The organism is Cryobacterium sp. M96, assembly GCF_002929845.1.
Lineage (GTDB): Bacteria > Actinomycetota > Actinomycetes > Actinomycetales > Microbacteriaceae > Cryobacterium > Cryobacterium sandaracinum.
This window is the reverse complement of record NZ_PJJS01000051.1, coordinates 112267-169937: the sequence shown is the minus strand read 5'-3', so window position 1 is coordinate 169937 and position 57671 is coordinate 112267. Positions and strand designations below refer to the sequence as shown.

Annotated in this window: 52 protein-coding genes and 5 pseudogenes (2 of these 57 only partly in view); 25 read left to right on the top strand and 32 right to left on the bottom strand. The window is 64.7% G+C overall.

What is annotated here, in order from left to right:
• The 4 genes in view from CXY79_RS11880 to CXY79_RS11865 are tightly spaced (at most 9 nt apart) and all read left to right on the top strand, a layout consistent with a single transcriptional unit that may run on beyond the window.
• Positions 1-1188, top strand: the 3' portion of a protein-coding gene (locus CXY79_RS11880) for a V-type ATP synthase subunit A (RefSeq protein ID WP_104101635.1). 573 nt of this gene lie to the left of the window's left edge; only the last 1188 of its 1761 coding nucleotides appear in the window; its start codon lies off the left edge, out of view; it ends in the stop codon at positions 1186-1188.
• Between the two features lie 8 nt (positions 1189-1196).
• Positions 1197-2615, top strand: coding sequence for a V-type ATP synthase subunit B (locus CXY79_RS11875; protein WP_233191445.1), 1419 nt, complete (start codon positions 1197-1199; stop codon positions 2613-2615).
• The gene (locus CXY79_RS11870) at positions 2612-5401 is read left to right on the top strand and encodes a cation-translocating P-type ATPase (protein ID WP_104101630.1); all 2790 of its coding nucleotides are present in this window, start codon (positions 2612-2614) and stop codon (positions 5399-5401) included. The genes CXY79_RS11875 and CXY79_RS11870 overlap by 4 nt, the downstream gene beginning before the upstream one ends.
• A 9-nt stretch (positions 5402-5410) precedes the next feature.
• Entirely contained in the window at positions 5411-5866 is a 456-nt protein-coding gene (locus CXY79_RS11865) for a hypothetical protein (protein ID WP_104101628.1), read from the top strand.
• A 14-nt stretch (positions 5867-5880) separates the two neighbouring features.
• Here the strand turns inward: CXY79_RS11865 and CXY79_RS11860 are convergent, their stop codons facing one another.
• Positions 5881-6336: a hypothetical protein gene (locus CXY79_RS11860; RefSeq protein ID WP_104101625.1), complete on the bottom strand. Its 456-nt coding sequence runs from the start codon at positions 6334-6336 to the stop codon at positions 5881-5883.
• A gap of 115 nt (positions 6337-6451) precedes the next feature.
• Positions 6452-6607 carry a hypothetical protein gene (locus CXY79_RS16030; RefSeq protein WP_158250281.1) on the bottom strand — a complete coding sequence of 52 codons (156 nt, stop codon included), beginning with the start codon at positions 6605-6607 and terminating at the stop codon, positions 6452-6454.
• Between the two features lie 377 nt (positions 6608-6984).
• On the opposite strand from CXY79_RS16030, the gene CXY79_RS11855 reads away from it, so the two are divergent.
• Complete coding sequence (locus CXY79_RS11855) at positions 6985-7911, top strand: aldo/keto reductase family oxidoreductase (protein ID WP_104101622.1); 927 nt, start codon at positions 6985-6987, stop codon at positions 7909-7911.
• Positions 7912-8459: 548 nt separating this feature from the next.
• Here CXY79_RS11855 and CXY79_RS16990 read toward each other — a convergent pair.
• The 4 genes and pseudogenes from CXY79_RS16990 to CXY79_RS11840 all read right to left on the bottom strand — a co-directional run bounded on the left by CXY79_RS16990 (position 8460) and on the right by CXY79_RS11840 (position 12238).
• Positions 8460-8849, bottom strand: a complete 390-nt coding sequence (locus tag CXY79_RS16990) for an IS30 family transposase (protein ID WP_146068133.1) — start codon at positions 8847-8849, stop codon at positions 8460-8462.
• Between the two features lie 278 nt (positions 8850-9127).
• Complete coding sequence (locus CXY79_RS16985) at positions 9128-9781, bottom strand: DUF2249 domain-containing protein (RefSeq protein ID WP_158250280.1); 654 nt, start codon at positions 9779-9781, stop codon at positions 9128-9130.
• 200 nt (positions 9782-9981) lie between these two features.
• Positions 9982-10178: pseudogene (gene gltD / locus CXY79_RS16535) on the bottom strand (glutamate synthase); the annotation flags it as partial.
• Positions 10179-10249: 71 nt separating this feature from the next.
• On the bottom strand, positions 10250-12238 hold the full coding sequence (locus CXY79_RS11840; RefSeq protein ID WP_104101619.1) for an aconitate hydratase: 1989 nt from the start codon (positions 12236-12238) through the stop codon (positions 10250-10252).
• Between the two features lie 324 nt (positions 12239-12562).
• On the opposite strand from CXY79_RS11840, the gene CXY79_RS16980 reads away from it, so the two are divergent.
• Complete coding sequence (locus tag CXY79_RS16980; protein WP_104101616.1) at positions 12563-13162, top strand: helix-turn-helix domain-containing protein; 600 nt, start codon at positions 12563-12565, stop codon at positions 13160-13162.
• A 36-nt stretch (positions 13163-13198) separates the two neighbouring features.
• On the opposite strand, the gene CXY79_RS11830 is transcribed toward CXY79_RS16980, so the two are convergent.
• From CXY79_RS11830 to CXY79_RS11810, 6 genes and pseudogenes are all read right to left on the bottom strand, one after another.
• The gene (locus tag CXY79_RS11830) at positions 13199-14164 is read right to left on the bottom strand and encodes a radical SAM protein (protein WP_198411435.1); all 966 of its coding nucleotides are present in this window, start codon (positions 14162-14164) and stop codon (positions 13199-13201) included.
• Between the two features lie 50 nt (positions 14165-14214).
• On the bottom strand, positions 14215-15027 hold the full coding sequence (locus CXY79_RS11825; RefSeq protein ID WP_104101612.1) for a phosphate/phosphite/phosphonate ABC transporter substrate-binding protein: 813 nt from the start codon (positions 15025-15027) through the stop codon (positions 14215-14217).
• A complete protein-coding gene (locus CXY79_RS16530) occupies positions 15024-15620 on the bottom strand; it encodes an acyl-CoA dehydrogenase family protein (protein WP_233191444.1) in 597 nt (198 codons plus the stop codon). Before CXY79_RS16530 ends, CXY79_RS11825 begins: the two co-directional genes overlap by 4 nt.
• Positions 15621-16208: pseudogene (locus tag CXY79_RS16975) on the bottom strand (acyl-CoA dehydrogenase family protein); the annotation flags it as partial.
• A gap of 6 nt (positions 16209-16214) precedes the next feature.
• A complete protein-coding gene (locus CXY79_RS11815) occupies positions 16215-16610 on the bottom strand; it encodes a hypothetical protein (RefSeq protein ID WP_104101606.1) in 396 nt (131 codons plus the stop codon).
• Positions 16607-17143 carry a DoxX family protein gene (locus CXY79_RS11810; protein WP_104101604.1) on the bottom strand — a complete coding sequence of 179 codons (537 nt, stop codon included), beginning with the start codon at positions 17141-17143 and terminating at the stop codon, positions 16607-16609. Before CXY79_RS11810 ends, CXY79_RS11815 begins: the two co-directional genes overlap by 4 nt.
• Before the next feature lie 59 nt (positions 17144-17202).
• Here CXY79_RS11810 and CXY79_RS11805 point away from each other — a divergent pair, with 59 nt between their 5' ends.
• Positions 17203-17538: a hypothetical protein gene (locus tag CXY79_RS11805; protein WP_146068131.1), complete on the top strand. Its 336-nt coding sequence runs from the start codon at positions 17203-17205 to the stop codon at positions 17536-17538.
• Positions 17539-17541: 3 nt separating this feature from the next.
• Here the strand turns inward: CXY79_RS11805 and CXY79_RS11800 are convergent, their stop codons facing one another.
• Positions 17542-18276 carry an SDR family oxidoreductase gene (locus tag CXY79_RS11800; protein ID WP_104101598.1) on the bottom strand — a complete coding sequence of 245 codons (735 nt, stop codon included), beginning with the start codon at positions 18274-18276 and terminating at the stop codon, positions 17542-17544.
• 287 nt (positions 18277-18563) lie between these two features.
• Between CXY79_RS11800 and CXY79_RS11795 the strand changes: the two genes are divergently transcribed.
• Entirely contained in the window at positions 18564-19268 is a 705-nt protein-coding gene (locus CXY79_RS11795; protein WP_104101595.1) for a hypothetical protein, read from the top strand.
• Between the two features lie 42 nt (positions 19269-19310).
• Here the strand turns inward: CXY79_RS11795 and CXY79_RS11790 are convergent, their stop codons facing one another.
• The 5 genes from CXY79_RS11790 to CXY79_RS11770 all read right to left on the bottom strand — a co-directional run bounded on the left by CXY79_RS11790 (position 19311) and on the right by CXY79_RS11770 (position 23836).
• The gene (locus CXY79_RS11790; protein WP_233191450.1) at positions 19311-19940 is read right to left on the bottom strand and encodes a DUF808 family protein; all 630 of its coding nucleotides are present in this window, start codon (positions 19938-19940) and stop codon (positions 19311-19313) included.
• Between the two features lie 57 nt (positions 19941-19997).
• A complete protein-coding gene (locus CXY79_RS11785) occupies positions 19998-20939 on the bottom strand; it encodes a Brp/Blh family beta-carotene 15,15'-dioxygenase (RefSeq protein ID WP_104101593.1) in 942 nt (313 codons plus the stop codon).
• Complete coding sequence (locus tag CXY79_RS11780; protein WP_104101590.1) at positions 20936-22135, bottom strand: lycopene cyclase family protein; 1200 nt, start codon at positions 22133-22135, stop codon at positions 20936-20938. The genes CXY79_RS11785 and CXY79_RS11780 overlap by 4 nt, the downstream gene beginning before the upstream one ends.
• 133 nt (positions 22136-22268) lie before the next feature.
• On the bottom strand, positions 22269-22892 hold the full coding sequence (locus tag CXY79_RS11775; protein ID WP_104101588.1) for a LysE family transporter: 624 nt from the start codon (positions 22890-22892) through the stop codon (positions 22269-22271).
• Positions 22893-22942: 50 nt separating this feature from the next.
• A complete protein-coding gene (locus CXY79_RS11770) occupies positions 22943-23836 on the bottom strand; it encodes a DUF808 domain-containing protein (RefSeq protein WP_104101726.1) in 894 nt (297 codons plus the stop codon).
• 197 nt (positions 23837-24033) lie between these two features.
• Between CXY79_RS11770 and CXY79_RS11765 the strand changes: the two genes are divergently transcribed.
• Both CXY79_RS11765 and CXY79_RS11760 read left to right on the top strand, forming a co-directional pair.
• On the top strand, positions 24034-24600 hold the full coding sequence (locus CXY79_RS11765) for a PadR family transcriptional regulator (RefSeq protein WP_104101585.1): 567 nt from the start codon (positions 24034-24036) through the stop codon (positions 24598-24600).
• Positions 24601-24637: 37 nt separating this feature from the next.
• Entirely contained in the window at positions 24638-26344 is a 1707-nt protein-coding gene (locus CXY79_RS11760; protein ID WP_104101583.1) for an AarF/ABC1/UbiB kinase family protein, read from the top strand.
• 235 nt (positions 26345-26579) lie between these two features.
• On the opposite strand, the gene CXY79_RS11755 is transcribed toward CXY79_RS11760, so the two are convergent.
• Positions 26580-27368: an SDR family oxidoreductase gene (locus CXY79_RS11755; protein WP_104101581.1), complete on the bottom strand. Its 789-nt coding sequence runs from the start codon at positions 27366-27368 to the stop codon at positions 26580-26582.
• Between the two features lie 242 nt (positions 27369-27610).
• Between CXY79_RS11755 and CXY79_RS11750 the strand changes: the two genes are divergently transcribed.
• From CXY79_RS11750 to CXY79_RS11720, 7 genes are all read left to right on the top strand, one after another.
• Positions 27611-28252 carry an ABC transporter permease gene (locus CXY79_RS11750; RefSeq protein ID WP_104101578.1) on the top strand — a complete coding sequence of 214 codons (642 nt, stop codon included), beginning with the start codon at positions 27611-27613 and terminating at the stop codon, positions 28250-28252.
• Positions 28253-28313: 61 nt separating this feature from the next.
• Positions 28314-29561, top strand: a complete 1248-nt coding sequence (locus tag CXY79_RS11745) for an ATP-binding cassette domain-containing protein (protein WP_104101723.1) — start codon at positions 28314-28316, stop codon at positions 29559-29561.
• Between the two features lie 107 nt (positions 29562-29668).
• Entirely contained in the window at positions 29669-30394 is a 726-nt protein-coding gene (locus CXY79_RS11740; RefSeq protein ID WP_104101721.1) for an ABC transporter permease, read from the top strand.
• Positions 30395-31420 carry a glycine betaine ABC transporter substrate-binding protein gene (locus CXY79_RS11735; RefSeq protein ID WP_104101575.1) on the top strand — a complete coding sequence of 342 codons (1026 nt, stop codon included), beginning with the start codon at positions 30395-30397 and terminating at the stop codon, positions 31418-31420. It abuts the gene before it with no gap.
• Between the two features lie 140 nt (positions 31421-31560).
• Positions 31561-32265: a histidine phosphatase family protein gene (locus tag CXY79_RS11730; protein ID WP_104101572.1), complete on the top strand. Its 705-nt coding sequence runs from the start codon at positions 31561-31563 to the stop codon at positions 32263-32265.
• Positions 32266-32274: 9 nt separating this feature from the next.
• Positions 32275-32847, top strand: a complete 573-nt coding sequence (locus CXY79_RS11725) for a DUF3090 domain-containing protein (RefSeq protein WP_104101569.1) — start codon at positions 32275-32277, stop codon at positions 32845-32847.
• The gene (locus CXY79_RS11720; RefSeq protein WP_104101567.1) at positions 32847-33623 is read left to right on the top strand and encodes an SCO1664 family protein; all 777 of its coding nucleotides are present in this window, start codon (positions 32847-32849) and stop codon (positions 33621-33623) included. The genes CXY79_RS11725 and CXY79_RS11720 overlap by 1 nt, the downstream gene beginning before the upstream one ends.
• 1 nt (position 33624) lies before the next feature.
• On the opposite strand, the gene nrdG is transcribed toward CXY79_RS11720, so the two are convergent.
• Complete coding sequence (gene nrdG, locus CXY79_RS11715; RefSeq protein ID WP_104101565.1) at positions 33625-34227, bottom strand: anaerobic ribonucleoside-triphosphate reductase activating protein; 603 nt, start codon at positions 34225-34227, stop codon at positions 33625-33627.
• Entirely contained in the window at positions 34220-36457 is a 2238-nt protein-coding gene (nrdD, locus tag CXY79_RS11710) for an anaerobic ribonucleoside-triphosphate reductase (RefSeq protein WP_104101561.1), read from the bottom strand. The genes nrdG and nrdD overlap by 8 nt, the downstream gene beginning before the upstream one ends.
• A 308-nt stretch (positions 36458-36765) precedes the next feature.
• On the opposite strand from nrdD, the gene CXY79_RS11705 reads away from it, so the two are divergent.
• A complete protein-coding gene (locus CXY79_RS11705; protein ID WP_233191442.1) occupies positions 36766-37611 on the top strand; it encodes a pseudouridine synthase in 846 nt (281 codons plus the stop codon).
• Positions 37612-37998: 387 nt separating this feature from the next.
• On the opposite strand, the gene CXY79_RS16235 is transcribed toward CXY79_RS11705, so the two are convergent.
• A complete protein-coding gene (locus tag CXY79_RS16235; protein WP_199186760.1) occupies positions 37999-38196 on the bottom strand; it encodes a hypothetical protein in 198 nt (65 codons plus the stop codon).
• On the opposite strand from CXY79_RS16235, the pseudogene CXY79_RS16970 reads away from it, so the two are divergent.
• The 3 genes and pseudogenes from CXY79_RS16970 to arfB form a co-directional block, all read left to right on the top strand.
• Positions 38107-38457, top strand: a pseudogene (locus CXY79_RS16970) (DUF222 domain-containing protein); the annotation flags it as partial. The gene CXY79_RS16235 and the pseudogene CXY79_RS16970 sit on opposite strands and share 90 nt — an antisense overlap.
• A 145-nt stretch (positions 38458-38602) precedes the next feature.
• Positions 38603-39517: an HNH endonuclease signature motif containing protein gene (locus CXY79_RS11695; protein ID WP_104101554.1), complete on the top strand. Its 915-nt coding sequence runs from the start codon at positions 38603-38605 to the stop codon at positions 39515-39517.
• Positions 39518-39647: 130 nt separating this feature from the next.
• Positions 39648-40070, top strand: a complete 423-nt coding sequence (gene arfB / locus CXY79_RS11690; RefSeq protein WP_104101551.1) for an alternative ribosome rescue aminoacyl-tRNA hydrolase ArfB — start codon at positions 39648-39650, stop codon at positions 40068-40070.
• A 100-nt stretch (positions 40071-40170) separates the two neighbouring features.
• On the opposite strand, the gene CXY79_RS11685 is transcribed toward arfB, so the two are convergent.
• Together CXY79_RS11685 and CXY79_RS11680 are read right to left on the bottom strand one after the other, a co-directional pair.
• Positions 40171-42054: an FAD-binding monooxygenase gene (locus CXY79_RS11685; RefSeq protein WP_104101549.1), complete on the bottom strand. Its 1884-nt coding sequence runs from the start codon at positions 42052-42054 to the stop codon at positions 40171-40173.
• 275 nt (positions 42055-42329) lie between these two features.
• A complete protein-coding gene (locus CXY79_RS11680) occupies positions 42330-43178 on the bottom strand; it encodes a Cof-type HAD-IIB family hydrolase (RefSeq protein ID WP_255409035.1) in 849 nt (282 codons plus the stop codon).
• Positions 43179-43389: 211 nt separating this feature from the next.
• Between CXY79_RS11680 and CXY79_RS11675 the strand changes: the two genes are divergently transcribed.
• Positions 43390-46413, top strand: coding sequence for an aminotransferase (locus tag CXY79_RS11675; protein WP_199186757.1), 3024 nt, complete (start codon positions 43390-43392; stop codon positions 46411-46413).
• A 273-nt stretch (positions 46414-46686) separates the two neighbouring features.
• The gene (locus CXY79_RS11670) at positions 46687-48060 is read left to right on the top strand and encodes an NAD-dependent succinate-semialdehyde dehydrogenase (RefSeq protein ID WP_104101543.1); all 1374 of its coding nucleotides are present in this window, start codon (positions 46687-46689) and stop codon (positions 48058-48060) included.
• Between the two features lie 189 nt (positions 48061-48249).
• On the opposite strand, the gene CXY79_RS11665 is transcribed toward CXY79_RS11670, so the two are convergent.
• From CXY79_RS11665 to CXY79_RS16515, 3 genes and pseudogenes are all read right to left on the bottom strand, one after another.
• On the bottom strand, positions 48250-49035 hold the full coding sequence (locus CXY79_RS11665) for a sulfite exporter TauE/SafE family protein (protein WP_104101540.1): 786 nt from the start codon (positions 49033-49035) through the stop codon (positions 48250-48252).
• A 194-nt stretch (positions 49036-49229) separates the two neighbouring features.
• Complete coding sequence (locus CXY79_RS16520) at positions 49230-49580, bottom strand: hypothetical protein (protein ID WP_233191441.1); 351 nt, start codon at positions 49578-49580, stop codon at positions 49230-49232.
• A gap of 67 nt (positions 49581-49647) precedes the next feature.
• Positions 49648-50612: pseudogene (locus CXY79_RS16515) on the bottom strand (IS1380 family transposase); the annotation flags it as partial.
• A gap of 258 nt (positions 50613-50870) precedes the next feature.
• Between CXY79_RS16515 and CXY79_RS11645 the strand changes: the two are divergent.
• Entirely contained in the window at positions 50871-52238 is a 1368-nt protein-coding gene (locus CXY79_RS11645; RefSeq protein WP_104101534.1) for an NAD-dependent succinate-semialdehyde dehydrogenase, read from the top strand.
• Between the two features lie 189 nt (positions 52239-52427).
• Here CXY79_RS11645 and CXY79_RS11640 read toward each other — a convergent pair whose 3' ends face one another.
• The 5 genes and pseudogenes from CXY79_RS11640 to CXY79_RS16965 form a co-directional block, all read right to left on the bottom strand.
• A complete protein-coding gene (locus CXY79_RS11640) occupies positions 52428-52679 on the bottom strand; it encodes a hypothetical protein (protein ID WP_104101531.1) in 252 nt (83 codons plus the stop codon).
• 95 nt (positions 52680-52774) lie between these two features.
• The gene (locus tag CXY79_RS11635) at positions 52775-53671 is read right to left on the bottom strand and encodes a carbohydrate ABC transporter permease (RefSeq protein WP_233191440.1); all 897 of its coding nucleotides are present in this window, start codon (positions 53669-53671) and stop codon (positions 52775-52777) included.
• A 10-nt stretch (positions 53672-53681) separates the two neighbouring features.
• The gene (locus CXY79_RS11630) at positions 53682-54641 is read right to left on the bottom strand and encodes a carbohydrate ABC transporter permease (protein WP_233191439.1); all 960 of its coding nucleotides are present in this window, start codon (positions 54639-54641) and stop codon (positions 53682-53684) included.
• A complete protein-coding gene (locus CXY79_RS11625; protein ID WP_104101529.1) occupies positions 54638-55942 on the bottom strand; it encodes a sugar ABC transporter substrate-binding protein in 1305 nt (434 codons plus the stop codon). Before CXY79_RS11625 ends, CXY79_RS11630 begins: the two co-directional genes overlap by 4 nt.
• 809 nt (positions 55943-56751) lie before the next feature.
• Positions 56752-56900, bottom strand: a pseudogene (locus CXY79_RS16965) (IS1380 family transposase); the annotation flags it as partial.
• A gap of 105 nt (positions 56901-57005) precedes the next feature.
• On the opposite strand from CXY79_RS16965, the gene CXY79_RS11610 reads away from it, so the two are divergent.
• Positions 57006-57671 carry the 5' portion of an aldo/keto reductase gene (locus CXY79_RS11610; protein ID WP_104101524.1) on the top strand. 360 nt of this gene lie beyond the right edge of the window, so 666 of the gene's 1026 nt are visible here — the first part of the coding sequence; it begins with the start codon at positions 57006-57008; the stop codon falls past the right edge of the window.

The window sequence follows — 57671 nt, the reverse complement described above, 5'->3', positions numbered from 1 at the left end:
CTGCAGTACTGGCCCGTGCGCCAGGCTCGGCCGGCCTCGCAGCGACTCGCTCTCGAGGTGCCCCTCGTGACCGGCCAACGCGTCATCGACACTCTTTTCCCCATCGCTCGGGGTGGCGCAGCGGCGATCCCGGGAGGGTTCGGCACGGGCAAAACCGTGCTCGAACAGTCGCTCGCAAAGTGGTCGACGGCGGATGTTGTCATCTACATCGGCTGCGGCGAACGCGGCAACGAGCTGGCAGAGGTGCTCGAGGAGTTTCCGGCGCTCGTCGACCCACGCACGGGGACGTCGCTGATGCAGCGAACGGTGCTGATCGCGAATACGTCGAACATGCCTGTGGCCGCCCGTGAAGCGAGCATCTACACCGGGATCACCATTGCGGAGTTCTTCCGCGACCAGGGCTTGCATGTTGCGCTGATGGCCGACAGCACCAGCCGCTGGGGGGAGGCGCTGAGGGAGGTGTCGAGCCGCTTGGAAGAGATGCCGGCGGAGGAGGGCTACCCGGCCTACCTCGCCACCCGCCTGGCTGAATTCTACGAACGGGCCGGCGCCGTCCGCTGCCTCGGTGACGAGAATCGGACAGGTTCAGTCACCGTCATCGGAGCGGTCTCCCCGGCTGGCGGAGACTTCTCGGAACCCATCACCCAGCACAGTCTGAGATTGGCCGGGACATTCTGGGCCCTTGACACCGCGCTGGCGAGGCGTCGTCATTTTCCGTCGATCAACTGGACTCGCAGCTACACCCTCTACCAGCTCGACGGATGGTTCGCCGACGAGGTCTCCGCGGACTGGCCAGTGTTGCGGGCGTGGGCGCTGGACATGCTGCAACGCGAGACATCACTGCTGGAAATCGTGCAGCTCCTCGGAGCAGACGCGCTTGCGGCGCCACAGCGCGTGGTTCTCACCATCGGGCGGCTGCTCCGAGAGGATTTTCTGCAACAGTCCGCGTTCGACGAGGGCGACGCATCCTGTTCGCTCGCCAAGCAGCACACGATGCTCACCGCAATTCACGCAGCGCACGATGCACTGGCGACGGCAGTCGAGCGCGGGGTGGCGCCGGACACCGCGTCGGCCGTTCCAACGCTGCTCGAGATCGGGCGCATGCGCGCCTGGCCCGAAGCCGAAATGGCTCAGCTCTCGAAAGATCTGACCGCTCGCATCCGTACCCAACTTGAGGAACTCCGATGAAATCCACAGTGCCCGAAGCCGGCCCCACCCCGAAGCTCTCCATCGACCACCGAACGGTCACCTATGTGTCCGGCCCGCTGCTCATCGCCGAGCAGGCGCAGGGCGTCGGCTACGACGAACTGGTTGACGTCATCGCGCCCGACGGAGACGTACGACGGGGTCGAGTGCTCGAGGTAAGCGGCGACAAGATGACCGTGCAGGTGCTTGAGGGTACCCGCGGTCTTGACCGTCAGGGGACTGTCGTCCGCACCCGTGGTGCTTTCGCCCGACTGCCTGTCGGACCCGGCCTCATCGGGCGGATCCTCGACGGTGCCGGCGTACCGATCGACGGCGGCCCCCCGCTGCTGGCGGTAGCCGAGCGCGACGTGAATGGGGCGCCGATGAACCCGGTTGCGCGCGATCACCCCTCCGAGTTCATCGAGACCGGCATCTCGGCGATTGATGGCCTGAACACTCTGGTGCGCGGTCAGAAACTTCCGATCTTCTCCGGCTTCGGCCTGCCCGCCAACGAATTGGTGGTGCAAATTGCCGCGAGTGCGCGGGTGCTCGGAAGCGACGAGGACTTCGTGGTCGTCTTCGCAGCGATGGGGGTCACGCAACGCGAGGCTGCCTACTTCCGTGGTCAGTTCGCCGACAGCGCCGCACTCGAAAGGACGGTGCTCTTTCTGAACCTCGCCGACGACCCGACGGTCGAACGCCTGCTGACACCCCGAGCTGCGCTGACGGCCGCCGAGTACCTCGCGTGGGAGGAAGACCGCCATGTGCTTGTTATCCTCACCGACATCACCAACTACTGCGAGGCGCTTCGTGAGGTGGCCGCGGCTCGTGAGGAGATTCCGGGTCGGCGGGGCTATCCGGGATACATGTACACCGACCTTGCGTCGTTGTTCGAGCGTGCCGGGCGAGTGCGTGGCCGCCGGGGATCGGTTACCCAGCTGATGATCCTCTCGATGCCCGACGACGATATCAGTCACCCCATTCCCGATCTGACGGGCTACATCACCGAGGGACAAATCGTGCTGTCGCGGGATCTCCATCGGCGAGGCATCAGCCCGCCCATTGACGTTCTGCCCTCGCTGAGCCGGCTCATGAACGCTGGCATCGGTGCGGGGCGCACCCGGGAAGATCACTCAGCGGTCGCCGACCAGCTTTATGCCTGCTTTGCGAGAGGTCGGGAACTGCGCCAACTCTGCTCGATCGTCGGCGAGTCGGCCCTTTCGGAAGAGGATCGGCGGTTTCTGGCCTTCGCCGAGGACTTCGAGCAGCGTTTTGTCGGCCAGTCCGGTGTGTCACGCACGCTCGTCGAGACTCTCGACCGTGCGTGGGAGCTACTCGCTCGCTTTCCTGCGGCTGAACTCAAGCGGGTCAAACCGGATATTCTCGCGCGCTACCACCACTACAAGGATGAAATGGCGGAGACATCATGAGCACTGTTGTGGGCAAAACGGTCGCCTGGCACGACCAGGAAGTCGCGGTCGTCATAGCCGGATTGCAGACGAATGCGACTCGGGGCCTTGACGAGAAGATCGCCGTTCATCGCCTGGAGGAGTCCGGCTACAACGAACTCGAGGAGCGCGCCGGTCGGTCGGTGTGGAACATTCTGTGGGAACAGGTGTCATCCATCCTGATCGTGATCCTGGTCGTGGCCGCCGGCTTGGCTGCGGCCCTGGGCAAGGCCATCGACGCCACAGCCATCATCGCCATTGTCGTTCTGTTCGTTGTTCTCGGGGTCGTGCAGGAGTACCGTGCGCAGAAGGCGATCGCCGCGCTGAAACAAATGGCAGCGCCAACCGTGCGCGTCGTGCGTGACGGCCAGGTCCGTGAGCTATCGGCGCGCGAACTCGTGCCCGGCGATCTCGTGCGCTTGGAGACCGGATCCGTGATTCCGGCCGATGTGCGCATCGTCGAAAGCATCAATTTGCGCACCCAGGAAGCCGCGCTGACGGGGGAATCCGAACCGGTCGACAAGACCACTGACCCGATTCCGGGCACCGACATTCCTCTCGGAGACCGCACCAATCTGGCCTTCCTCGGCACCTCCGTAACCTACGGGCGAGGGTCTGCCATCGTCGTCGAAACGGGCATGGCCACCGAACTCGGACGCATCGCCAACCTGATCCAGGAAGTCCCGCAGGAGAGAACGCTTCTGCAGAAACGCCTCGACAAGCTGGCGAAGCTTCTCGCCGCCGTTGCCGTCGCAGTCGCCATTCTCGTTTTCCTGACCGGCCTTCTCCGCGGGGAGGAGACCTCGCTCATTCTCCTCACCGCGGTCTCGCTCGCCGTGGCAATCGTCCCCGAGGGTCTGCCGGCTGTGCTGACCTTCACGCTGGCCCTCGGCGCCCAACGGATGCTCGTCCGCCGGGCGCTGGTGCGGCGGCTTGCCGCGGTGGAGACTCTCGGCTCCGTCACCGTCATCTGCTCGGACAAGACAGGCACGCTGACCGAGAACCGGATGACCGTGACTGTGCTCGAGACGCCGCGCGACAGCTTCGACCTCGCAGCGGGCGCGACCCCCGAACTCAATGATGACGGTCAGGTTCTGCTCGCTGCCGCAGCCCTCTGCAACGACGCGGTCCTGGACCGGCGATCTGAACATCCTGAAGCCGTCGGCGATCCGACCGAGGGCGCCCTCGTGCTCGCGGCGGATCGGTTCAGCATGAGCAAGGAAGATCTCGACTCGGGACTACCGCGAGTGGGCGAAGTGCCTTTCGACTCGACCCGAAAACGCATGACGACACTGCACCGCACCCCTGAGGGTGGTTCCCGTCTTCTTGACACGCTGATGACGGTTGCAGAGGGTGCTCCCTTCCTCGCCCTCGTCAAAGGTGCCGGAGATGGTATCCCAGAGCTCTGCAACCGGATCGTGCAGAACGGGCGTGTCCGCCCGCTGGACGACGCAGCTCGAACTCGGTTCAGCGCCTCCATCGAGCAGATGACCGAAAAAGGCCTCCGAGTGCTTGCCGTCGCCGCACGCGGCCTCGAGGAACTCCCACCGTCGGGGAAGGGGGAGGAGGCCGAGCAGAGTCTCGTGCTGCTCGGGCTGATCGGGATGGTTGATCCTCCCCGCTCGGAAGCTCGGGATGCCATCGCGCGCTGCGCGACGGCAGGAATACGCCCCATCATGATCACCGGCGACCACCCCCGCACGGCGCGTGCCATCGCCGTCGATCTCGGCATCGCCGAACCGGACGGCCTCACCCTGACCGGGCGCGAGCTCGAGCAGATGGACAGCGAGACATTGCGCATCGCAGTGCGCACCACCTCCGTTTTCGCGCGAGTGTCTCCCGAGCACAAATTGCGCATCGTCGAGGCGCTGCAGGCCAACGGCGAAATCGTGGCGATGACCGGTGACGGGGTGAATGACGCGCCGGCACTCAAGAAGGCCGACATCGGTGTGGCTATGGGATCAGGAACGGATGTCGCCAAAGAGGCCGCCGAGGTCGTTCTGCTCGACGATAACTTCGCCACTATCGTGGCCGCGGTTGAGGAGGGGCGGGTCGTCTACGACAACGTGCGCCGTTTCGTGGGCTTCTCGATTTCAGGCAACTTCGCGAAAGTGCTGATCGTGGCAATCCCGCCGCTCTTCGGACTGCCGCTGTATCTTCTCCCGATCATGATTCTGTGGTCCAACCTGCTCACGGATGGCCTCTTGGGGCTCGGGATGGGCGTCGAGCGGGCCGAGCGGGACACGATGCGACGGCCTCCCTTCAAGCCGACCGAAAGCATCCTCAGTCGCGGCATCGGGACTCAGATCGCTTGGCTGGGTCCGGTGATCGGGGGGGCGCTGATCGCAGTAGGTTGGGTCGTTTGGTACAGCGCGGGCGGCGACAGCGGCTCGATCACTCCCGAAGCCGAGGCCCTCCTAGCGACAATCGTGTTCACGAGCCTCGCCTTCATTCAACTCGCGCGAGCCCTCGCCAGCCGTTCGTTCGTCGAGCCGGTCTGGCGAACGGGGCTGCGCGGCAACAGGGTTCTGGTGAGTATGATTCTGGTCGCGCTCGTCCTGCAACTCGCCGTGGTCTACCTGCCGTTCGCCCAGGAAATCTTCGGCACCGTACCTCTGAGCCCGGCCGAACTGGCGGTCGGCGTTCTTCTGGCGCTGGGTCTTCTCGTGATCATGGAGGTCGACAAAGCGTTCCGGCGGCGCGCCGTGCGCAAGAACTCCGCGAACGATGTTCCGGAGCAGAACCCACATCACCGCGGCCCGAAGTGAGCCATTCTGATGGCTGATCGGGACCGCACAGCGGTCCGTGCCCGTGACCCGGGCACGGCCCGGGGCCACCGAGGCCGAACGTTTGCCCTGTTCGGGCTGCCGCTGCTGGCCGTGGCCGGTGTGCTCGCCGTCTCGCTCGTCATCCCCGGGTCGAACACCTGCAGGGGACCCGTCCCCGGCTGCGGAACGCTGCGCAACGCCGGACAGATCCCGATGGACATTCAGGCGGCAGGTGGCACAGCCGACGTGGGCACCGTGACGGTGCAACCGAGGGAGCGGGTGCTGCTGTTCGGGACTGTGAGTGAGGTGCGGGTTGATGCGGGGCAGTGCCTGATCGTGGAGGGTGGACCGTTCTGGAACGCCCGCACCGACATCGACCGGGTGGCAGAGCCGAACGGGCTGTGGCACGCGATCGATGATTGGGGCGCACGGGTCCACCTCCGCGACGGGCCGTGCCTGGAGTAGACGTGACGCGGCCGTCACCGGCCCGACAGACGGCGTGCACGCCCGGTGAGCCGAGGTACGAGACGCACGAGGATCACCATGCCGACCAGCTCCACGAGCGTCTGGGTCACCACGGCCAGTGCGGCCACGGACAGGGACTCCGCTAGCGCAAGCGCCAGAGGGAGCACCACCAGGGAATTGCGGGTGGACCCGCTGAAGACGAGCGCGCGGGTCGCCGGCACGTCCAGGCGTGCGAGTCGACTCGCTGACAACCCGACGACGACCATGATGACCGGAAACGCGATGTACAGCGGCACCACCAGCAGAAGCGAGGCAATCCGCGTGCCCACCGCCGCGATCTGGGATCTGCTCAGCTTCGATTGCCCGGCCGAACCGGTGCCGACGGCCAACCCATTGAACCGTGACCGCAACCAGCAGGGAATCACGATCAGGACGGGGAACGCGTCGAGGAACGGCTCGATCTCGATCATCGAGAGGTGTTCGGGCCGGCGAACAGCAGCAGGTAGATGGGAAGTAGAACAATCTGCAGAAGCATCAGCAGAGGTGTGGCCGCCAGGAGTCGTTCACGTGTGGCCAGCAGCGCTTCTAGGTATGCACTTGATAATAGCGCCAGCCCACGTATTTGGTAGCGCGGTTCTTGACGATGTGGTGCCGGCCCGTGTTGGGCGAGAGGATGAGGTGCAGGGCGGCGTCGACGGAGTCTATGGTGGGCGATTCGGCGCTTTCGGCGAGGCTGATCACACGGGTATCTGGCTCCATTCGGGCGTCGGGTCGCGAAAAAAATCAAGAGTTCCCGAGACCTTTGGTGAATCCCAAACTTCGCTCTGACCCTTCACTGGTGTGAGAGCGTTTTGCGGCTCGTCATGGCCACGAATTCAGCGTCGTAGAGGGATTCCCAAACGGGGTCTTTCGCGCTGTGTATGTATGTCTTCGCGCGGCTGTTGAGCCAGTCGCCACCCCACCCGCCGGAGCAAAATGCATTCGGTCCAAGGCTTCCCCTTCATTTTTGGTTTTCCGATCGCGGCCACCGGCTGACCACGTGAGTGTGGCGCGCGAAAACTCTCCAACAGTCTTTGAGCGCGAGCTGGCAGAAATTCGAAGTAGGGCAGGATGGTCTGATGAAGATATACAACCCTCCACGTACGAATCTGCAGGCATCCAATGTCATTCTCGGGATGATGAGGATCTCGGACATGGACGATGAGGAGATCCGCGCTCTCGTCGGCACCGCGCGGGATGCCGGCATCAATTTCTTTGATCACGCCGATATCTACGGTGGCGCGCACGGCTGCGAAAAGCGGTTCGGTGACGCGGTCACGTTCACGGACGCAGAGCGTGAGGCGGTCATCATTCAGTCAAAGGTCGGCATCCGTCAGGGCTTTTTCGATTTCTCCAAGGAGCACATCCTCCGCTCGGTCGACGAGTCTCTCGCGGCGCTGAACATCGACTACCTGGATATCTTGCTGCTGCACCGTCCGGACACTCTGGTCGAGCCCGAGGATGTTGCTGCGGCGTTCGACGCGCTGCACGCCGCGGGAAAGGTGCGCAACTTCGGTGTCTCCAACCAGACGCCCGGGGTGATCGAACTGCTGAAGCGTTCGGTCAACCAGCCGCTGGCCTTCAACCAGGTGCAGCTGAGCATCACCCACGCGCCGTTGATCGCGCAGGGAGTTGCTGCCAACATGGCAGGGCTGGACCAGTCGATTGACCGCGACAACGGGCTCCTCGAGTACAGCAGACTGAACGACATCACCCTGCAGGCCTGGTCGCCGTTCCAGAGCGGCATCTTCGACGGCGTGTTCGTGGGCGACCGGGAGAATTACGGCCCGCTCAATGACGCCCTCGATGACATCGCCGCCGCCCACGGGGTCACGCCGACGGGGATCGCGGTCGCCTGGATCACCAGGCACCCGGCCAACATTCAGGTGGTCCTGGGGACGACCAAGCCCGCGCGAGTGGTGGAGTCTGCCGCAGGGTCCGGAATTCCGCTCAGCCGTGAGGAGTGGTACCGCCTCTTCACGACCGCTGGGCATGTCCTCCCATAAGCAGGAGCGCTCCACATCGTCTTCCTGACCCCAGATGCAGGTAACCCCGGCGGCCAGCGACGCGATGAATTGCACGAGGGGGTCGTGCAGCTTGTCGGCCGTGCCGCCGGGAATTACCCGCCTACGCTACGTCGACAATGATGACCCGAGAAGGGCGTGCCGTCCGCAAGGTGGACATCACGCCAATGAGGTCGTCGGCGAGTTCAGGTGGTGAGCGCAACACACTGAGTTCTGTGGGGTGTTGTTGATGGCTCGACCGTTGTCGCCTTTGAGCGTTCGTTTGTCGCTTTGGGAGGAGGTGGACGCGGGGCTGTCGGTGGCCGTCGCGACGCAGGCTGCGCCGTTCGACGACCTGGGATCAGGGAGCGGAGATATCCCGACACCAGGAAATCACCATCGCGACCGGGATGTTCGTCTCGGTCTGAAACTGCAGATATTCAGCCATTTCCGAACCTGGTCCCAGGTCGATGATTTTCGTAGGTGCGCCGGCAGCCCTGACATGGCCTGACCGATGCGTTCACGGACGGTGGCGGCGTCGCGTTTGCCGTTCAGGTGCACGAGCAAGAGCATGAAGTGGTGCGTTCCACGAGGGTCGCAATGGCTGAACGGTTAAAGGTTCCGCAGACGAGGTCGCCTTCCCAATGGCCGGGAACCAGTCTGTTGTCGACCTCAGCGGGGCGCTCGCTTAGCAGCGGGCCGGAGAACCTCGAACGCCGTTTCGTCGTGTGACGGTGGGTCGGACGCCCGCGCCGCCCGGTTCGGTGGTGACGGGCCATTCCCTGGGACAGCCCGTTTGCGTGCGGCGAATACAGAGCCCGATAGATACTTTCGTGCACGACGTTCATCTTGGGCTGTCCCGGAAAATCGATCCGCAGCTGGTGACTGATCTGCCTGGGTCTCCACTGTTGAACGCGGGCAGCAGTTGCGCCTGTGGAGATTCCTTCAGCTAGTCGCCATTCACACGGTTTCCGGGGAGATCATCCGCAGGGATGGTCTCCCCATCGCGTTTACTCCACGGGAATTCGGTTCTCCTGACTGGAAATGCGGGTGGTTTGGTTGTTCCTCAGCGTGCCGCGTACTGTTTACGATTTTGGCGGTCAAGGTGGGGAAATATTTGGAGTGGAACGGAATCACTTGGCGCGATGACGGCCGCCAAGAGATCGAACGCCTCCTGGCCACCAACAACTTCCCCGAATTCACCGGTCGGCTCTGTCGGTTAAGCGCGGCTGAAACGCACCCGCCAGAGCTCCGGGCCTCGTTCGATGTAGCTCACGTCGAAAGTGTTTGGCTGGCTCTGCTGAAGTTCCGCCAGCATCCGTTGGGGGTCGTGCGGTTCGATCACGTCCAGGGCGAACCCCGGCACAACGGCGTCGAGCGCGCCGAAGATGGCCGCGTGCCGGATGGCGTGCGGGATGGTGCGGGCGTCGAGCACGATGGTGTCCGTCCCCTCGGTCGTCCCGTCACGGCCCCCATCTGCCGTCGGCTTGCCGAGTGCAATCGGCGGAGGACGCCGCGCCGGAGCGATGAGCTTCGCCACGGTGAGCAGGATGACCGCGTCTTCGACAGCCTCCAGCGAGTTGCGGCCCGGCGGCATCGTGATCAGGTCCCCGCGCCATCCAGACCACGATGCGCCACCCGAGGTGAGAACGACCCGCCCCTCGAGGACCTGCACGGTTGCTTCAGCCAGGTTGTCGTGTTCTCCAAGGCGTCGCCCGGCACGGAGCGCGATCAGCGTTTGCCGGAGGACGTGCACGTGGCCGCCGTAAACGGTCTCCGCGCTGCGACCGCTGGATGCGTCCCGTGCGTGATTGAGATGGTGGCGCACGAGTGCGGTGAGCGACTTCTTTTGCATGTCGTTCTCAACTTCCATTTCCCTCATGCTCCGCTACCGCTGTGCGCGTGTCAACGGTGCTGTGATTGCCGCGCGTGGCTGGTCGGTGCCGCCCGTTCTCAGTTCCCAGCCGGCCACGCTGCCAGCGCGTGGAGTCTGCTGATTTTCGAGGATCTCATGCTTGTTGATCTCCGTTTTCCGCGCGGTCTAGGCGCATAGTGCCGCGGTTGGGTTGAAGGTCAATTAGATGGCGAAGGGGTGGTCCGTTGGCTTGGGGAGGGCAGCTGCGTCTCACCTCCAAGAAACGATCGACGGCTGCTGCTGCGGCGCGACCTTCAGTGAAGGCCCAGACGATGAGCGACTGTCCCCGGCCGGCATCACCGGCGACAGACACGCCCTCGTGGCTGGTCTGGTATTCACCGTCACATGCGATATTGAGATCGGTCGGGCACTGGGGCGGTTACCGTCACAGAATGAAAATTTGCCGCAAAATGACACTGCGCGGGCCTATTTGGTTTCCTCAGGAACGGCGGCTCCGCGCGCGCTCCGGGTGCGCAGCCACGGGATGAGGCCACCGACGAGGAGCATCTCGATCTGCCGGGTCGAGAGTTCGTGGCGCACGGAGTAGATCTCATCACGGGTTATGTTGCGCACGAGGATCTCCGTTCCGTTCGAGAGAGCCTCACGAATCCCGTCGAGCACGAGCACGTCATCCTGCGCGATGCGATCGTGATCGGCCGCATCCGCGAACTGGAGCGCCAGTGCGCCGAAGTTGGCCAGGTTCTGCCAGTGGATGCGTGCGAACGAGACCGCCAGCACCACCCTTAATCCTAGGAAGCGCGGGGTGATCGCGGCGTGCTCCCTAGAGGAGCCCTGCCCATAGTTGGCACCGGCGACGATCATGTGGCCGGTCGTATCTCGGGTTTGGGCAGCGCGAGTCGGGTAGGTCGGGTCGACTTGGTCGAAGGTGAATTCGGCGAGCTTGGGGACGTTGCTGCGGAAGGGGAGCACGCGCGCACCCGCCGGCAGGATCTCATCCGTCGAAATGTCATCGCCCACGATCAGGGCGACAGGTGCCTCGATGTGCTCGGAGAGCGGTCCGAAGACCGGCAACGAGGAGATGTTTTCGCCCTTGACCAGGTGCACCGCCATGGATTCCTCCGGCGGTAAGGGCTTCTCGAGCATCGCCAGGTTCACGCTCGACACCGCCGGAAGTGTGATCTGGGGATATTCCAAGCCGAAGAGCCCGGGCAGGTCCCGCGGATCGGTGATCTGTCCCGTCAGCGCGGCGGCGGCCCCCGTCTCCGGCGAACATAGGTAGACCGAGTCTTCCTGGGTGCCCGAGCGGCCGGGAAAGTTGCGCGGCATCGTGCGCAGGCTGATGCTGCCATTCGCTGGGGCCTGGCCCATGCCGATGCAGCCCATACAGCCGGACTGATGCAGTCGAGCCCCCGCCCCGATCAGATCCAGGGTGGCCCCCATGATGGTCATGTCCTGCAGAATCTGCCGGGAGCTGGGATTCACGTCGAGGGACAGGCCGGGGAATGACTGCCGCCCCTTCGTGATCGCGGCCACGATCGCGAAATCGCGCAGGCCCGGATTCGCGGACGACCCGATCACGACCTGTCCCACCGGGCGCCCCGCCACTTCGCGCACCGGCACGACGTTGCCGGGCGAGCTGGGAAGCGCGATCAACGGCACGATCGAAGCCAAATCGATCTCCCCGGTCACGTCGTAGGTCGCATCCTCGTCCGCGAGCAGTTCGGTGAAATCCTGCTCGCGCTGTTCGGCGCGCAGGAAGGTTTGCACCTGAGCGTCGGCCGGGAAAACGGTGGTGGTCGCGCCCAGTTCGGCGCCCATATTGGCGATCACGTGCCGATCCATCGCGGTCAGGGTGGCGAGGCCGGGGCCGTAGTATTCGATGATCCGGTTGACGCCGCCCTTGACGCCGTGCCGGCGCAGCATTTCGAGGATGACGTCTTTGGCACTGGTCCACGGCGGCAGTTGTCCGGTGAGCTTCACGCCCCAGATTTCGGGCATCCTGATGTACAAGGGCTCGCCGGCTATGGCCAGGGCCACCTCGGTGCCGCCGACGCCGATGGCCAGCATCCCCAGCGAGCCGGCGGCCGGGGTATGGCTGTCGGAGCCAACCATCGTCTTGCCGGGGATGCCGAACCGCTGCATATGCGTGGGGTGCGACACCCCGTTCCCGGCCTTCGAGAACCACAGGCCGAACCGCTGGCAGGCGGAGCGGAGAAAGTCGTGGTCCTCCGCGTTCTTGCTGTCGGCCTGCAACAGGTTGTGGTCGACGTACTGCACGGAAACCTCCGTGCGCGCGCGATCCAGTCCCAGCGCCTCCAACTCCAGCATGACCAGGGTCCCGGTCGCGTCCTGGGTGAGGGTCTGGTCGATGTGCAGGCCGATTTCGGTCCCCGGTACCATCTCCCCGGAGACCAGGTGCGACGCGATGAGTTTCTGGGCGACGTTGTATGCCACGGTGAGCTTCCTTACTCGATAGCGGTGCCCGCCGACATACGGCGGTAGCGAATTGGCCTCCGGGGCATTCCGCTCGTCCCCAAGGTAGGCCACTCGTGGCGCTGGGGCTAGCTTTTCCAGGGAGAATGGACGTCCTCTGTACTGGAAAGATGGACCGGGAAGACGGGGCTTTGGGAGGGGGTGGACGCGGGGCTATCGGTCGCCGTCGCGGCGCAGGCCGCGGGGGTGTCGCGTCCTACTGGGTATCCGTGGTTAAGCGAGCATCAGAAGGTGCTGCCATCACCGGTTCAGGATTTCAGTGTCGCCCGTGTCGGACTTTGATCGTTGCGAGATCGAGAAGAGATCGGATTCCAGCTCGCCCGGGGTCACGGGGTGCGTCGCATCGCAGCGGCACTGGGCCGGGCGCCGTCAACGATCAGTCGGGAGGTGACCAGAAACCAGGTCGCCGGCCGCTACGTGCCCTCGCTCGCGCAGGAGCAGACCTGGGCAAGGGCTCGGCGGCCAAGAGCCAGGAACCTGGACGGATTAGCGTTACGGGAACAGGTCACCGTGATGCTCACTGATCGGTTCAGCCCGGAACAGGTTGCGGGTCGACTGAAAGTCGAGCATCCGAAGAATCTGGAGATGCAGGTGTCACACGAGACGATCTACCAGGCCCTCTACGTTCAAGGTCGTGGATCGTTGCGCTTGGAAGTTGCCGCCGCGTTGCGGTCAGGGCGGGCAACACAGCGACCGCAGAGGCCGGAGGGTCCCACCAGAGGCCGTAGGGTCCGGGATCCTCGAGAACGTTGCCGCCGAGCTCAACCGCCGGCCCCGCACACGCCACGGCTACCGAACGCCCGCAGAAGAGCTCGCCATACTAATCTCGAATTGAACAAATCAAACCGGTGTTGCACACACCACCTGAATTCGCCGCCCGGGTGAACCGAGACCACGCGGATGCTCGCCGAGCCGATACGGTCACGCGCAGGGGAACCATTCCGAGATTGCGTTGGCGGAACGGCGATGCGCGATGAATCGGCGGGTCACTTCAGCGATCGCATCTGCAAGCGGGAAGATGTTTTCCGTTACGAATTGGTCGTCGTGGTCGGCGGCAACGGGATGCCAGTAAACGCCGTCGGCGGTGATCGTCACCTCGGGTATGAGCGAGTCAACGGTCAGTTCTATGCCGGATTCAGCGACTCCGCGGTGGGCGAGTGCGCGGATTACCTGGTCGTCCCGCAGGATACCGAGAGTATCGAGAAAGGCGTGAAACGGCGCGAGTTCGTGCATCTGGTCGGCCGGCAAAGTGGCTGCGACCTTGACTCGAAATCCCTCGTCGTGTGCGATTTGGATGCCCGCGACGGCCCTGGCCCAGGACCCGGAGCCGCGGTGGCTGTCATGGATCTCGGATGTGGCAGAGTCGAGACTGATCTGCAGCACGAGCTGGGAGCGGTCCATTCGACGCAGGCGCTCGCGCCGCCTGCCGTGAAAAAGCATGCCGTTGGTGAGCAACGTCGTGGGCAGTTTGTTCGTGCAGGCATTGACCAACTCGTCGAGGTCATTCAGCAAGAACGGCTCTCCGCCGGTGAGGATGAGCTCTTTGACGTCGGCATCTGCAGCCTCGTGCGCGATCTGCCGGACTCGATCCATTCCGATGGCTCTCCGCTCTGCCTTCGGAGACGACCGAACGCAGCAATAGTCGCAAGCCAGATTGCAATCGAAATTGGTATATACCCAGACCCGGGATCCTGGGAGCTGACCGGGATCGAGCCCGGCGAGCGGGTCGGGCGAGCGGCCGTGGAGCACGGTGATGGCCGACCCCACCATGCTGACGATCTCATTCCCACTCGAAAGGCACCACGCTGAGATGAGTTCCAGGGCGGCCTCCCGATCGCATGTCCCGAAGTCGACAGAAGCCGTACGGCCTGTTGCCACCCGGCTCACGTTCTCGACCAGGTCGAGGAGCAGGCCCGCGCCTACCGGAGGGCTCGCGGTCACCATCGGTCCGATACTTTCTGTTCCCGCACGGCCGCGATGAGCGAGGCATACCCGTCAAGTTTCGGCGACACCCACGCCCGCAGGCCTTCCATCTCGAGGATTCGCTGATGTTCGAGGTTCTCCCAGTCCATCGCGAATAGGTTTGCCACCCACTCGTCCGACCGGTCGATCGTCAGCGACGGCATGGCGGTGAAGGTGCAGTGGCTGTACTCGGGGGAGATCCAGAAGGACTCGAACGCGCCGGGGAGGAGCTCACCGCGACCGATCGCTTGCCACGTGTTGATGCCGATCGCCGCAGCATCCGCCCGATCCTCGAGCACCGCGCGAAGGGCGTCGAGTTCGCTCCTGCCAGTATCACCGTGTTTCCCGACATCGCTATTGATGCGAGTGAGATCGACATCCGTTTCGCCGATCCCCGCCTCACGCAGGAAATGTACGGGAAGGATGGCGGCTTGCGCTGAATCGCGTGACCCCAGGGCAAGTCGACGTCCACGAAGACTCTCCAGCCCGGTGAAACCGCTGCCTGCTCGGGCGACGAACACCGTCTGGAACACAAGGTCCGTATCCCGGGACGCGAGTGCACGGCATGCTCCATCCGTCTGGGCGACAGTGCGCACCCAGGCCAGGTTGGTATTCCACGCGAGATCGATTGTTCCCGTGATGAGGGAGTCCACCAGACTCGCATAATTTGAGAACAGCATGAAGTCGATCGGCGTTGAGGTCTCGGCGAAGTAGTCTCGCATCCCTTCCCAGATGGGTACGACATTGGGAGAGTACGCAACGGAGCCGATGATCAGGGGCGCACTCACGCTGCAGCACCCGTAGAGGCAGTGTCACGAGTTTGGGCGGCGGGTGCCGCGACGGTTTCCGGGGCGTCGAAAAGTGGGCGGCCAGTGATCGCCCTGCCGTAGAACTCATAGAGCACATCGGATGTCGGAGCCATCACGTGGCCCGCGCGGGCATCGCGAAAGTACCGATCTATTTGCAGGTGCTCCGAGAACGCCGCACCGCCGCAGACGCGCATCGCGGCATCCGTAATTCGCAGTGCGGCATCGTTCGATGATGCCTTGCTGCCGAGCACGAATAGGGGGGTATCCTCCTGCGGGTCAGCCACGCGACCAGCGGCCCGATCAAGGTACGCGCTCGCATTCGCGAGATCGATTGACATCTTCGCCAACTGCGCCCGAATTGTCGGTAGCGCTGACAGGCTTTGGTCGAGATGCTCCAGCCGGGTTCCCACCGTATGCCTCACCGCTGCGTCGACGGCCGCACGGCTGAGCCCGATAGACACAGCCGAGTTGCCGAGATTGAACCACGGCAAAACAGAACTCATCATGAGCCCGAATCCGCTACCGGCCGTCCCGAGACGGAATCCCTCGGAAGAATCCATGTCGATGGTCATCGGGCTCGAGGAGTTCCCACGCAATCCCATACCGCTCCACGGCCGGTCAACGCTGAGCCCCGGGCTATCTGCCGGGACCGCGAACAGGTCGACGGTCTCGGCATCCGCAGTCCCGGTAGAGATGATGTAGACATCCGCGTGGCCTGCGGAGGTCACCCAACTCTTTTTCGCCGAAATATGCATTCCGTCTGACGTCGAGGTCGCGCGCGACACCGGAGTCCAGAAGTGTGAGCGGGAACCCGCTTCAGAGAACGCGAGGGAGGCAAGAGAGCGACCGCTGGCGAGATCCTCGAGGAGTGCGGGCATCCCCGCTGGCGGTGCGGCTGCGACGGGCATGGAAGCGCTCACATGCATCAGATAGATCATGGAGGTCGACCCGCACGCTCCCGCAAGCTGGCTGATGACCTCGACGAGCTCGCGTGGCCCCGCACCAAGACCACCAACCTCAGTGGGCAGAGTGAGTCCGAGCAAACCGGACTCGCGCAGGGCCGCGACGGCCTCATGTGGAAAACGCCCATCCGCATCTACTGCGTGGGCGTGAGTTCGTGCAACGTCGAGCACGGGCTGAACGCGTGAATTCAGGTCCATTACGGCTTACCTTTCGTCGGAATCGTGGGTGCGAATGAGCGAACGGACAGCGCGGGCGAGCATGAGAAGCCCGAGGCCGAGACCACCGGTGACCGCCATGGTGGAGGCGTCGCCCCCCAGCGGCCTGAAAGACGCCGCGAGCCCTGCGAGTTGCACGAGCGCGGCGACGGTCAGCAGAACACCGGCGGCAGCGTAGAGCGCGGGGCGCCGAGTGGCACCGCCGGCGATGGCGAGTGTGCCACTCACAAGTAGAACGACAGCACCAGTTGCCCCGATGTGCACGAAGTCGAATTCGGTCGGAAGCTGGGCGCCGAACACAAAGCCCGCAAACACAAGTGAGGCCAGGCCGAGAAGGACGCTAGCGCGGTCGAAGGCGCTCGATCCGGCTGGTGATCGCCTCATGACAGCCTCATCATCAGTCGGGCCGCGCGCCCTGAGGATTGCACCCACTGCTGGCGAAGGAGACCGTCGATTCCATAGCTTCGCCCAGCTGCGGTCGCGAAGATCGCGAGGTGAGCGAGCGCCATGAGATAGTACGACCAGTGCCATTCGTTCGGGGCGAAAAGTACTGAAAGCGTGATTGCCAGGGTCTGGCCGATGCCGACGACAGCCCAGAAACGCGTGGCGAGGCCGATGAGCAGAAAAGCCCCGAGTCCGCCTTCGACGAGGAGGGTGAACCACCCGAAGACCTCGATATTGGGCAGGATGACGGCTTCGACGAGTGAGGAGTAGGGCGGTAGAACAGGATGGGCGATCGCCTGGCTCGCCCAGAAGTAAAGTCCGTTCTCCTGTGCTCGGCCGAAGTCCGGAGGGATCTTCCAGGCGACATTCTGGATCCACATCAGTGCCACACCGACGCGGAGCACCGCGACCATAACCCCTGTCGCACGGGAGACGGGAACCGCGACAACCGGCGCATCATTGACTCGGGACATGAGAACCGTTCATCTCCAGCATCCAAGCGGCACGGAGAGCAAACCGCAATACCGAGAAGATGGAAAATCCCAAAAAAAAACTTCCCATCGAAATCCCATCATCTGCCCGCCCGTGTTGTGCCATCCTTTCGAAAATGGCCTCTGACGCGCAGGCCGAGACAAAGCGACTGAAGCAGCAAATCGTCGAGTTGGACTATTCAGTCACGGTAGGCGCTTGCTTCGGACGGCCGCTATTTCTGCGTTGGCGGAGCAGTGCCCACGCTTCTGGGGTCGCGACGATCGGCGTTGCGCTTGGCCTGCTGACCGGGCGCCGGATGGGCGTCCCTGCCCTCAGACAAGGGTGTGCGCTCGGCAAGGTGGTCGTCACTCCGCAGGGGTCAAAACCGGCGACCTGACGCTCACACGTTCAGGACTTGCCCAACCGTCGCACCGCCGTCGGCGATGAATTCGGTGCCGGTGGAGTAGGTTGCGTCGGCGACCAGGTACAGAATCAGCTTCGCCACCTCCTCAGGCTCGCCAATGCGCGGGATCGGCTGCCCCGCGTACATCTCCAAACTTTCCATACCGGCGGTCATCGGTGTACGGATGCCGCCCGGGTGCACCGAGACTACGCGGATGTTGTCAGCGCCGAGATCCAGGGCCGCGGCTTTTGTAAGTCCGCGCACTCCCCACTTGCTGGCAACGTAGGCGCTCAGGTTGGAGTAGCCCATGATTCCCGCGGTGGACGACACGTTGACGATGACGCCTCCGCCGGCAGCTTTCATTGATTCAGCGACCGAGCGGATGCCTAGAAAGACTCCGGTCAGATTGATGCCGATGACGCGGTTCCACTCCTCCAACTCTGTGGTGGCAACAGGCGTGAACGCGACGATTCCGGCGTTGTTGATGAGGATGTCAATGTGACCGACGGTGGAGTCGACGTCGGCCACCACCTGCTTCCACTGCGCCTCGTCTGCCACGTCGAGGTGTCGGTAGACGCCGCCAATCGAATCCGCCAGCGCCTGTCCGGCGTCATCGGCTATGTCGGCCACGATGACCCGGGCTCCCTCTGCTGCCAGCAGCGTCGCATCCGCCGCGCCCATACCCACGGAACCGCCTGTCACCAGCGCGATCCTGCCGTCGAGTTTTCCCATGATCGGTCTCGATTCTGTTTTTCTCGCCCCGCTCGGGTCGCAAGACGAACGTCTCGCCACAGTAGCCACGTTCATTGGCAGCGGGCTACCTTGGCGCCATGCGAAAACTCTTCGTCTCGGCACGAGATCAAGAAATAGAAGTGGAAGTATGCTTCCCTGACGATGAGCGTCAGGACGAGCGGGGGGTGTGGAGCGGAGTGCCAATGTTGCTCTGGCCCGCATGATAAATTCGATTGTTCCGATACCGGAGCATGACAGCACGCAGAACATCGTCGAGAGGCTCAAGCATGAGCGAGAAACTGAGCTTCCGAGTCCGACGCCTCAATAAGAAGCATCGGACCGCTTTCGTCGCGTTGTTCGCTGAACATCCGCAGGCCGAAGTCGATGACGCGCCTGAGACCTATTTCGACGACACCATCGAACTCCAAATTGAGTCCATGGCTTTGGCCCTCGTCGCCGAAACCGATGACGGCCGGCTTCTCGGCGCTCTTGTCACCGAACCGGACAGCTACGTTGACGAAAATCAGCTCGACGAAGACTCCACCGACGATGACATCGACGATGCAATCATCAGCGATCACGGCACCGCCGTCTTCGAGCTGCTGATCACCGGTGGATCCGCGCAGGTGTGCCGGGAACTCCTCAATACTCTCGCACCGGCCCTCACCACCCGCGGTTTCGCTCAGGTGCATGCCAGCGTCCCACCAGATCTCGCCGAGGTGTTCCGCGGTCAAGGCTGGGTTGTCCTGCCAGAAAACACGGGTATCGCCTGGATGGGCATGGACCAGTCAGACGAGCAGGTGCGCGACTATGAAGCGATCCCGAGCAGCTCGCTGGCCGCGTTCCTCGTGATCGACCCCAACGTGTACATGTCTTGGCCGTATGACGCTCCTGACAACCCCGAAGATGACGACTCTCGACAAGAGAACATCGCCACAGGCATGGAGGAATTCGCAGCCCGGGTAGACGCAGAAGCATCCTCAGATTCTTAGTGGATGACGGCGAGCAGCACGCCGACGCCCACGAGGCTCTCGTCAGGCCGCTACGCGGTCTGTCCGATTCCGTTCCAGAAAGTGCGACACTCCGGAAAAGATCGCGACAATGCTCAGGCCCAGAATGAGCCGGAACACGGCCGGCATTGACCGCACGATGCGCGCGCCGAGGCCGATCACCGCCAGGGCGCCGAGCGTCAAACCGGTCCCGAAATCGGGATCGAGACCCGCCAGTGCGATGAGCATGATCTCTGTGCTGAGGATCAGGTCGGTGCGAGTAGGGCCGAAGACGAGTTTTCGCTCATCCCGCGGTTCAGTGTCGTCAGCCTCATGGTGGGCGCCGAACCATTCGGTGACTTTCTCCGCACCCTCGAAGCAGAAATAGGTGCCGCCGATGATCAGCAGCCACGGCAACACCCATGGTGCGAATGCGGAAAGGAGCAGTGCGAGCGGGATGATGATGAAGTTGTTGAACAGGCTGCCGAGTGCGATCTGCCTGACAGCGTGGAGTTCGCGTGCCGGTGTGAAAACCCGAACGTACTGTGGGGTGACGGCCGCGTCGTCGATGATGATTCCTGCGGTCTTAGCACTCGCCGTGGGGGAGGCGGTAAGTACGTCATCGACTACGGCGAGCAAGCCGACCGAGATCTGGACCTCCTCGAATGGGGGCATCACCCTGGTGGGCGACGCAGTGCTGACCACAGTTCCGCTCGGCACGGGCAGGAGATGTCACAGCAGAACCGCACCAGCTGCTCGTCGCTGACGAATTTCGTAGGTCACCACCATCATGTGCGGCACGGTGAGCCCTGCCAGACCGATGAACACCAGCTGCAGGATCTGCTCGCTGAGAACGCCGCCGGGGCCGAACGCGACGAGGAAGACCGCTACCGCGAGGAGGGGGACCACGGTGTAGACCACGACCAGGAGGGCCGTCTGCCGTCCGCCGCCCCGCTCCTCCTGGAATCCTCCCTTCAAGTGCCGAAAACTGTGCAGTGCGCAGAAATACAGCACGAAGAAGACCAGCGGTTCTGTGGCCAGGCCGAGCACTGTGGCGAGCACGATCTCAACGCTCTCGCTCGGCCGGTGTCGCAGGGCGACCAGGGCAGCGATCATCAGACCTGCCACGGCGATCGGCCCGAGCCACTCCTGCACGCTGGCCACCACTGCGCCTCCGTCACCGGACAGCACCACGTAGATTGCTCTGACCTGGTCAGGATGCGACAGCGCCGGCACGGTGAGCAGCCCGAATCCGGCGAGAAAACGCAGCCCGACCGACCGGTCCGCATTCCAATCGGAGCCGAAGTGCAGCGCCGACACGAGCAAAAACGCGACCAGGCTCAGCACGGGCGCGACCAGCCAGAGCAGCACCACGCCGACCACGACCAGAATGTAGACCGCGTTGAACCCGGCGAAGCCCAGCGGAGTGCGCCACAGCCCAGCCCGGCGCGCGATCAGTGGATCGAGAGCGCCGTGGGGCAGGCCCAGCACACCGGCGAGGATGCCCAGTAGCACGATTTGAACCGTGGGCGAGGGCATGGGAATGCCCAGTCCGACCACGGCCAGAATGACCAGGGCCAGGCTGGAGAACACCACCGTCTCGGCGGGCACGCGCCGCCGCCGCGGCGTGACGCGGGCGGCCTCGCTACGGGGAGGAGTGGTCTGATCGGTCATCGCTGCACGCTGGTTTCTGTGGTCGGCGTCGGTCTGGTGGCCGGCAGGGTCTGTGCCGGGCTGAACGCCGCAGGCGCGGCCACCTGGGCAAGAAAAGGGGTCCACGGCAGGCTCGCGATGATGCGTGCGTAGTCCGTGGGTCGGGCGCCGTCGCTGAGAAAGCGCACCAGCGCGGCGGGGGCAACGCCGCGGGCGAGGGCGAAAAAATACTCCGCGGTGCGTTCCGGATGCGCCCGAACGGCCTGCAGAAAGATGCGATCGAAGGCGCGCCTCGCCCGAGGTTCGTCTGGGTGGCCCACCGCCCCCTGGCCAGCGAGCAGGCTCTCCGTGCAGAGTTGAGCCCAGCGCTGAATGCGCAGGAACCCGTAGCCCGAGGCAGCCCGCAGCGCCCCGCCGGCATTGCCGGCGTGCACGACCCCGGGGATCGGCGACGCCGTCTGCCGGCCCAGACCCATGGCCAGCACGCCACCCTCGGTGCGCACCCGGCGGGCGTCGGCCAGGCCGAGCCCGGTGAGTACCTCGTCGAGCTCGCCGACCAGGCGCTCCCGCTCTATCGGCGCCGTGCCGAAGCGGGTCCACTCCACGATCGCGCGGTTCCGGCCGAGCGGCAGGGCGTACACAAAGCTCAAACCCTCAGCGTCGGCGTCGAGCGACCCCATCAGCGTGACCTCGCCGAGCTCGAACGGCAACGGATGCTCACGCTCCAGTTCGAAGCCCACGAAGCTCTGGTAGAGCATCGACTCGGCGGCCCGTGGTCGGGTGTCAACCACCTGACGGGCCAGTAGGGGGCCCGCGCTCGTCTCAACCCGAACGCCGCCGGGGACTGCGTCGACCGTCTCGGCGTGCACGCCGAGGCGCAGGTCGACGTTCGCAGACTCGGCGATGTCGGCCTGCGCGCTCGCGTAGAAATCGCTGCCCCGAATGTACTGGTAGGCCAGCCCGGGTACCCGATGCCGAACGGTGAGGCCCGCCGCATCCGAAAAGGTCCAGGTCTTCCAGCTTCGTGAGACCAGGTGTGACAGGTCGTGCTGTTCCGGTCGCCAGAAGCACCAGCTGCGGTCGTCCTGATAGGCCGTGCGGGGTTCCAGCACCACGACGCGCAAACCGGAACGTACTCGGGCCAGCCGGGCGGCCAGCGTGAGACCGGCGAGTCCACCACCTAGTATCACGAGGTCGGCGTCCACGGCAGGCGTCATCTGTGCTCCTTGCGCTCGATCACGTCCGAGGTGCCAATGGGACGATCTTCGAACAGCCTAGTGGTCTTGGTATGTGATTTTTCGGCTGCTCACCCGGCTGCGAAAAACACCTTCAACCGGTGGTTTGGACTCCTCAGTGGAGGACCGCGAGCAGCACGCCGACAGCCACGAAGAGCACACCGAAGACACGGTTCAACACGCGCTGGCCGTGATCGTCGCGGGTGAATCGCGCGAATGAATGCGCTGTTCCGGCGAAGAAGAACCACATCACCAGAATGTCGATCGCAACGACGGTGGCCGCGACGATCAGATACTGGGTCGGCATCGGCCTGTCCACCCGGATGAACTGAGGCAGGAACGCGAGGAAGAACACGATCGCTTTGGGGTTGAGCATGTTCACCCACAGCCCGCGTCGGAACATCGACCAGCGGGGCTCATCGCTCAGGGCCCGGGTGCGCTCGCCATCGAGTTCCGGCTTGGCCAGAAACTGACGGATGCCCAGGTAGACGAGGTAGGCGGCACCCGCGTAGCGAATGACGTTGAAGGCGATCGGAGAACCGGCCACGAGCAGACCGACACCGAGTGCCACGATCACGATGTGGATGAGAAGCGCGGCCTGCTGGCCGAGGATTCCCCAGATGGAGCGGCGAAAGCCCGCGTTGAGAGCGTTGCTCATGGTGTTGATCGCCCCCGCACCGGGCGTGAAGCTGATCAGAGTGCCCGCGCCGACAAGGGCCACCCACAGGGAGAACTGCACCGGGACATCCTCGTTTCATGCTGATTGCGGCTTGCCAGCCGGCGACGGGGTCAGGCCGTTACGCGGTGGGACCGATTCTGCTTGCGAAGGCGCGAGATCCCGGACAGGGCCGCGACAATGATCAGGCCGAGAATGAGCCCGAAAACGAGCGACATCGCGGTGTCGGTGACCCAGGCAATGATGGGTCCGGCAGGTTCGACCGCCTGCGTCACGGCGTGCAGAACGTCGTAGGGAACGCTCCAGATCGTGTCGTTCAGGTTCACGATCACCAGGTGGCCTCCTACCCACAACATGGCGACCGTGCCGATGACGCTGATCACTCGGAACACGGCCGGCATCGATCGCACAATGCGCGCGCCGGTGCGTCTGACCCGTCGTACCGGGTGCTTCATCAGCGTCAGCCCGATGTCGTCGATCTTGACCAGCAGGGCGACCGCACCGTAGACGAGCGCCGTCATCCCCAGGCCGATCACGACCAAGGCGCCGAGCGTCATCCAGATGCCAAAATCGGGATCGAGACCCGCCAGTGCGATGAGCATGATCTCTGTGCTGAGGATGAGGTCGGTGCGAATAGCACCGAAGACGAGCTTTCGCTCATCTCGCATCTCAGTGTTGTCAGTGCCGTGATGAACTCCGAACCACTCGGTGACTTTCTCCGCACCCTCGAAACACAGATAGGTACCGCCGATGATCAGCAGCCACGGCAACACCCACGGCGCAAAGGCGGAGAGGAGTAGTGCGAGCGGGATGATGATGACGAATTTGTTGAACAGGCTACCGAGAGCGATCCGCCACACGATGGGAAGCTCGCGCGCCGGTGACAGTCCCTGAACGTACTGAGGCGTGACGGCCGCATCGTCGATCACGACGCCTGCGGTCTTCGCGCTAGCTTTGAGAGCGGCGGTGAGTATGTCATCGACAACGGCGAGCAGGCCGACGGACATCTGGTTCTCCTCGGATTCAGGGGCGTCGTCCTGGTGCAAGGCGACGGCAATGGGGTCAACATTACCGCGCGGCAGGGTGGGCACAGGCGCCTCCCAGACGGTGGAAAGAAGATTGATCCTGGTTTCGCCATCACGTCGCGAACGATATATCGTTAACTATCGTCGAGCCGGATGGCTTCGGCGCTGAGGAGGACATCATGAGTGGTTCATTTATGGGTGACGGGTTCAGGGCACGCCGGGGCGGTGCTGGTGAGGGCTGGCCCAGCGGAATGTGGGATGCCATGGAGCAGCTGCGCGGACAGTTCGACCGCAAGGCCGGTCCGAGAATGGCACGCGGGAACGTGCGTGCGGCGGTGCTTGCGCTGCTCGCCGAGAAGCCGATGCACGGCTACCAGATCATTCATGAGATCGAGGAACGCAGCAATGGCGCCTGGAAGCCGAGCCCCGGCTCGGTGTATCCCACGCTTCAGCTGCTTGCGGACGAGGGCCTCATCAACGCCGAGGAGTCCAACGGTCGCAAGACCTACTCGCTCACGGACGAAGGCCGCGGGGTAGCGGATGCCATGGCCGACCAGCCGGCCCCGTGGGAGGCCCAGAGCGCTCGGGACACCGGGCGGGCGGCCGCGCTGCCCAAGGCCGGCATCGACCTGGCTCAGGCCGCCGCGCAGGTCGCGCGATCCGGCAACCCGGAGCAGGTGAAGCAGGCTGTCGCCATCCTGGATGAGGCGCGTCGCAAGCTGTACGCCATCCTCGCCCAGGACTGACCGAGTGCCCTCAGCACGTCGGCATCACGGAGATCAGATGACCGACGTCGCGGACTTGCGTGCCCGCTACCGCCGGATTTTGCGGTTCGCCGCCCTGTATTTGGCGCAGACGTGGTGTTACGAGGTCCTTCTCCCGCGGGTCGGGCTCGCGCGGGTCGCGGCACGAAGCAGATCGGCGCGACTGCAGCACATCGCGCAGCGCTTCCACGTGCTCGCGGTCGACCTGGGTGGCCTCATGATCAAGGTCGGCCAGTTCATGTCGTCGCGCCTCGACGTGCTGCCGCCGGAGATCACGAAAGAGCTCGAAGGTCTGCAAGACGAGGTTCCGCCGGTGCCCTTTCCGGCGATCCAGGCCGTCGCTGAAGCCGAGCTGGGTGTGACGCTCGAGCGTGCGTTCTCTTACATCGATCCCTCGCCGCTGGCCGCAGCATCCCTCGGTCAGGTGCACCGCGCTCGGCTGTCGGAACTCGATGCCGCCGAGACCGGCCTGCTCGACGTCGTCGTCAAGATTCAGCGGCCGGGCATCAGCGAGATCGTCGAGGTCGACCTCGGCGCTCTCCGACGTGTTGCCCGCTGGCTCAGCCACGTGCGTCTCGTTTCGGATCGCGTCGACATGCCCGCCCTGGTCGAGGAGTTCGCGGTCACGAGTCTTGAGGAGATCGACTACCTGCACGAGGCGGCAAGCGCCGAACGGTTCGAGCGGAACTTCGCAGACGACCCCCGGGTCAGCGTTCCCGAATTGGTGTGGGAGCGCACCACGCGGCGCGTGCTGACCCTCCAAGACGTGACCGCGATCAAGATCAACGACGTCGACGGGCTGAGGGCAGCCGGAATCGACCCTTCAGAAGTTGCCGAGGACTTCGCGGCGGTCATGTTCGACCAGCTCTTCGTCAATGGCTACTTCCACGCCGACCCGCACCCCGGAAACATCTTCGTCACGCCGCTCGCCGCCGGTGTACCCGGAGCGGACCACGGCCGGGCCTGGAAGTTCACCTTCATCGACTTCGGGATGATGGGCGACGTGCCCGATGTCCTGCGTCGGGGCCTGGTGAATCTGCTCATCGCCGCCGCGTCACGGGACGGAAAGGGGATGGTGGACGGCATCCGCGAAGTGGGTGTGCTCCTGCCGTCCGCTGATACCGCCGAACTCGAGCGCGCGATGACGAAGCTGTTCGCCCGTTTCGGCGGGATGGGTTTCGCCGAGTTGCAGGATGTCGACCCGCGCGAGTTCCGCGCCTTCGCCATCGAGTTCGGTGATGTGGTGCGCTCGCTGCCGTTTCAGCTTCCGGAGAACTTTCTGCTCATCGTGCGCGCGATGTCGCTGACCTCGGGAATGTGCAGTTCGCTCGACCCCGCCTTCAATATCTGGAATTCCGTCGAGCCATATTCCGCCCAATTGATCCGCGCCGAGGGCGGGAACGTGGTGCAGGCGACCGCGAAGCAAGTGGCGTCGGTTGCGGCCATCATCGCGCGGCTTCCCCAGCGGCTCGACAGCCTCACGACGCGATTCGACGACGGTACCGTCTCGGTGCAGACTCCCCGGATCGAGCGTCGCTTGGTCATCATCGAGCGAACCGCACGTCAGATCGTCTCGGCAATCCTCTTCGCCGCTCTGCTGATCGGCGGCATTCTGCTTCGTGCCGAAGATGTCGTGCTCGGAACGGTGCTCGTAGCCGTGTCCGCGCTCCCGCTGTTGCACGCCCTCTTCGCCGGGCTATCGGCGCGGCGCGGACCGCTGCTCTAGTCCCGACTGCGTGGAACGCCATTTCGGTTACTGAAATGCCTATGTCTGGTCAGAACGAAAAGCGGGATGCGGGGTTGCCGTCGGCCTCGAGGTCACGACGCGCGCCCGGTCGCTCACTTCACCGCGGCGGCGTCAGAAGTGCCCCGCGAGGCGAAAGCCGGCCGATGGTGCCCTGGCCGAATTTGCTCTCGACCTGGCACTGGACCTGACCTTCGGAAAGCCACAGACCGATCGGCTAGCCCCGGGGAAGGAAGATCGAACCGGCAAGTGTGATCACCGTTCTGCGCGGGATGAACGTGACGAGCGATGCGGTGACTCTGTTGCGCGCACCGACAATCACGGACGGCACCGATTTTCTGGCGCTGATGGCAGCCAGGGTCACGTCGACGACATTCGAGGCCGGCACTCGCTTGCCGGGTGACTGCGAACCGGCGATGTCGAAAAACTCAGTGTCGGTGGACCCCGGACTCACCGCGAAAACCCGCACTCCGGTGTTGTGGGTCTCGCCCCAGACGGCCTCGGTGAACGACAGGACGAACGCCTTCGTGGCTGCGTAGACCGCCATCCCGGGCACGGGCTGGTACGCCGAGGTGCTGGCGATGTTCACGATGATGCCCGAGTCTCGGGCCACCATGCCCGGCAGGAAGGCAGCCGTCAGGTCGACCAGCGTGCTGACGTTCAGAGCGATTTCCGCGTGAAGGCGGGCTCGGTCTTCGTCGACCAGGCGCGCATTGGTTCCAAAGCCGGCGTTGTTCACGAGAACATCAACGGTGATCTGCTGGTCGAGGAGTTGGTGCTCGACCGCGGCGGCCGCACCGGGCTCGCTCAGGTCCTGCGAAATGACGTGGACGTCGATCCCGTTCTGCTTGCGCAATTCGGATGCGAGAGCCTCCAATTTCTCGGTTCGGCGGGCCACCAGAATGAGGCTCGTCCCCGTCGCGGCGAAGGCTCGGGCGAAGTGACTGCCGATGCCCGAGCTGGCGCCGGTGATGAGGGCGGTCTTGCCTGCGAGATCGAAATTCATTCAGCTGCTTCCTGACGTAAACGGTGTTCACACCCTAGAGGAGCATCCAGTCGGCCAGTCAGGCGCACACCGGTTCGTTATATCTCGCTGCGGCAATAGGGGGGTGGCCGTGCGAGAATGCTCAGCAACCCTCACCGAAGGCTCACAGCCTGCGTCCCCATCCAGTTCGGCATCCGCGCCTCCCATTGCGCCCGTGCCGGTGGCGGTGAATCAGTGTGTTCTCGACTCGAAGAGGTTTTGATGTGTTGGACTTTCTAGGGGATCAGTATGAGCAGATCCTATTCAGCAGTTGGCAGCATTTCAGCCTTGTCGTTCAGTGCCTGATCCTGGCGACCGTCATTGCCGTCGTGCTGGCTTCACTCGTCTACCGCAGTTCCGCGCTCACCGGGATCGCCAACTCGGTGTCGGCCATCGGCCTGACCATCCCGTCGTTTGCCTTCATCGGACTGCTCATCGCGCCGCTCGGCTTCGGTGTCCTTCCGGCCGTCGTCGTGGTGGCGTTCTTCGCCACGCTGCCCATTTTGCGGAACGCGGTCGTGGGCCTGTCGGGTATCGCTCCATCGATCGTGGAATCCGCCCGCGGCATCGGCATGAGCCGGTTTCGCACGCTCCTGCAGGTGGAACTGCCGATCGCCTGGCCGATCATCCTCACGGGCGTTCGGGTATCCGCTCAGATGGTCATGGGTGTCGCCGCGATCGCCGCATACTCCCTCGGCCCGGGCCTGGGTGGATTCATCTTCTCCGGCCTATCCCGACTCGGCGGCGCCAACTCCCTCGAGTCAGTGCTGACGGGCGTCATCGGCGTTGTCGTGCTCGCCCTTATTCTTGATCTCCTTCTCGTCGGCCTCGGCCGCCTGACCACACCTCGAGGTATCCGTGTCTGAGTACATTGCATCCAACCCTGCTGAATCCAGCAGCACCGAAGAATCCGTCACCCCCACCGGCATCACCGGTGCAAGCATCCTGTTGGACCACGTCACCAAGCGGTTCCCCGGCCAGGCGCGCCCCGCCGTCGACGGTCTCACCATGGAGATCCCGGCCGGCAAGATCGTGATGCTCGTCGGTCCCTCGGGCTGCGGCAAGACCACGACACTCAAGATGATCAACCGGCTTATCGAACCGACTGAGGGGCGCATCGTCGTCGATGGCGACGACGTCACCGACATGAACGGCGACACCCTGCGCCGAGGCATCGGCTATGTCATTCAGGCCGGAGGACTTTTCCCGCACATGACAGTCGCCACCAATATCGGCATCGTGCCGAAGATGCTCGGCTGGGACAAGGCCCGCATCGCGGCCCGCGTCGACGAGCTTCTCGAGCTTGTTTCCCTCGACCCGGCGCTCTACCGCGACCGATACCCCAAGGAGCTCTCCGGCGGCCAGCAGCAACGCGTCGGCGTGGCGCGCGCCCTCGCGGCCGACCCGCCCGTGCTTCTGATGGACGAGCCCTTCGGCGCCGTCGACCCGATCACCCGACTGCGCCTGCAAGACGAACTGATCAACATCCAGGAAGAATTGCAGAAGACCATCGTCTGCGTGACCCACGACTTCGACGAGGCCGTCAAGCTCGGCGACTGGATCGCCATCTTCAACGAGGGTGCCCAGCTCGTGCAGTACGACACTCCGGAACGCATCCTCGGCGACCCGGCCAACGAGTTCGTCGAAAACTTCATCGGGTCCGGCGCCGGCCTCAAACAGCTCACCCTGACCCGGGTGGCGGAGGTCAGCCTCAGCGACGCCGTCGTGGGCAAACCCGGTGAACGGGCAGCGGATGTGCTGGCCCGCGTCGTCGAGACCGGCCACGGCCACGCGGTCATCGTCGATGAGCGTCGCCGACCCATCCAGTGGCTCTCCGCGCGCCAGCTCGGCCGCCTCGAGGTCATCAGCGACGTTCCCGACCCGAAACTTCCGCTCGTCGGCAAGCGGGCTACTCTCAATGACGCGCTCGACACGATGCTCGTCTCGAGCGCCGGGGCCGCGCTCGTCACGGGCCGCCGCGACATGTTCAAGGGCGTCATCGACGTTCAAACCGTGATGGACGCCATCACCCGGTCACAGTCCGCTGCCGTGCTTGAGTCAGACCAGGCCCCCGTCGGGCTGAACACCGGCCTGTTCCAGGCGCAGGTGTCTGCCGCCGAGGCAGACCTGATCGAGACCGATCCCAGCGGCGCTGACGCGCGGTCCGTTCAGTGAGTACCCGCACCCCGCATACAGAGGCGGGCCTTGCCGGCGGCGATTCCGCCGTTGAAACGCCGGGCGACCCGACTGCGACCGGCGTACCGGTCAGCCGTGCGCGCACGGTGTGGCGATCCTGGCGGGGACTGGTCTACCAGCTGGCCGGCATCCTGCTCGCGTTCCTGGCGCTCGTGATCTGGCTGCTGACGGCCAACCTGTCGCCGATCGTGCTCACCACCCTCGCTCCTGGCGCGCTCTGGGTCTACACGGTGGAGCACATCCAGCTCACCCTGCTCGCCGCGGTGATCGTGTTGGTCATCGCGATTCCCTTGGGAATCGCCCTGACCCGCAGACCCTTGCGGTTTCTGACCGCTCCGGTGCTCGCCATCGCCAACTTCGGTCAGGCGGCCCCCGCGATCGGCGTCGTCGTGCTGCTCGCGTTCTGGGTCGGCTTCGGCTTCTGGGCCGCGACGCTGAGTCTCGTGCTCTACGCCGCGCTTCCGGTGCTGCGCAACACCATGGTGGGCCTGCAGCAGGTCGACGCCCGCCTCATCGAGGCCGGACGAGGCATGGGCATGAGCTCCGCCGCCGTATTGTTTCGGGTGGAGCTCCCGCTCGCCGTTCCGGTCATGCTGTCGGGCGTGCGCACCGCTCTCGTTCTGCTGGTGGGCACCGCGGCCCTGGCCACGTTCGTCAACGGCGGCGGACTCGGCATCCTGATCACTACGGGCGTCAATCTCAGCCTCACCCCCGTGCTCGTCACCGGAGCGCTGCTCGTGGCTCTGCTCGCCCTGCTCATCGACTGGGTCGGCCGCGTTGTGGAACACATCGCCCGCCCGAAGGGACTCTAGATGTATCGCTCGTCTTCTCGCACCCGCCTCACGTCCCTCGGCCGCTGGGGGGTGGTAGCCGGTCTCCTCACCCTGTCCGCAGTCGCTCTGACCGGTTGCGGCCTGAAGCCGGCAACCTCGTACGTTCCCGCGGTCGGACCTGGGTCGATCACCCCGCTCGAGGGCGCCGAGGGCGTCGACCTCACGGTCACGTCCAAGAACTTCACGGAGCAGCTACTGCTCGGCAAGATCGCGGTGCTCGCCGGGACCGCCGCGGGATTCGACGTCACAGACCTCAGCAATCTGCCCGGCAGCCAGCCGACCCGCGAGCTGATTCTTTCTGGTCAGGCCGACATGCTCTGGGAATACACCGGAACCGCCTGGCTGACCTACCTCGGTCAGGATGAGTCGATCGCCGACCAAGACAAAATGTGGCAAGCCGTGTATGACATCGACATCCAGAACGGCATCACCTGGGGCGCACCGGCCCCGATGAATAACACCTATGCCCTGGCTGTGCGCAGTGAGGCGGTCGCCGAGCTCGGCGGCATCACGACCATGTCCGAACTCGCCGCGTTGCCGGTGGAGGATCGCACTTTCTGCGTCGAATCCGAATTCAACTCCCGGCCGGACGGCATGAACCCCATGCTCGCCCACTACGGACTCGAACGTGGCGCCGCTGACGGGGTGCCCAATGGCAACATCGGAATCTACGACACCGGTGCGATCTACAGCGCGACCGACGACGGCGCCTGCAACTTCGGCGAGGTTTTCACGACCGACGGTCGACTCGACGCGCTCGACCTCACAGTTCTGATCGACGATCTCGCGTTTTTCCCTGCGTACAACGTCGCGCCGGTCTTCTTCACCGAGTCGATCGAGGCCACCCCCGGCCTGGAAGAGATCTTCGCTCGGATTTCGCCCAAGCTCACCGACGAGGTTCTGCGCGGCATGAACCGTCAGGTTGACGTCGACGGGAAGGAACCCGCTGATGTGGCCTATGCCTGGATGATCGACGAGGGGTTCATCACCGACCCGACCGACTGAATCACGGAGAGACCAGCTGACTGCACCGCGTGGACGGTGTCGGCGGTCAGCTTGGAGGACGCGACGTGACATCCGGCTTCCTCAAGCATCAGATCGTCTGGCCGGGCTCCGTTCCCACCCTGCCTGTCTAGGCTGTACCCATGGCCACAGTCATCCTCGTGCGGCACGGCCGCACCACCGCAAATGCCACCGGAATGCTGGCCGGCCGCGCTGCCGGCGTTCGACTCGACCAGATCGGGCAGGACCAGGCCGCCCTCACGGCCAAGCGCCTGGCCGTGGTGCCGCTGGTCGGCGTGGTGTCGAGTCCTCTGGAGCGCTGCCGGCAGACATCTCAGTTCATCCTGGATCAGCAGGCCGGCTCGCTCGTGACGCCGGTGGAGGAGGACATCACCGAGTGCGATTACGGTGAGTGGCAGGGCCAAGCCCTCGGCGATCTCGCCAAGGAGAAGCTCTGGTCGTCAGTGCAGTCTCAGCCGTCGGCCGTCACCTTTCCCGGCGGAGAGTCGATGGCGACCATGCAGGCCCGGTCGGTCGCGGCCATCCGTCGTCACGATGCGGCGTTCGAGGCCGAGCACGGTCCGGGCGCGGTGTGGGTGGCGGTCAGCCACGGCGACATCATCAAGTCCGTTCTGGCCGATGCGCTCGGCATGCACCTCGACCTCTTTCAGCGCATCAACGTGGGTCCGGCATCCGTTTCGATCGTGCGCTTCGGCACCAGCCGGCCGAGCGTGCACGCCATCAACACGGATGCCGGCGACCTCGCCTGGCTCGGCGCCAGCGCCCCTCTGGCCGACGCGCCGGTGGGTGGCGGGGCTGGTCAGGCGCCGCACACGACGGTCGCCTAAAATACCCACATGCCCACAATCGTCCATGAGTTTGCCTGGCCGGATCGTGTCGTCATCGGTACCGTCGGTCCGCCTGGTTCTCGCACGTTCTACCTGCAGGTGCGCACCGGAGCTCAGATTGTGAGCATCGCCCTGGAGAAACAACAATCCGCGCTGCTCGCCGAGAAAATCGATGAGATGCTCGACCAGCTGATGAGCCATGAGGGCAACCCGTTCAGCATCCCAAGCACTACCCCCGTCGAACTCGTCGACAACGAGCCGCTGGATCAGCCCGTCGCGGAGGAATTCCGCACCGGCGGGATGAGCCTGGGCTGGGACCCCTCGACCGTGCAGGTTGTGCTTGAGGCCTATCCGCTCGTGGAAGTCGATCCGGCCAGTGACGACGTGCCCGACGAGGATCTGCTCGACGCGATCATGCAGGAGCCGGCGGAGATGCTCCTGGTACGGATGCCCGTCGGTACCGCCCGGGCCTTCGCCAAGCGCACGCGCGAGGTGGTGGGGGCCGGCCGCCCCCTCTGCCCGCTCTGCGGCAACCCCATCGACGCCGACGGACACACCTGCACCCTCCCCGGCAGCCCCTGATGCACGATGCCGCCCTCGACGGTGAGCTCGACGGTGAGCTCGAGCTCACGGGACGCATCACGACGGCCTCGAACGCGACCTTCCTCGGCACTATCGGCGGATTCACGGTGGTCTACAAGCCCATCGCCGGCGAGAATCCGTTGTGGGACTTTCCCGACGGCAACCTCGCCAACCGCGAGGCCGCGGCCTACCTGGTCTCGCAGGCCTTCGGCTGGAACGTCGTGCCTCGGACCTGGCTGCGGGGTGGCCCGATGGGCCGGGGGATGGTGCAGCTGTGGCAGCATACCGATCCCGATCAGGATGCCGTCGACCTCGTCCCGTGGGAAGCCGCGCCGACCCCGGGCTGGCGTCGCGTCTTCGACGGCCGGGACGAGCACAATCGTGCGGTGACCCTCATCCATGAGGACTCGGCCGCGATGCGACGCATGGCCGTGTTCGACATAATCGTGAACAACGCCGATCGCAAGGGCGACCACATCCTGGCGATGCCGGACGGGCACCGTCACGGCATCGACCACGGCCTCACCTTTCACGTCGACCATAAGTTGCGCACCGTGCTCTGGGGCTGGCTGGGCGACGAGCTCATCGCCGACGAGCTGGACGGGATCGACCGGGTCAGTGCGCAGCTGACCGGCGAGCTCGGCGACATCCTCACCGGGTTGCTCACCGACGCCGAGATCGCCGCACTGGCTGCACGCTGCGACCGGTTGCGCTCTGAAGGGCGGTTCCCGGCGCCGCGCGGCGACATGCCCGCGGTGCCCTGGCCGCTGTTCTGACCTAGATCAGGTTCCGTTTCTCGATCTGTTCGAAGGTGCCGGTCGCGTCCGTGAGCCCGCCCCACAGCGTCACCTGTCCACTGGCCAGGGACTCCTGAACGTCGATGATCCGCTGGTTGCTGCTGCCCCGGAACTGCAGTTTGAGGTCGCGTTTGGCCAGTTCGAACCGACCGTCGACCAGAACGTCGATCGTGCCGAGAAGGGCCAGCTTGTCCGCACTCTCCCGCAACAGTTCTTCGAACGTGTAGCCGGTCCAGCACCACACATCCTTCGACGTGCCGAACTCCCGGCGCACGCGGTCGAGGAGGGCCAGGCACACCCCTGTGTTGAGGAACGGCTCCCCGCCGAGGAGGGTGAGGCCCTGTACGTACTCCTGGCCGAGATCGGCCAGGATCCGATCCTCAAGTTCCTGGGTGTACGGCTGCCCGTAGCGAAAACTCCAGGTGGCCTTGTTGAAACAGCCCTCACAGGCGAACAGGCAACCGGACAGGTACAGGCTGCACCGCACCCCCTCGCCGTCGACGAAGACGAAGGGCTTGTAGTCGCCGACGTACCGCTGGCTCAGTTTCTCCGACAGCCACTCGCCGGGCCGGGGGTTACGCATCCACGGCGACGGATGCCGCGGCATCCGCCCCACGGATGCCGGTGGCGCCCGGCATGTGCTTGACCCGGGAGGTGATCTCGGTGTGCCGGCCGTGCACCATCGGGCGGGCCTGCGGGTTGCCGAGGTAGCCACAGGTGCGCTTGACGACATCGCAGGTCATCGGGTCGGCGTTGTGGCACTCGGGGCACTCGAACCCACGCGGGGTGGCGTCGAAGTCGCCCGAGAAGCCACAGGCGTAGCACCGGTCGATCGGAGTGTTGGTGCCCAGATAGCCGACGCGATCGTAGGAGTAGTCCCATACCGCCTCGAGTGCCTTGGGGTTCTGCTGCAGGATCGGGTATTCGCAGTAGTGGATGAACCCGCCGGAGGAGTACGCCGGGTAGACCTTCTCGAAGTCCAGCTTCTCGAACGGCGTCGGGCTCTTGCGCACGTCGTAGTGGAAGCTGTTGGTGTAGTAGTCCTTGTCGGTGAGGTTTGCCACGGCGCCGAACTTCGCGGTGTCGAGTCGGCAGAACCGGTCGGTCAGGCTCTCGCTCGGCGTCGAGTACACGCTGAACTGGTAGCCGTACTCGGTGCTCCACTCCTGGGTGCGCCCATGGAGCGTGCGCAGGATCTCGACGGTGAAGTCCTTCGCCTCGGGATTGGACTCCCAGTCACCGCCGTAAAAGGCCGCGGCCACCTCGTAGAGGCCGATGTAGCCGAGGGAAACGGTGGCGCGCTTGTTCTTGAAGAGGGTGTCGACGGGCTGACCGGCATTCAGGTGTTGGCCGAAGGCGCCGTAGATGTAGAGGATCGGGGCGTTCTCCGGGGTCGCTTCCTTGCACCGGTCGATTCTGAAGAGCAGGGCGTCGCGCGCCGTGCTCACCCGTTCGGCAAGGATGCTCCAGAACTTGTCCTTGTCACCGGCGGCCTCGAGGGCGATCCGGGGCAGGTTGAGTGTCACGACTCCGAGATTCATCCGACCCTCGGAGACGTCGTTGCCCTGCTCGTCGGTCCAGCCCTGCAGGAACGAGCGGCAGCCCATCGGCACCTTGAAGCTGCCGGTGAGTTCGACGATCTTGTCGTAGTTGAGGATGTCGGGGTACATGCGTTTGGTGGAACATTCCAGCGCAAGCTGCTTGATGTCGTAATTCGGGTCGTTCGGTGCAAGGTTGAGGCCGCGCTTGATGGTGAAGATCAGTTTCGGGAAAATTGCCGTGCGCTTCTCACTGCCGAGCCCCTCGATCCGGATCTGTAGGATCGCCTTCTGGATTTCTCGCTCGAACCAGCTGGTGCCGAGGCCGAAGCCCAGGGAGGTGAAGGGGGTCTGCCCGTTCGAGGTGAACAGGGTGTTGATCTCGTATTCGAGGCTCTGCATCGCGTCGTAGATGTCCTTGAGGGTCTTCTCCTCGGCATAGGACCGGTGCTGCGACTTATCCGCGATCCACTTGCCTGCGTCGACCAGGTGCTTTTCGAGGTTCTTCTCGGCGTAGGGGGCGAGAACTTCGTCGATGCGGTTCCCCGAGCATCCGCCGTACTGGCTCGACGACACGTTGGCGATGATCTGCGAGATCTGGGCCGTCGCCGTCTGGATCGACCGGGGCGGGTTGACGTCGGCGTTGCCGATTCGGAAGCCCTGGCTCAGCATCGTCGTGAAGTCGATCAGGCAGCAGTTCGTCATCGGCGCGTAGGGGTGGTAGTCGAGGTCGTGGAAGTGCAGGTCGCCCTTCTGGTGGGCGTTGGCGACGTGCGGGGGCAGCATCTTCAGGCCGATGGCCTTGCCCACCGCGCCGGCGGTCAGGTCGCGCTGGGTGTTGAAGACGTCGCTGTCCTTGTTGGCGTTCTCGTTGACGACCGACTCGTCTTTGCTGATCAGTTTTATGATCGAGTGGTTGATGTCGGTGGCCTTGCTGCGGGCGAAGTCCCGCTGGATGCGGTAGTTGATGTAGGCCTCGGCGGCGTCGTACTCCTTGCTGTCCAGCAGGGCGTGTTCCACGATGTTCTGCACCTCGTAGATCTTGATGTCGACCGCGAAGCGCGAGGCGATCTCGCGGTCGACGCGAGCGACCAGGTCACGGATGGTGCGGTGCGTGAGCGGGGTCAACTCGCCGTTCACCTCGGTGAAGCTCTTGGCCAGTGCCGCGTAGATGCGGGCGTTGTCGAAGGCGAGCAGGCGGCCGTCCCGTTTGGCCACCATGAGCGCGCCCAGAGCATGCTCGGTCGTGAGGTTTCCTGCGCCGGGATTTTCCATTTTCAGCACGCGCTGCCATCTCCTTGGGTCGGTACCCACGGCAATCGGGCGGGACGCTGAGTCGGGCGAAAGAACCACATCTAGTGGTTGGGGTGCGATTCACATACTACCTGTAGGGTTTCGCAGTCATGTGCTTCGGCTCGCCGCCGGTGTCTCCGAGTTGGTGGAGCGGTTGCCAGGCGGCGTACGATCGGTGAATGCCACCGCCCTCCCCGTTGCCACAGCGCCACGGGCTTGACGCTGCCTGGGTATGCACGCCGGATGGGGGCCGGGCCGGGCCGCATCCGTGGCCGACCATGGGTGCGTGGTTGCTCGAGCGACTCGCCGAGTTTGTCGATGTCGCCGGGTTTCTGGCCGGGGAACGCTTCGCCTATCAGTCGGGCGCGCTGGTCGTGGGCAGCGACCCCTACGGCCCGCGTACCTTTGTCTGGTTTCATCGCGATCTCGCCGATGAGACAGTCGTGCCCGGGACCATCCACGTGGTGCATCGGGATGCCCGACTCGTCGTGATCGACAAGCCGGCCTTTCTCTCGACCATTCCGCGCGGCCGACACGTTGTACAGAGTGTGGTGGTGCGCTTGCGCGCCGAGTTGGGACTTCCCGAGCTCTCGCCGTTGCATCGCCTGGATCGGGTGACATCGGGCCTCGTGGTTCTGGCGACGGAGCGGCGCTGGCGTGGGGAGTATCAATCGATGTTCCAACGCGGCGAGGTCGAAAAGACCTACCGGGCGCTGGCCCCGCTGCGGCCGGATCTGGATTTGCCCGTCACCGTGCGCAACCACCTCACGAGCAGGCGCGGCCACTGGCAAGCCGAGGTGACCGACGACCCGGCCAATGCCGAGTCGCTGATCGAGCTGGAGACCGTTCTGCAGCACACGGGCGTCTATCGGCTGACGCCGCGCACCGGAAAGACCCATCAGCTGCGAATGCACATGCTGGGCCTAGGGATCCCCATCATCGATGACCCGGTGTACCCGCTCGTTCAGGATGTCGCGCTCGACGATTTCACCCGCCCGCTGCAGCTCCTGGCGAGCGAGGTGACCTTCACCGATCCGATCGACGGGGAGTTGCGCCGCTTCGAGAGCTTCCGGGCGCTTCCGCTGCAGGCTGAGGTTGCTGTTGCTGTTGCTGGGGCTGCTGCTGGCTCAGCCTGAAGGCGCCCCAACCTCCCGACCCATCGCGACGCATCCGCCGCCGGCCCCCGGCCGAACGAATTCGACGGAGATTTTGCTCAGAACCGGCCCAGAACATCCGTTTGGGCTCGAAATCGGTAAAATCTCCGTCGAATTCGTTAGGGAGCCCGCGGTGCCTGAGGCGCGCACCGACGGATGCACGTGGTCGGCCAACCACGGCACCGCGCCGACCGAATTACTTTCTATACTCGTGCAGAACCTCTTGACTTATTATTAGTACACATCTACTATTAGGGTATGACTGGAGCCTCCACTCCGCACCACCCCACCGCCTCACCGCAGGCGGTGCCGTCCCTCGCGCAGGCACCCCTCGCGCAGGCACCCCTCGCGCAGGCACCCCGTGCACAGTCACCCCTCGTGCAGCAGCTGCAGCAGGCCCGTGATCTGGCCGCGGCCGTGCTGGATTCGGTGTCTTTCTCGCTCCTGGGCGAGGCGGACGCGATGATGGTGCTGGGCATGGTTGAAGACCTCGGCCGTCGGGTCGATGCGGCCAGGGTTGCCTCTGCCGCCGACATTTCGGTGCGGTCCCGCCGCATCCTGGGCCATGAGTCCCTGGCGTATAAGAACGGGGCTAGCAGCGGCATCGACCTGATCACCCGCCTGACCCGCGTCTCGTCGCGTGAGGCGAACCGGCGGGTGCGCCTGGGCGAGAACGTGACCCCGCGCCGGGCGGGCACCAGCATGTTGCCGCCCTACTACCCGGCCGTGGCGGACGCCCTCACCGCCGGGGACCTCGGCGTGGACGCGGCCGAGAACATCGTCACGGCCCTCGACCTGGTCGCGGCCCGGGTTGCGCCCGACGAGTTCGGCACTGCCGAACGTGCCCTGGTGGCCAGTGCGACCGGCGCCGTCACCGACGACATCCGCGGCCTGCCCGGGGAGGGGTTCGCGTTCCCTGCGGACCTGGTGCGGGGTATGGCGGGGNGCGTTTCCTGCGGACCTGGTGCGGGGTATGGCCAGCCAGTGGCAGGCTCGCCTCGATCCCGACGGCACCGCCCCCAACGAGCCCGTCGCCGAGGCCCGCAGCACTGTCGGGTTCGGGCTCTTCCGCGACGGTCTCTACCCGCTCCGCGGCGGAGTCACGCCGGAGCTCCGCGGCATCATGAACGCCATCTTCGACACGTATCTCTCCGCCCACGCGGCGCCCAAGTTTCCGACCGAAGAAGAACAGGCGCGCATGGCGGCCGGGCAGCTGATCCCGGGGGCGGAGGCCGCGGCCCTCAGCGACGACCGTAACGGTGGTCAGAAACGCGCCGACATCCTCCGTGGTGTGTTCGAAGCCGCCACCCGTGACGCGGGGACCCCGACCATGGGCGGCGCCGCCCCCACCGTCATGATCCACGTCAACCAGGCCGACCTTACCGCCGACCATGGGGTGGGTTGGATCGACGGCGTCGAAGCGCCGATCTCGCTGACAAGTGTGAAGCAGGCGCTCTGCGCCGGTGGTTTTCAGGAGATCCGGTTCGGGCCGCACAACGAGGTCCTCAGCCTCAGCACCGAGAATCGTTTCTTCAACCGGGCCCAACGCCGCGCCATCGCAGCCCGCGACGGCGGCTGCATCATTCCCGGCTGCACCGTGCCCGCCGCCTGGTGCGAAGTACACCACGTCACCCCCTGGCACCGCGGCGGAAAAACCGAGATCACCAACGGGGTCCTGCTGTGTTGGTACCACCACCACAGCATCGACACCTCCGGCTGGAACATCCGCATGATCCGCGGCACACCCGAAGTCAGGGCACCCTACTGCTACGACCCCACCCGCACCTGGCGGCCTGGGGGAGGGAACCCGGCCAGCCGCTCACCGGTCTCGGCGGGCTCGACCAGCGTCAACGTGCGTTCCCGAAATCGGGTCACCACCGCCTCCTAGGAACGTGGCTTCGTCCGCCACCACCCGGGCGCACAGTGCCCCCACAGTTCGACAGGCGCGATCACGGTGATGCTTGGCCACCGGAGCACTCCAGCCGACACCAACCCCAAGATCGTGTCACGCTGGTCACATGGATCTGGAGGTGTCGCCCGCGCTGATTATTCCCGAGCGCGAACTCGGCTGGCGGTTCTCGCGGTCGTCAGGGCCGGGCGGCCAGCACGTGAACACCTCCGACAGCCGCGTCGAGCTCATCTGGAGCGTTGCCGAGTCGGAGAAGCTTTCCGACGACCAGCGGATGCGCCTGCTCACCCGCCTCGCCAAACGCCTCGTCGACGGGGCGATCACCGTGACCGCGTCCGAGCGGCGCTCCCAGCTGCGCAACCGCGAGCTCGCTTTGGCGAAGCTCGCCGACATCGTGGCCACGGGCCTGGCTCCCGATGCGCCCATCCGCCGGCCGACCAAACCCACCCGTGGTTCGGGCCGAAGGCACCTCGCCGCGAAGCAACAGCGGTCGGCCACCAAGAAGCAGCGGCAGAGGCCGTCCGCCGACTAGCTGCGAGAGCGGGTGAATCGTCGAACAGCGCAGCTCAAAGCGACGAGTCACCCGCTCTCGCGGCCTGAGGTGTCCGCAGGAGTGGCTAACGCAGGAGCGGCTACCGCACCAGCAACATCTGTCGGAAGAACGCCGCGAGCTCAGCGGTCGCGGTCAGCGGCAGCACGTTGGCCACATACATGTCCGGGCGCACCACCACGACGGCACCGTCGCGGTCGATCCCGCGCAGCTCGAAGATGTCGTGCGCCGGGTCGGTTGCATAGAGCTTTTCGTAGTCGATCAGCTCAAAGGGTCCTCTTATCGGCAGGAAAACGCCCGGAACCCGGCCGATGTCCACCCCGGTGTGCTCTTGCTGGTAGACCACTTTGACGTCGAAGACACTGTCGATGTCGCTCCCGGTAGGGGTGTACGCGAGCAGCGGCGACTCTAGTGAGGTGCGAATCCACTCGGCCCACTCGGTCAGCGCCGAGGCATCGCCGGACACAGCGGCATCCGCGAACGCGTACAGGCGCCACCGGCCGTCGGCGCGGTGGTGGTGTCCGAGCTGCACGGGGTTGGCGTCGCCGACGCGCACCACCGGGGCGGACTTAAAGCGCTTGCCGAGCGGGAATCCCGTGGCGAGGTGCTGGTGTGTTGCCTCGCCGGTCAGCATCGACGGCGGGTATTCCGTCATGAAACCCGACGGGAACTCGGCCGTCTTCGTATAGAACTCCTCCAGTGGAACTTCCAGGTCCTCCGACTTCGTCGCCATCAGGGTCGACCAGGTCTTGTCGAAATCGATCAGGTTCTTTGCGATGACCTGGCGCTCGGCAGAGTAGGTACCGAGCAGGGATTCGGGGCTGCGGCCTTCGATCACGTAGCCGAGTTTCCAGGCCAGGTTGAAGCCGTCCTGCATCGACACGTTCATGCCCTGGCCGGCCTTGGCGCTATGCGTGTGGCAGGCGTCCCCGGTGATGAACACCCGCGGGGTGCGTGTGCCGATCTCGTGGGGGAGGAGGTCGTCGAACCGATCGGTGAGACGATGGGCGACCTCGTACACGCTGTGCCAGGCGACATTCTTCACGTCGAGGGTATACGGGTGGAGGATGCCGTTGGCCTTCGCGATGATCTCCTCGATCGTCGTCGTGCGCACTGCCCCGTTGTCGTCAGCGGCCACCTCGCCGAGATCCACATACATGCGGAATAGGTATCCGCCCTCGCGCGGGATGAGCAGGATGTTGCCGCCGGATTCGGACTGGATCGCGCACTTCATGCGGATGTCCGGGAAGTCGGTGACCGCGAGCACGTCCATAACGCCCCAGGCGTGGAATGCCTGGTCGCCGGCGAGCGTACAGCCGATCGAGTCGCGCACAGCGCTGCGGGCACCGTCGGCGCCCACCACGTACTTGGCGTGCACGACGCGTTCCTGGCCCTGCTTCTCCCCGGTGGTGTGCACGAGCGTCACCGTGACGGGATACTCGCCCTCGTCGGTGTTCTCCAGGCTGCGGAAGTCGAAGCCGAAATCCGGCTCCATTCGCGTGGGGGAGTGCGCCATCACTTCGGCGAAGTAGTCGAGAACACGCGCCTGGTTGACGATCAGGTGCGGGAATTCGCTGATGCCGGTGGGGTCGTCCACGGCACGGGCCGAACGGATGATGCGGGTCACGTCGGCGGGGTCCGGTGTCCAGAAGGCCATTTCGGTGATGCGGTAGGCCTCGGCGATGATGCGTTCCGCGAAACCGAACGCGTGGAAGGTCTCGACGCTGCGGGCCTGGATGCCGTCGGCTTGCCCGATTGCGAGGCGCTTACCGCGGCGCTCGACGATGCGGGTCGTGATACCGGGGAACTGGGAGAGTTGCGCGGCGGTGATCATGCCGGCTGGGCCCGTTCCGACGATGAGAACGTCGACGTTCTCGGGGAGCTCGCCCGGGCGATTGAGGCCGACCCCGGCGGCATCCTGGATGCGGGGATCGGTGGACACGTATCCGTGGTGGTGAAACTGCACGGCTTCCTCACTTCTTTGTGGGCTCTGCGTGGGTGAATCGGACGTCACTGTCGTAGCGTGCATGTCCTGACGTGTTCGATAATCGAACACACAGTTCTATTATCGCTTCTCGGATCATATATCATCCGGCCGGCCAGGACTAGAGGAGAGGCGGCGAACCAATTCGACGGAGATTCTCGTCGAAAACAGCCATTCCGTCGTGTTCGGGCCCGCTATGGGCAAAATCTCCGTCGAATTCGTTCGGGACGGAGGCGCGGCAGGGAGCTACCGGGCGATCAGGCGGTCACGTGCGCACTTTGCAGGTGCGGTAGGGCGGCGAGGATGCTGCTGACCACGCCGGCCTCCGAGCTCGACGGCGCGATGTTCGCGGCGCGCGCCAGGATGCTCGGGTGGCCGTTGGCCATGGCATAGGAGTGCCCGGCGGCATCGAGCATCTCGGCGTCGTTGAGGTAGTCGCCGAACGCCATCGTCTGGGCCCGGCTGATGCCGAGCTGCTGCTGGAGCCGTTCCAACGCTCGACCCTTGTTCGCTCCCTGGCGCATCACATCGACCCAGTTCTCGCCCGAGACCACGACCTCCGCGGGCAGCCCCAGGCCGCGCAAGGCCGGTCCGCTTCGCTGTTCGGCGCGGGCAGGGTCGTAGATCGCCAGTTTCAAGATGACATCGTCGAGGGCGGCCGCATGCACATCCGCTACGACCTCGACCGCTGCATAGTACCGGCGAACCTGGTCGACGAAGCGCTCGTCGCTGCGCTCGATGTAGGCGCTCCGGGCGCCGCAGACGACGAGCCCCAGGTCGGCACCCGTGGCGGCGGTGCCGCGCACCCAGTCCACGATGGGGGCGATGATCTCGGACATGACGGGTTCGACGTCGATGCTGATGCCGTCCTGCACCACGTTGGTTCCGTTTTCCGCGATGTAGATGAGTCCGTCGTGCTCGCCGAAGATGCCGTGCAGTGTCTGATACTGGCGTCCGCTGGCCGGCACGAACAGGATCCCGGCCCGATGGAGGTCGTCGAGGAGCGGCCAGAACGCGTCGGGCACGTTGCCGTCGTCGTCGAGAAGAGTGCCATCCATGTCTGAAACGATGAGTCGGATGTCGGAGGGCTCTGCTAAGTGGTTCACTGCGGCGGCTTTCGGTCGTTGTTCGTTCCCGGAATCCACGAGTGTTCGCTCGCGTCCCTTGGTCTCTGACGACGACGCTGTCTCTCTCGATGATGTCATCTCTGCCCGCCGGGCTCCGAGTTGCGCGCGAACTGAGCGTTGGGCGCACAGAACGAGCGGCCCTGGTGCCAAACTGGCAGGATTCATTGCACTATCTGCGAGGAGCGTCGACGTGCCTGGTTTTGATTTCTTCAGCGGCCAAGGGCTCGTGCGCCCGGATATCACCGCGGCCGACGCCGAATCGATGGCGTCCTCGCTCTTCGGGATCACCGGCACGGCCCGCGAGCTCGGCAGCCAACAGGACCGCAACTTTTTGATCACCGCCACCGGTGCCGCCACCAGTGCCGCCACCGGTGACTCCGCGGGTGACTCCGCCGGTGACTCCGCGGGGGGAGCGACGCAGCGCTACGTGCTCAAGGTCGACAACCCGGCCTTCTCAGCCGCCGAGCTGGCCGCGCAGGACGCGGTGATGGTGTTCCTAACCGAGCGCGGCATGCGCGTGCCGCAGCCCGTGCGGGGGCTGAACGGCCTCAGCCGCCAGCACTGGCACGCAACGGATGCCGCCCTCCTCCCGGTGCGGCTACTCACCTTCCTCGAGGGCCCGTCGCTCGAGGCGCGGGGCTATCTGGCCCCGCCGGTGGTCCGGGCGCTCGGCCGGCTCTCGGGCACCACGTCGCTGCACCTGCGTGACTTCGCGGCGGACGGCCTCGACCGCACGCTGCAGTGGGACCTGCGCAACGCGAAGACCGTGATCGACCTGCTGATGCGCTGGGTGCCGGCGGAAGAGACCAGGGATCAGCTCCGTGCCATCGCCGACAGCGCCGCCGCACGTCTGGCGGCTGTGGCCTCCGTGCTGCGGCTGCAGACCATCCACGGGGACATCACCGACGACAACGTAATCTGCCGGGTGCTGCCGAACGGCCACCACGTGCCCGAGGGGGTCATCGACTTCGGCGATCTGGCCACCGGGTGGCTGGTCGCGGAGCTGGCGGTCACGGCGGCATCCGTTCTGCACCACATGCCGGACAATCCGCTGGCGGCCCTCGAGGCGATCGTCGCCTTCGACGAGGTCGTTCCCCTGACCGAGGCCGAGATCACCGCGCTCTGGCCGCTGATCGTGCTCCGCGGGGCGGTGCTGGTGGCCAGCGGCGAGCAGCAGGTGCAGATCGACGCGGACAACGACTACGCGAGGCACCGGATGGACGCCGAGTGGCAGGTCTTCGCCGCAGCCAGCGCGATCGGCTGGGAGGAAGCGGACGCGGCCATCCGGCAGGCGCTCGGTCGGCGGCCGCACACTGGTGCCGAACACACGACCGTGCCCGAACACACGACCGTGCCCGAACAGACGACCGTGCCGATGATCCCCGCGCTCGCCGACGGCGACTACGAAATGCTCGATTTCACCGTGACCAGCCCGGCCCTGGCCGACGGCCTCTGGCAGACAACGGATGCCGAGTGGCGGCTCGCGCAGGCCGCCCTCGCCCGACGCAGCGCCGCCGTCGCCCCCTACGGCCAGTTCCGGCTCACCCGAACCCCGCCGCACTCGCGCCGGGAACCCGACACGTTCGCGCTGTTCACCGAGGTCTTCCTGCCTGCCGGTTCGGTGATCGTCGCGCCCGCGGCTGCCTCGGTCACCGAGATCGGAGGCGACACTCTGGTTCTGACGCTGGCCGGTTTCGGGCTGCGCATCGGCGGCATCGTGTCGAACCTCGTGCCGGGGGCCGCGATCGCCGCAGGGGAGCCCGTGGGCGTCGCGAGCCCGGTTGCTCGGGTGACCGTGCAGGAGCTCGCTCGCCCGGGTCTGCCGGTCCCGCACTTCACCCAGCCCTCCCGGGCCGCCGCGTGGGCAACCCTCGCACCGGACCCGGCGCGGCTGCTTGGGCTGGCGCCGCAGGCATCCGTCGTCGACCCGGCGATCGAACTGGCCCGGCGCGGTGCCATGATGGCCGCGGCGCAGGAGAAGTACTACGAACGGCCGCCGCAGATCGAACGCGGCTGGCAGGAACTGCTGATCGACACTCACGGGCGCTCCTACGTTGACATGGTCAACAACGTCGCCGTGATCGGGCACAGCCACCCCCGGTTCACCCGTGCCGTGAGCGATCAGCTGGCGTTGCTCAACACGAACTCCCGGTTCCTCTACTCGGCGTTGGCCGACCTCTGCGAACACATCGTGGCGACATCACCGGATCCCATCCTCGACACCGTGCTTCTGGTCAACAGCGGCAGCGAGGCCGTGGACCTGGCCCTGCGCCTGGCCCGGATCCACACCGGCTGCAGCAACGTCGTCGCCTTACGAGAGGGCTACCACGGCTGGACGTCGGCCTCCGACGCGGTGTCGACCTCGGCCTACGACAACCCTTTCTCCTTGGCCTCCCGGCCCGACTGGGTGCACATCGCGGATGTTCCGAACTCCTATCGCGGGACGCATCGCGGTGCCGGGGCGGCAGGGGAGTACGCGGCCGACCTGGCCCGGCTGCTGGCCGATCCGGACGGCCCGGGGGCTGACCTGGCCGCGTTCATCTGCGAGCCCGTGCTGGGCAATGCCGGCGGCGTCGTGCCCCCGGCGGGTTACCTCGCCCGTGTCTACGAGCAGGTCCGTGCACGCGGCGGGCTGTGCATCGCCGACGAGGTGCAGGTCGGCTACGGCCGGCTGGGCAGCCACTTCTGGGGCGTGCAGCAGCAGGGCGTCGTGCCCGACATCCTCACGGTGGCCAAGGCGATGGGCAACGGATACCCGCTCGGCGCGGTGCTCACCCGCCGGGACATCGCCGAATCCCTGGCCAGGGAGGGCAACTTCTTCTCCTCGGCCGGCGGCAGTCCGGTCAGCTGCGTCGCGGGGCTGGCCGTGCTCGACGTCATCCGGGACGAATCCCTCCAGCAGAATGCGGATGCTGTCGGCCGGCACCTGGCAGGCCGGCTTGCAGAACTCGCGGAACGGCATCCGTTGATCGGGATGGTGCACGGCCTGGGCCTGTACATGGGGGTGGAACTCGTGCGCGACCGGGACACCTTGGAGCCGGCGGTCAGCGAGACCGCCGCCATCTGCGAACGGATGCTGGAGCTCGGCGTGATCGTGCAGCCCACCTCGGAGAGGCAGAACGTGCTGAAGATCAAGCCGCCCCTGTGCTTGAGTCGGGAGAGCGCGGACTTCTTCGTCGACCGACTCGACGAGGTGCTGCAGGGCGGCTGGTAGCGTGCACGACGTGCTTGACCACCCCCGCGCCGAGCACCCCCGCGCCGAGCTCGCGGCGCTTTGCGCTCGCGGCCTCGACTGAAACGCCGACGGGTTGTGCCGCCTGACAGTTGAACGGAATCCGGTGACAGACCCGGAAGGCCGAAAAAGTTCACCAAAATGGCTGGCCAAAACCCCTGACAGCGGCAGACTGTAACGACACGGGCGCGACCGGCTCCGGCAGCAGCGGTCCCGTCTTGATCGGCGTCAACGAAGCAAGCTTGGGGAGAAAATATGAACAAGTACACAGTCACGAACCCCGCCACCGGGGACAGCGGACCGAGTTTTACTCTGGCAACCGATGCTGAGGTGACCGAGGCCATCGGAGCCGCAGACCGTGCGCACAGTGAGTTCTCTCGCCGCACGTCTGTCGCCGAGCGCGCGGCCCTGATGCAGCGTGTCGCGCACCTGCACACCGAGCGGCGTGAGCATCTGGCCGAGCTCATCGTGCGCGAGATGGGCAAGCCCGTCGCGCAGGCCCTCGGCGAGGTCGACTTCGCGGCCGATATCTACTCCTACTACGCGACCCACGGCGAGGCCTTCCTCGCCGACGAACCGATCGAGCTGCTCGGTGGTGAAGGCTCGGCGTTCATTCGGAGCGCCTCCCTCGGAGTGCTCGTCGGGATCATGCCGTGGAACTTCCCCTACTACCAGGTCGCCCGCTTCGCCGGTCCGAACCTGGTTCTCGGCAACACAATCCTGCTCAAGCACGCCTCGCAGTGCCCCGAGTCCGCTGCCGCGATCGAGGCGATCTTCACGGATGCCGGTTTCCCCGACGGCGCATACCGCAACGTCTACGCCTCCAGTGCTCAGATCTCCGACATCATCATTCCGGACCCCCGTGTCTGCGGTGTGTCGCTGACCGGTTCTGAAGGCGCGGGTGCGGCGGTCGCGGAGGTCGCCGGCCGCAACCTCAAGAAGGTCGTGCTCGAACTGGGCGGATCCGACCCGTTCATCCTGCTCAGCACGGACAATATGGACGAAGCGGTCGACGCCGCCGTCGACGCTCGCCTCGACAACTCCGGCCAGTCCTGCAACGCGGCCAAGCGCTTCATCGTGATCGACGGCCTGTACGACGCCTTCCTGGCGAGCTTCACAGCGAAGATCACCGGCAACGTTCCCGGAGACCCCACGTCGCCGGACACCACGCTCGGCCCGCTGTCCTCCCTCGGTGCCGCCGAGGGCCTCGAGGAACAGCTCCAGCGCGCCGAAGCCCAGGGCGCAACCGTCACCGCGCGGGGAAACCGCATGGGCGCCTTCTTCTCTCCGACGGTCCTGACCGACGTGTCCCCTCAGAGTGACGCTTACCGGGAAGAGTTCTTCGGCCCGGTCGCCGCCGTCTATCGCGTGGCGAACGAGGCCGAGGCTGTGCAGGTGGCCAACGACGTCCCGTACGGCCTGGGTTCGTATCTCTTCACCACCGACCCGGAACAGGCCCTGCGGGTGGCGGACCAGATCGACGCCGGGATGGTCTTCATCAACGGCTCGCTCCTCGACGGAGCAGAGCTGCCCTTCGGTGGAGTGAAGAGATCTGGCTTCGGCCGTGAACTGGGACGCTTCGGCATCGCGGAGTTTGCCAACAAGAAGCTCATTCGCATCCTCAGGTGACACGCGGTGGCGCGCCGCCCGTCTCAGACGGTGGCGCGCCACCCACCCGCGCCAGACTGCGGCATCCGGTCTCCCTGACGAATTCGACGGAGATTTGGGCCGAAACGGCTCCAAACCTGCCCAAAACTGCGCGCTGCCTCAAAATCTCCGTCGAATTGGTTCGGCGCCGGGCCGGGGCGGCTCCGCCCCCTAGCTCAGGAAGAGCACCACTGCGGCGGTCACCGCGACCACGACCAGGATGGTGCGCAGTACCGGCGCGGAGAGCGTGCGGCCGATACGGGCACCCAACCAGCCGCCCGCCGCGGAGCCGATGCCGATGAGGAGAGCGATTCTCCAGTCCACGGTCCCGCTGGAGATGAAGATGATCGCCGATACGATGTTCGCGACTCCGGCGAGCACGTTCTTGGTGCCGTTGGCCCGGTGTATGTCGGTGGACCAGAGTATGCCCAGCAGTGCGAGCAGCACGACCCCCTGGGCGGCACCGAAATACCCGCCGTACACGCCCGTCGCGAGCACCCCGAGAATGAGCCCGAGGGTGAGGGGACGCGTATCCGGTTTGGTCAGCAGTGTGCCGGCGGGTGCCGCCGGCGCCTTACGTCGCACGAAGCCGGCCACCCGAGGCTGGATCGCCGAGAGCACCGCGGCCAGCAGCAGCAGGAAGGGCACGACGCCGGCGAACGCCTGTGCGGGCAGGGCGAGCAGGAGCAGACCGCCGACGATGCCGCCCACGGCGGAGAAGATCGCCATCACAGCTACGGGGCGCCACTGCGACCGCAACTCGCGTCGGTAGCCGTGGGCGCCGGCAATGGACGCAGGGATCAGACCCACGGTATTGGACACGTTCGCCGTGATCGGCGGCACGCCCAACGCCAGGAGAACGGGGAAGGTGATGAGTGTTCCGGCGCCGGCGACCACGTTGATGACTCCCGCGGCCAGCCCGGCGATCAGGATGATCGCACCTTCAAGCAATGTCACATCTACCCCCACCCGCCGTTGGACCGTGCAGGTCAAGGCTAGTTCAGGAAAGCTGGTTCAGGCGATGGCCGGCACCGGGGCAGTGGATGCTGCGGTTGTGGCTTGCATCACCGGCTCCCCATCGCGACGGGCATCGCGACGTGACTATGAACGGGGTCGGAATCTGTCGAACCGTCAGCTTCGGCCCCCGGTAGTCACCGCGCTTCTGGCGCTGGGGGAGCCTGACGTCGAGCCCAGGGAACGGCACGTATGGCACCAGGCTGAGGAGGTGGCTGATGATGTCGAGGCGAACCCTCTTCTTGTCGTCGGTATGCGCGACATACCAAAGCGCCCAGCGGCGTCATCCGCAGGAAGTGCTCGGTCTGATCCGGAGTGCAGAAACCCATCACCCGCTCCACGCCCGCATGGTTGTTCCAGCTGCGGTCGAAGAGGACCAGCTCGCCGGCTGCGGGGAAATGCTCCAGGTAACGCTGGATGTACAGCTGGGACTTCTCGCGTTCAGTGGGAACGGCAAGTGCCGCGACTCGGAAGACCCGGGGGCTCACCTGCGCGGTGGTGCGTTGGTAGTGCCGCCCTTGCCGGCCGTGTCACGCCACGCGAACACGAGGCAGCCAGGCGTCCGGTGATGTTCTCGGCCTTCTTGCGGGACGTGAACGCGGTGAACGGGACCTCGGCGACTTCGGTGCTACGTGATCCACGTTTTCGTGCTGTTGTCATAGATCGCGTTGGTGTATGCAATCGCTGTCCAGGCGTTGTCGGGGATCGTTCCGATCGCTCGTTTGATGGCGGGGTTCACGCGGGCGGTGACGGAGACGTCGGCACCGGCTGTGAGGGCCGCACTGATTGAGGCGTGACCGTAGCAGGCAGAGTGGCGCAGAGGAGCGCGCGCGTTTTTTCGGCTCCGTGGAGCCGTTTGGTGGTGGCGAGGGCATCACGGATCAAACGGGCGGCGCCGCGCTGTGACCCGCACGCACCGCGGCGGAGCCGTTGACCGATGATGATCGGCGCTGATGATGATCGGCGCTGATGATGATCGGCACTGACACGTCAGTTTTCAGCGCGTCGAGCAACACGTTGAGGCCGCGCACGCCGGAGTACCTGTAGCCGGAGCCTTCCTTCTGGTACCCGTGGACTTCGATGATGGTGTCGTCAATGTCGAGGAAGATGTAGCCGTCGGTGTCGTGCACGAGCAGTGGGGTTTCGGGCGCGAGGCCCCGCATGAAGCGTGAGGCGACGGCGTCGAGCTGCCGGACGTGACCGAACGCGAACTCGCGCAGGAACGACCCCGACGTCGACGGCGCGTATCAGTTGGTGAAGACCTTCCGCATGCCGCCGTGATGAAGAATCGCGAGGTCGTCGATCGAGTCTGCGTCGGCGACCATCCCTCCGACCAGTGAGGTGACTTTCAAGCCGGCGTTGGCACCCTTGTCGGCGGGGACGGTCAGCCACTGATCGGCCAGGGTCGCCAGCCCCGCTCTGGCGGCCAATTTCATGATCGGGACCAACTCAGCGCACGACACAAGATTCGGGTCGGTAAATGATGCAGAAACGGTGCGGTCGGTGTGGGTAGCTTGCATCTACAAGATGCTCATCTGTTTGGTAAATTCAAACTCTAGACAAGTTCTATCTACCTGATCAGCTGGGTATTCTTGGTATATCGCGCCGTCAAAATCCCACGTCGACCCGTGGATTCAGGCTAAGAAGACCACACCGAGACGAAACGAGCCGCCGCAACTTCCGCTGGCCTCATTCGCCTTGACAAATCCCGCGAACATGGTTGGCTCGTATCAGTGCCAATTTCCGGAACATAGTCCGACCGTGAAAGGAGGTGGCTCGTGAGCCACCATGCCGTTGTCAACCCCGCCACAGGCGAAACCATCAAAACTTACGCCCAGCTTTCTGCTGATGAAATCGAGCAGGTTATCGCATCGGCGGATGAGGCCCACCGCGGCTGGTCACGCAGCTCTTCAACCAACGAGCGGGCCACACTCCTGCGCAGGGTCGGCGATTTGCATGAGGAGCGCCGTGACAAGCTGGCGGCCATGATCGTGCGCGAGATGGGCAAGCCCGTCGATCAAGCGCTCGGCGAGGTCGACTACGCCGCCGACATCTACCGGTACTACGCCGACAACGCGCAGGAATTTCTGAAGGACGAACCAATCACCCTGCTGAGCGGCGAGGGTTCCGCGTTCATGCGTTCCAAATCGCTCGGTGTGCTGATCGGTGTCATGCCGTGGAATTTCCCGTACTACCAGGTTGCGCGCTTCGCCGCACCGAACCTCATGACAGGCAACACGATCATCCTCAAGCATGCGTCGCAGTGCCCGGAGTCGTCCGCGGCGATTGAGCAAATCTTTCACGACGCAGGCTTTCCGGCTGGTGCCTATACCAATGTGTACGCGGACAGCGAGCAGGTCGCCACGATCATCGCCGACCCGCGGGTGCAGGGCGTCTCCCTCACCGGTTCGGAGGGCGCCGGCGCGGCCGTTGCCGAGGTGGCCGGTCGTCACCTCAAGAAGGTCGTGCTGGAGCTGGGCGGATCAGACCCGTTCATTCTGCTGAGCACCGACGACATGGCCGCCGCAGTGGATGCCGCCGTTGCCGGTCGCCTCCGCAATGGCGGGCAGGCCTGCGACGCCGCCAAGCGATTTATCGTGATCGATGAACTTTACGATGAGTTCACGGAGAAGTTCACCGCCGCCATCCTGGCTTGCTCTCCCAGCGACCCGACCGTCCCCGGGGCAGACTACGGACCCCTCTCGTCCCTCGACGCGGCCGAACATCTCGCGGAGCAGGTCGAGCGTGCAGTCGCACAGGGAGCGACCTTGGCGGGCACTGGCAAACGGTCTGGTAACTTCTACCCGTCTGGCGTGCTCACCGATGTCACGCGAGACAACGACACATACCACGAGGAGTTCTTCGGCCCCGTAGCGTTCGTCTACCGGGCAGGCTCAGAAGATGAAGCCATCGCCCTCGCGAACGACACTCCGTTCGGGCTCGGCTCCTACCTGTTCACGACCGATCCCGAGCAGGCACTGCGGGTTGCCGACCGCATCGAGGCCGGCATGGTCTACGTCAACCTCGTCAACGCCGGCAGCGCGGAGCTACCGTTCGGCGGAGTGAAAAGAAGCGGCTTCGGTCGCGAACTCGGACGCTACGGTGCCAGCGAATTCGTGAACAAGAAACTCATTCGTATCGGCTAGACCCATCGCAGACCCAGGCGAACGCCGTTCAGTCGCCGAGTCTGCGGCACGCGAAAACTGCTCGTGCCGCCTCGTGGTCGTCCTGGCGTTCACGCAGCGCCTAGCGACCGCCGAACCCGCGTTTTCCGTGGGCGACCGCGAGTTCGACTTTCGCTCGACCATCGTTGACGAACAGCGAGAGCAGCACGATCATGCGTCCACCTCCGTCGCCTTGTTGTGGATCTTCACAGGTTGCCACCGGTTCTCCGGGTTGAGCAGACCAGCGCCCACCAGTTCGAGCGCGGAACGGTGATCAGCCAGGTTGGTGCTGGCCCGCGGATGCCGCGGCCACGCTTGCTTACCCAGCGTGCTCGACTCAAAAACAATGGTCGGCTCGACACGTGCGGATGCCGCAGCCGGACCCGAAGCGCTGACGTCATCGTGGTCGGCCACGAACAGCATTCATCGATGCGCGCAACGTCGGGCGGATCGCCGCCTCGACCCGGTCCCAGCCCGGCCACATCGGGTCGGATACTTGACGAATTCACAAGCCACACCTATTTGATGCCGCTACGCGCGAATCCCTGCACGAAGAAGCGCTGGAACACCAGAAACAGCACCACCATGGGCACCACGTTGATAAGGGCGAACGCCATCGTTGCACCTAAATCCGACCCGAATTGGCCCTGCAAGTAGAGCAGGCCGATCGGCAGGGTGAAGAGTTCGTTCTGCTTGAGGGCGATAAGTGGCCAGGCGAAATCATTCCAGGACTGCAGCAGCGTCATGAAGAACAGCACAGCGATCAGCGGCTTTGAGAGCGGCAGAACTATACTCGTGAACACTCTAAAGTGGCTAGCCCCGTCGATGCGCGCCGCCTCGATCAGGTCGCGCGGGATGGAGAGAATGAATTGGCGTGCGAGGAACAACCCGAAAGCGCTCGCGGCCGTGGGCAGGATGACCGCCCAGTAGCTGCCGTAAAGCCCGAGGTTCGTTACGAGCCGAAACAGCGGCACCATAATCACCTGCACGGGGATCATCAACGTTGTCAGGGCGATGAGAAAAACGACGTTCGAACCGCGGAACTTGAGCTGCGACAGGGCATACCCGCCTAACAGGTTGACGAGCACCGTGAGAACTGCCACCGTGATCGAGATCGCCATGGAATTGCTAAACCATGTGGCAATCGGGAACCCTGCGAGGACGCGCTCAAAGTTTCCGACTGTCATGGTACGCGGCCAGAGACGCAGTGTGCCACCCAGCAGCTCGGACCGCGATGAGAACGCGACTACAAGCATCCAGTACAGCGGGAACAGCACAACGATGCTGATGAGGATCGCCGCAACGATGCGGGCGACGAGCCCCCGTCGCGAGCCTCTGCGCGAGCGCGGCGCCCCTAATCTTGTTGTCTTCTGCCTGCGGGTCGCCGGCGCTGGCGAGAGGGTGGATGTTGTCACGATTGTGTCCTTATTCGACCAGGTCCCGGCTGCGGCTGGTTCGCCACCGTACCGCAGTGAAGATAAAGGTTACGAGAAGAAGCACGACACCGATAGCGGCGGCGTAACCCTGGTCGCGAGTCACGAAACCCGTGTCATAGGCGTAGGTGACAAGCACGGATGTGGCATTCTGTGGGCCGCCGCCGGTCATCACGAACACGATGTCGAAGACTTGGAAGGAATAGATGACGTTCAGAATGAGCAGAAAGAATGACGACGGGCCAAGCAGGGGCACTGTCACATTCCGGAATCGGACCCAGAAACCCGCCCCATCCAGTTCGGCCGCTTCATAGAGTTCGGGGCCGATGCTCTGAAGGCCCGCCAGGTAGATGAGCATGTTGAATCCGACCCTCCACCACAACGTCACGAGAACAACAGACACGAACGCGGCGAATCCACCGGACTGCCAGTTAACGCTCGGAAGTCCGATAAATCGGATCAAATTGTCGAGGATGCCGTTGTTCTCGTTGAAAACGAGTACACCGATCAGTGCGGTGGCGACGCCCGAGATAGCCATCGGGATGATGAGAATGGAACGGAACACGCCTCGGGCGGGAAGGATCGAGTTGAATAGCACGGCTGCGCCGAGGCCAAGGACCATCGACAGAGGCGTCACGATGATTGTGAACAGCAGGGTGTTCGCCGTGGATCTCCAAAAGAGCGGATCGCCAAGAAGGCGCTCATAATTGGCGACACCGACGTATTCACCGACCCCGAACCCGTTGGTCTCCTGAAAGCTGATCACCACGGTCCACACGAGCGGGACGAGCACGAATAGGCAAAGCAGCAGCATGTTCGGGGTCAGAAACAGCCACCCCGCGAGTGCCTCGCGCACGGTTTTACCATTACGACGCCCCGGGCGCCTTGGAAGCGTAAGCGACGGCGCGACGGTGCCCGCGACCCGGTCCTGCTCGACGGCGACTTTTGTCACGAATTGCCCGTGGTTTGGGCGATCCCTTCTGCGATTGATTTCAGAGTGTCTGCGGTACTTGTCGAACCGGCGAAGGCCGATTCCAGGTTGTCCTGGAGTACGGTGATGATTCTCGACATGTCGGGGGACGCCACCTGGCTTGAGTCCTTGGCGCGCACCGTTGAAGCCTGGCTGAGGAAGATGGGGGCGAGCTCGGGACGTACATCGAAAGCGATGCCCGATTCGCTGAGATCCTTACGGGTCGGCAGGAGTGAGGCGGTCTCGCAGAAGTCGCGCATTTGCGTGCCGCCCGTGACGAAGTCAAGGAAGGCTGCGGCGAGCTCCGGGTTGGCGGTGCCCGCAGTGGCGACGAGCGCATTCCCCCCGAAGTCGCCCCCACCGCGCTTGCCACGTGGCGCGAACGTCGCGCCCCACTCGAAGTCGAGTGTGTTCGTGGCATCCGGGATAGCGAACGCACCGGACCAAACCATCGCCGAGGTCTGCGAGTACCAGGTGTCGCTCGCGAACGTGGCCGACTTGATGGTGTTGTTCGGCGGGACGAAGTTCTTCGTGAAAAAGCTTGACGAGAATTCCAGGGCAGCCAACCCTGCGGCCGAGTCGATCGCAGGGTCGGTGAGGTTCGTGTCCAGGAACCGGCCGTCCGCCTGGAAGAGCAGGCTAAGCCAGCGGGTGACGCCATTACCCTGCCAGTTGTAGGCCATGGGGTAGGCCTCTGCGGGTTGGGCGGCACGCAGGGTCGCGGCGACCTCGGACAGCTCGTCCCACGTCCAGGCGCTGTCGAGAGAGGTGGGAACCGACGTGATCCCGGCCAGTTCCAGAATGGCTTTGTTGTACAGGATCACTGAGGTATCGGTGTGGTGAGGCACCCCGAACGGCTTATCGTTACCCTGCACGGCCGCCCAGGCCGCGTCGGTGAAGCGATCGGAAAATCCGGATTCCAGGTACGGGCTCAAGTCCAAAAGCTGGTCCCGACCGGCGTAACTGCCAAACGTGTAATACGGCACGCGGAAGATGTCCGGCGGATTCCCCGCCTGCAGCTGGGCATCAATGTTGGTGAACATCTGTCCGTAGGGAACCGAGTTCAGCTCGATCTTCGTTCCCGCGTTAGCCTCCTCGAACGACGCGATGGCACGAGCGAAACTTGCGAGCTCCGCGTCTGTTCCCCACGTAGTGAATGTCAACGTTTTTGACCCCGTGGCCGTAGAGGTTGACTGCTGCGGCGCGAAACCGCATCCTGACAGGAGCAGGGGTAGTGACACCGCTCCGGAGCCGATCAAGAAATGACGTCTGCTAAAATCCATTCAGGGATCCTTCAGCTGGGTCTGGGAGATTCAGATTTCAGTAGTTACGTACACTGATTCCACTGGCACATTATCACGACCCTGGCTGCCGCCAACTGCCGTCTGTCGCCGTCGGAATGTGCAAAAGGAATTGACTCACACCGGGCGCAAGACCCGCGCTCGGCTCATCGCTGCCGCGACGACCCTCCTTGTCAACGTCGGGCGTGATGGAGTGTCCACGCGTGCCGTCAGCCGCGCGGCCGGTGTGCAGCCACCCGCCATATAGCGGATCGCGGCCAGGTCAAACCATTCCCGCTTCTGTGGCGGCAGCAACCACTCTCGCCGGTCCTCTCCACCGCGCAGCCAAAGCCGGGATTCTCGACGTTTCCGACCTTCCAGGTATCCCATCGCACTCGTGAAGCGGTACTCGCATCTGTCCTGAACGACGCCGGACCGACAGTCGGGTCCGCTGCGGTCACTGCTGCTGTGCGGCTTCGAGCGTCTTTAGCCGACACAACCGTGCTCACCGCGACCGAGAGACAGCTTTTGGGAGACTGGCTCGACCGTGAGGACTCGCGCCGCACGGCCGACGAGCACGGCTGCTTAGCCTAAGTCCACCGGCTGGCTTGTGAGGGAATTCTGATATCGGTTTTGTGGGGGGCTTTGAGAGTTTCAGGCGCGGATGCGGTCCGGGTCTCGCGGCCCGGGGTGTTCCGCTGGTGTTCCTGTTGATGCCGGTGTCCGCTGCTTGGTCAGGTGGGGTCGGGTTGTCGCGGTCGAAAGTTCTGGTCGAACAGGGCCGTCCTGGGTTTCTCCGAGGGCCAGTGCTCGGGCAGGTGCGCCAAGGAACTGCTCTAAGGTCGGCATTCACGAGCGCTATCGTGGCGTGAGTGCGGTGGGTTGTGTCGGCGGCGACGGTGTCGACGGTGCTGGTGGTGAAGAAGGCATGGAATCGATGGGTGTCGAACAGGGTCGCCCGGGGTGGCCCTCAGGTCAACGGACGGGCGGTATCGACGTAGTCGAGCGTGTGAGACTGATGGCAGGGTCTCGGGCACTCCGCCTCGAAAAAGAACAGGAATCGCACATGGAATATCGCTCACTCGGCAACAGCGGCGCGGTCGTTTCGACCTACGCCCTCGGCACCATGACTTTCGGCGCGGAGGCCGATCAGGAGATGGCACACACACTTCTGGACACATATGTAGAGGCAGGCGGCAACTTCGTCGACACCGCGGATGTCTACAGCTCCGGGGTCTCGGAGGAAATGATCGGGTCCTGGCTGGCTTCGCACCCGACCGAGCGTGAGCAGATCGTTCTCGCGACCAAGGGCAGGTTTCCGATGGGCACCGGCCCCAACGATCGGGGAACCAGCCGCCGGCATCTGAACCGGGCACTTGACGATTCGCTGCGCCGGCTGGGCACGGATCACGTCGACCTATATCAACTGCACGCCTGGGACGCGTTGACGCCGCTGGAGGAGACCCTGCGCTTTCTCGACGACGCCATCCGGAGCGGGAAAATCGGCTACTACGGCTTCTCCAACTTTCTGGGTTGGCAGCTGACGAAGGCCGTGTACGTGGCGCGGGCGCTCGGTTTCACGCCGCCGGTCACCCTGCAACCGCAGTACAGCCTCCTCGTGCGCGAAATCGAATCGGAGATCGTGCCGGCCGCACTCGACGCGGGCCTGGGGCTTCTCCCTTGGTCGCCCCTCGGCGGAGGCTGGTTGTCGGGTAAGTACCGGCGCGACACG

Excerpts from the sequence above, each read along its gene's own strand:
- CXY79_RS11870 (WP_104101630.1), top strand. The coding sequence starts at position 2,612 with ATGAGCACTGTTGTGGGCAAAACGGTCGCCTGGCACGACCAGGAAGTC.
- CXY79_RS11865 (WP_104101628.1), top strand. The coding sequence starts at position 5,411 with ATGGCTGATCGGGACCGCACAGCGGTCCGTGCCCGTGACCCGGGCACG.
- CXY79_RS11860 (WP_104101625.1), bottom strand. The coding sequence starts at position 6,336 with ATGATCGAGATCGAGCCGTTCCTCGACGCGTTCCCCGTCCTGATCGTG.
- CXY79_RS11855 (WP_104101622.1), top strand. The coding sequence starts at position 6,985 with ATGAAGATATACAACCCTCCACGTACGAATCTGCAGGCATCCAATGTC.
- CXY79_RS16985 (WP_158250280.1), bottom strand. The coding sequence starts at position 9,781 with ATGGAAGTTGAGAACGACATGCAAAAGAAGTCGCTCACCGCACTCGTG.
- CXY79_RS16530 (WP_233191444.1), bottom strand. The coding sequence starts at position 15,620 with ATGACCATCGACATGGATTCTTCCGAGGGATTCCGTCTCGGGACGGCC.
- CXY79_RS11815 (WP_104101606.1), bottom strand. The coding sequence starts at position 16,610 with ATGAGGCGATCACCAGCCGGATCGAGCGCCTTCGACCGCGCTAGCGTC.
- CXY79_RS11810 (WP_104101604.1), bottom strand. The coding sequence starts at position 17,143 with ATGTCCCGAGTCAATGATGCGCCGGTTGTCGCGGTTCCCGTCTCCCGT.
- CXY79_RS11805 (WP_146068131.1), top strand. The coding sequence starts at position 17,203 with ATGGAAAATCCCAAAAAAAAACTTCCCATCGAAATCCCATCATCTGCC.
- CXY79_RS11800 (WP_104101598.1), bottom strand. The coding sequence starts at position 18,276 with ATGGGAAAACTCGACGGCAGGATCGCGCTGGTGACAGGCGGTTCCGTG.
- CXY79_RS11795 (WP_104101595.1), top strand. The coding sequence starts at position 18,564 with ATGAGCGAGAAACTGAGCTTCCGAGTCCGACGCCTCAATAAGAAGCAT.
- CXY79_RS11790 (WP_233191450.1), bottom strand. The coding sequence starts at position 19,940 with ATGCCCCCATTCGAGGAGGTCCAGATCTCGGTCGGCTTGCTCGCCGTA.
- CXY79_RS11785 (WP_104101593.1), bottom strand. The coding sequence starts at position 20,939 with ATGACCGATCAGACCACTCCTCCCCGTAGCGAGGCCGCCCGCGTCACG.
- CXY79_RS11780 (WP_104101590.1), bottom strand. The coding sequence starts at position 22,135 with ATGACGCCTGCCGTGGACGCCGACCTCGTGATACTAGGTGGTGGACTC.
- CXY79_RS11770 (WP_104101726.1), bottom strand. The coding sequence starts at position 23,836 with ATGTCCGTCGGCCTGCTCGCCGTTGTCGATGACATACTCACCGCCGCT.
- CXY79_RS11765 (WP_104101585.1), top strand. The coding sequence starts at position 24,034 with ATGAGTGGTTCATTTATGGGTGACGGGTTCAGGGCACGCCGGGGCGGT.
- CXY79_RS11760 (WP_104101583.1), top strand. The coding sequence starts at position 24,638 with ATGACCGACGTCGCGGACTTGCGTGCCCGCTACCGCCGGATTTTGCGG.
- CXY79_RS11755 (WP_104101581.1), bottom strand. The coding sequence starts at position 27,368 with ATGAATTTCGATCTCGCAGGCAAGACCGCCCTCATCACCGGCGCCAGC.
- CXY79_RS11735 (WP_104101575.1), top strand. The coding sequence starts at position 30,395 with ATGTATCGCTCGTCTTCTCGCACCCGCCTCACGTCCCTCGGCCGCTGG.
- CXY79_RS11730 (WP_104101572.1), top strand. The coding sequence starts at position 31,561 with ATGGCCACAGTCATCCTCGTGCGGCACGGCCGCACCACCGCAAATGCC.
- CXY79_RS11725 (WP_104101569.1), top strand. The coding sequence starts at position 32,275 with ATGCCCACAATCGTCCATGAGTTTGCCTGGCCGGATCGTGTCGTCATC.
- CXY79_RS11720 (WP_104101567.1), top strand. The coding sequence starts at position 32,847 with ATGCACGATGCCGCCCTCGACGGTGAGCTCGACGGTGAGCTCGAGCTC.
- nrdG (WP_104101565.1), bottom strand. The coding sequence starts at position 34,227 with ATGCGTAACCCCCGGCCCGGCGAGTGGCTGTCGGAGAAACTGAGCCAG.
- nrdD (WP_104101561.1), bottom strand. The coding sequence starts at position 36,457 with ATGGAAAATCCCGGCGCAGGAAACCTCACGACCGAGCATGCTCTGGGC.
- CXY79_RS16235 (WP_199186760.1), bottom strand. The coding sequence starts at position 38,196 with ATGGCCCAGGATGCGGCGGGACCGCACCGAAATGTCGGCGGCAGAGGC.
- CXY79_RS11695 (WP_104101554.1), top strand. The coding sequence starts at position 38,603 with ATGGCCAGCCAGTGGCAGGCTCGCCTCGATCCCGACGGCACCGCCCCC.
- arfB (WP_104101551.1), top strand. The coding sequence starts at position 39,648 with ATGGATCTGGAGGTGTCGCCCGCGCTGATTATTCCCGAGCGCGAACTC.
- CXY79_RS11670 (WP_104101543.1), top strand. The coding sequence starts at position 46,687 with ATGAACAAGTACACAGTCACGAACCCCGCCACCGGGGACAGCGGACCG.
- CXY79_RS11640 (WP_104101531.1), bottom strand. The coding sequence starts at position 52,679 with ATGCTGTTCGTGGCCGACCACGATGACGTCAGCGCTTCGGGTCCGGCT.
- CXY79_RS11625 (WP_104101529.1), bottom strand. The coding sequence starts at position 55,942 with ATGGATTTTAGCAGACGTCATTTCTTGATCGGCTCCGGAGCGGTGTCA.